The following is a 57,238-nucleotide window of genomic DNA, read 5'->3' as shown; positions in this document are numbered from 1 at the left end:
TCGGACGATGCCGAAGACCGCCGCCCCGATGCCGAGGGTGACGGTGAGCGCACCGAGCACGTCGACGCTGCCGGTCGCGCCACCGCGGCCGCCGGGCAGCAGCGCGGGCGCCGCGACGAGCGCGATCACCGCGATCGGGATGTTGATGAAGAACACCCACGGCCACGAGGCGTACTCGGTGAGCAGTCCGCCAAGGAACACGCCCGCGGTTCCACCGGCCGGCGCCGCGGCGCCGTAGATGGCCAGCGCCCTGGTCAGCTCCCTCGGCGTGGACCCGAACAGCATCATCAGCAGGGTGAGCGCGGCGGGCGCGATCAGCGCGGCGCCTGCGCCCTGCACCGCCCGTCCGACCAGTTCGGTGGGCACGTCAGCGGCCAGGCCCGCGGCCGCCGACCCTGCCAGCAGGATGACCCAGCCGAGGCCGAACATCCGGCGGGCGCCGTACAGGTCGGACAGCCGTCCGCCCAGCAGCAGCATCCCCCCGAACATCACCACGTACGCGTTGAACACCCAGGTGAGATTCCCCTGATCGAAGCCGAGATCTTCGCGCATCTCCGGCAGGGCGACGCCGATGATCGACGTGTCCATGATGACCACGAACTGTGCGAGCGCAATCAACCCCAGCGCCAACCATTTTCGGGCCTGGGTGGGGTCCTGTATCCGATTCATCTCGTTCACTCCTTCTGATACTCCTGGCGACTGTCGCGGCGAATGCCGCGTCTGGTTTATACCCCCCAGGGGTATGACGCGCAACACTCGGACGGGACTTGCGCACACCTACCCCCCAGGGGTACCTTCGTCCATGCAAGAGCCCGTACCCCCCATCGGTATGGACACACACAGAGGGAGAACGACATGACCATCGCGAACTTCACCGTCACCGGCATGACCTGCGGCCACTGCGCGGGCTCGGTCCGCGCCGAGGTCGGCAAGCTCGGCGGGGTCACCGACATCGCGGTCGACGTATCCACCGGCCGGCTCACCGTCACCAGCGCCGCGCCGCTCGACGAATCGGCCGTGCTCGGCGCCGTCGACGAGGCCGGCTACTCGGCCACTCCCGCATAGGGACGGCCGTGAACACCCCGATCAAACTCGCCGCCTACGCCGGAGGGCTCGCCGTGATCTTCGCGGCGGCCCTCGGGCTGGGCGCGGCAACAGGAAGTCCGATCGACATGTCGAACACCCACGACACCACCGCCCACGGCGGACACGCTGACGCGGGCACCGCCGTCACCACCGCCCCCGCGGGCCTTCAGGTCTCCGAGCAGGGCTACACCCTGTCCGAGGTCACCGCGCCCGCGGAAGCCGACAGTCCCGGTGTGCTGAACTTCCGGATCCTCGGCCCGTCCGGCGCCGCTGTCACCGAGTACGACGAGCTGCACGAGAAGCAGCTGCACCTGATCGTGGTCCGCAGCGACACCAGCGAATTCCGCCACGTCCACCCGGTGCGGGCGGCGGACGGCACGTGGTCCATCGACTGGAGCTGGCCGAGGGGCGGCACCTACCGCGTGTTCGCCGACTTCCAGCCGGTCGGAGGTCCGCAGCTGACGCTCGGCCGCAATGTCGACGTCGCGGGTGACTTCGCCCCGGCCCCCCTGCCGCGGGAAACTCGGGTCGCCGAGGTGGACGGCTACCAGGTCACCCTGTCCGGCGACCTCAGAACGGCGGGGGGAGAACTGACCTTGGCCGTGGCCCGCGACGGGAAGCCGGTCACCGACCTGCAGCCCTACCTCGGCGCGTTCGGGCACCTGGTCGCGTTGCGCACCGGCGACCTCGCCTACCTGCACGTGCACCCACAGGGCGAGCCCGGCGACGGCGTCACCGCGCCCGGACCGGACGTCAGTTTCCACGCGCAGGCGCCGTCCGACGGAACCTACCGCCTGTTCCTCGACTTCCAACACGAGAACGTGGTCCGCACAGCGGAATTCACGGTCTCCACGCACGAAGGCCACTGACATGACCACCGAGTACCTCGCTCCCGAGACCACGGGCGCCGCCAGCATCGAGCTCGCCATCGGCGGGATGACCTGCGCCTCCTGCGCGGCCAGGATCGAGAAGCGGCTCAACAAGATGGAGGGCGTGACCGCCACCGTCAACTACGCCACCGAGAAGGCCAAGGTCGTCTTCGACCCCGCGGTCACCTCGGCCGACCTCGTCGCCGAGGTCGAGAAGGCGGGGTACTCGGCCACCGCTCCCCAGCCGCCCTCGGTCGACCGCGAGCGCGGCACCGATGCCGAGCCCGAGGACGAGCAGTCCCTGGCACTCGCCGCCCTGCGCACCCGGCTGATCGTCTCGGCGATCCTGTCCGTCCCCGTCATCGCGATGGCGATGATCCCGGCCCTGCAGTTCACCAACTGGCAGTGGCTCTCGCTCACGCTGGCCGCACCGGTCATCGTGTGGGCTGGGCTGCCGTTCCACAGGGCCACCTGGGCCAACCTCAAGCACGGCGCCGCCACGATGGACACCCTGATCACCATCGGCACCGGCTCGGCGTTCCTCTGGTCGCTGTACGCACTGTTCTTCGGCACCGCGGGCGAACCCGGGATGACGCACCCGTTCTCGCTGACGATCGGTCGTACCGACGGGGCCGCGAACATCTACCTCGAGGTCGCCGCGGGCGTCATCACCTTCGTGCTCGCGGGCCGCTACTTCGAGCAGCGTTCCAAGCGGCGGGCAGGGGCCGCCATGCGCGCACTGTTCGAGCTCGGGGCCAAGGAGGTCTCGGTGCTCCGCGGCGGGGTCGAGACCCGGATTCCGGCAACGGAACTCGCGGTCGGCGACCTGTTCGTGGTGCGGCCGGGAGAGAAGATCGCCACCGACGGCCAGGTCGTCGAGGGCCGATCAGCGGTGGACATGTCGATGCTGACCGGCGAATCCGTCCCGATCGAGGTCGCCGCGGGCGACGGGGTGGTCGGTGCGACCGTCAACGCCGGCGGCAGGCTCGTCGTCCGGGCAACCAGGGTCGGCGCCGACACGCAGCTGGCCCAGATGGCGGCCCTGGTCGAGGACGCACAGAACGGGAAGGCCCAGGTGCAGCGGCTCGCCGACACCATCGCCGGGGTCTTCGTGCCGATCGCCATCGCGATCGCCGTTGCGGCGCTTGGCTACTGGATCGGAACGGGCAACCCGCTGTCGGTCGCGTTCACCGCCGCGGTCGCGGTGCTCATCATCGCCTGCCCCTGCGCGCTCGGCCTCGCCACCCCGACGGCCCTGCTCGTCGGCACCGGGCGCGGCGCCCAGATGGGCATCCTGATCAAGGGACCCGAGGTGCTCGAGTCCACCCGCAAGGTGGACACCATCGTGCTGGACAAGACCGGCACGGTCACCACCGGCAAGATGACGCTGCAGGACGTGATCGTGGTCGAGTGCACCGACCGCGCCGAGGCGCTTCGCCTGGCCGGGGCCCTGGAGCACGCCTCCGAGCACCCGATCGCCAAGGCGATCGCGACCGCCGCCGCGGCCGACTCGACCGGTCCGCTGCCGTCGGTCGAGGGGTTCGAGAACGTCGAGGGCCGCGGTGTCCAGGGCATCGTGGACGGGCACGCCGTGGTCGCGGGCCGGACCTCGCTGCTCGAGGACTGGTCGCTGCACCTGCCGGCAGAACTGAGCGAGGCCAAGACGGCCGCCGAGAACGCGGGCAAGACCGCGATCGCGGTCGGCTGGGACGGCGCGGCGCGGGCCGTGCTGGTCGTCGCCGACGCGGTGAAGGACACCAGCGCCGAGGCGATCGCGCAGTTCAAGCGGCTGGGTCTCGAACCGGTGCTGCTGACCGGCGACAACGCGGCAGCCGCCAGGACCGTGGCCGACCAGGTCGGCATTGGCACGGTGCTGGCGGAGGTCATGCCTGCGGACAAGGTCGACGCCGTCAAGGAGCTGCAGTCCCGCGGGAAGGTGGTCGCGATGGTCGGCGACGGCGTGAACGATGCCGCCGCACTGGCCCAGGCTGACCTGGGACTGGCCATGGGCACCGGCACGGACGCGGCGATCGAGGCCAGCGACATCACGCTGGTTCGCGGCGACCTGCGCTCGGCCGCCGACGCGATCCGGTTGTCCCGCAAGACACTCGGCACCATCCGCGGCAACCTGTTCTGGGCGTTCGCCTACAACGCGGCGGCCATCCCGCTCGCCGCAGCGGGCCTGCTCAACCCCATGCTCGCCGGCGCCGCGATGGCGTTCTCGAGTGTGTTCGTGGTGAGCAACAGCCTGCGGCTGCGCCGGTTCAAGTAGAGGCAGCTTCGCTGCCTGTGTGAGCTGTGCACCCGGGTTGGGGTGCACAGCGCGCACAGGCGTGAAACTCGACTCAGCCTCACATCTGGTTGCAACCAGGGGTGCCAGGGCAGGGGGTGGCACTCCCACTTCCCAGCACGATGAACGGAAGGGCGATCAAGATACCGAGGGCTTGGAGGGGGTTCGCCATGACGTCATCCATTGATCCGGACGGAACGTCGGCGACGGATTCGGCCGGCAGGAGGGATCCGGTGGGTGCCGCGGACGCAGCACCTGACCCGGCAGCGAGGCCACCGACCAGCACGGCCGAAGCAACAATCATGGAAGCAAGACGACCTGCCGTGGAACTACGCATATCTCAAACTCCGATCAGTTTGTGATGGACATGACGCTTCGGCGGCATGGGATCTCACCGATCACACACCTGCCGCGCGTGGGTGTGTTCGTGGCGAGCAACAGCCTGCGACCGCGGCGGTTCAAGATCACCGAACGACCGTCACTGCTGATTTCCCGATGCGGGGCGATTGCTGGAACCAGTGCTGTAGGCAATTTCTGACAGCACATAGAGGGCCGCGCCGCCGACGGGGGTCATGAGGATCGCCGCGAGCGGGTCGGCAATCAGGTCGGGAATCTGGAAACTGGAAGATCCTGCGCCGGGAGCGGCCGATCCCGAGGGGGCCGCGATCGCCACGGTCGATCCGGCGGCGATGCCACCGACCAGCACGCCGGACGCGACAACAAGAGATGCGATACGACGCGTATTGGGACCAAGCATTCAAGCGCTCCAATCATCTGTAGAGCTCGCACCTGTCGCGATGCTCCCCCGGGACGCCGACACCATGCTGCTCGTCCGGCGCCGCGCAAACATACATCTCGGGGTTCGGGCGGGCGCAGGAATTCGAATATAGTTGCCACACTCTGCAATTGGTTGAACACTACGCATTGCGGGCGGAGGCCCGCCGCGACCGGCCTGCGCCGACTGGCGCTCTCCAGCATCGCCTGCCGAGACAGCCTTGGTGCTGCGTCGGTTCCGGTCGGCGGCTTCGCTTCGGGTCCTAATACACGGTTCGCGACACCGTACCGACAACGATCAAGCCCGCTGCGGAAATTCGTACATTGTTGCCGCACTTGTCGATTCGTTCAACACAACGGACTATCGACGGAATCTGCCACGCCCCAGCCGCCTGTCACGCGATGGAGTCCAGCGACTCGGCTGCGATCACGTGACCAAGGCTGCGACATCAGCGGCCAATGCGCCGCCCGTGCGGAGCAGCGCGGCCCGAGCGCAGGCACACACCGGGCCGCGACGGTTTCCCTACTGGATCATGCAACCGTAGGGGGCGAAGTTACATGCCTCATAACTTCCGCCAAAATAGGAGAGCAGGACGAGCGGAGCGCCGAGCACCCCGTACTTGTTCTCGTAGAGGGGAAGGTTCTCCACACCATCCAGGGATCCGGTGGAAGTGGCGGCGACGGATTCGGCCGGCAAGAGGGATCCGGCGGGCGCCGCGGACGCGGCACCGGACCCGGCGGCGAGGCCGCCGGCCAGCGCTGCCGAGACGAGAACCGTAGCTGCGAGACGACGCATCGCGGGACGAGGCATGTACGAACTCCATTCGGTGACGAGGATTGGGTCGCGCGTCGGCGGGGTCGACCGCACCGATACCGAGCACGTTCCGCATCACCGTACAGATGAAGGGGTAGCCCCGTCCGAAGTTCCGCATACTGTTGCCACACTTGGCAATTCGTTAAACGCAACCGATCCCGGATGGGGCCTGTTCCGATGTCAGTGCCGCGTCATCCGATCGGGCCGAGCGGCTCGACCCCCGCCAGGCGCACATAGGCGGCCGCGTCGAGCGTCTCGCCGCGGGCAGACGGGTCGATACCCGCCGCCACCAGTCGGCGCTCGGCCTCGGCGGGCGAGCCCGCCCAGGTCGCGAGCGCGGCGCGGAGCGTCTTGCGTCGCTGCGCGAAGGCGGCATTGACCACGGCGAACACCCGATGCCGATGCCCCTCGTCGAGCGACCACGGCGGTTCGGCGTAGCGGTCCACCCGCACCAGCCCGGACTCCACCTTCGGCACCGGCCAGAACACCTGGCGGCCGACGGCACCCGCGCGCCGGACATCGCCGAAGAACCGGGCCTTGACGCTTGGCACCCCGTAGATCTTGTTGCCGGGCACCGCGGCGAGCCGGTCCGCGACCTCGGCCTGCACCATCACCAGGGCGGTGCGCAGGCTCGGGAACTCGGAGAACAGGTGCAGCAGCACAGGCACGGCGACGTTGTACGGCAGGTTCGCGACCAGCGCCGTCGGCGCGGCGGGCAAGTCCGCGGGCATCACCTTCATGGCGTCGGCGCCCACCACGGTGAGCCGGTCCGCGAGCTCCGGAGCCCGCTCAGCCGCCGTCGTCGGGAGCCGGGCGGCAAGCACCGGGTCGATCTCCACCGCGATCACCGAGTCGACCACGTCCATCAGCGCGAGGGTCAGCGAGCCCAGTCCTGGGCCGACCTCGAGCACCACGTCATCGCGGCCGACGCCTGCCGTGGTCACGATGCGGCGCACGGTGTTGGCGTCGTGCACGAAGTTCTGGCCGAGCTGCTTGGTGGGCCGCACACCCAGCTCTTCGGCGAGCGCGCGCACCTCGACGGGGCCGAGCAGCGCGGCCTGGCCGCGCGGGTTCCCCTCGGCGGGGTCCACCTCGGGGCTGGTCACAGGGGGTTCACCTCGGGGTTTGTCACGAGATGAACCTATCGCCTCTGCCGAGCTGCCGCGAAATCCGACACTCAGCGCATTCCGAGGCGGGACGTGCAGGACGGCCACGCGCCCCAGCCCTGGGTCGCCTGCGTCCTGCTCGCGATGGCGATCTGCTCCTCGCGGGTGGCCAGGTCGGCGCGCGGTGCGTACTTCAGTCCGCCCTGCCGCTCCCAGGTGTTCTGGTCGAACTGCACGCCGCCGTAGAAGCCATTGCCGGTGTTGATGTGCCAGTTGCCTGTCGCCTCGCACTGCGCGAGCGCGTCCCAGGTGGCGCCGTTGCTCACGGGCGGCACCTCGGTGCCGGGCTTTGCGCCGACCCGGACCACCTTCGGCTGGGCAGGGGTGGTGACGACGGCGTCGAGCTGCTGGCGGCCGGTCTCGGCGCCGTTGACCTTGGTGATCGCGAACGTCACGTCGTGCACGCCGGGGGCGCCGGGGTTCTCCACGACGGTCCGGCTCATGTTCATCGTCGGGTCCTCGATGCGCTGGTCCGGCGGCGCAAGCGGCAGCGTCTCGGTCACGTTCTCGGTGCGCGTGCGGGTGACCGCGACCTGCATGCCGTCCGTGATCTTGGTGTCAGCCGTGGGCATTACGGTGTCCGCCTGCTCGAGCGGGACGCCCTTGGCGGCCAGCAGCTCACCAACGGTCGGCGCGGCCAACCGGATCTCGGCCGCCGGGGCCGCGCCGTCGATCAGGCTGACGAGCTTGGGGCTCACCACGTCGAGCGCGGCGCCGTCGAGCGGGAGACGCTGCGAGCGGGAGGCGGAGACGTGCACGTCCGCCTCGAGCCGCTGCTGCTGCAGTGCCTCGTCCACCGTCAGCGCGGTGGTCCAGATGGTGCGCGGCTCGCCGTCGACGGTGAGCGCGAGCTCACGGGCGCGACGCAGCACGACCGTCGACCCGTCGGCTACGGCGGAGTCGGCGGCGGGCGCCACCACGTCCTTGTCCCCGACCGAGTAACCGGCGTCGGCGAGGACGTCGACCACCTCGGTGCTCATCGTGCTCAACGCGATCGTCTCCCCGTCGACGTCCACGGTGACCGTCTTGTGGCGGAACACCGCGAGCAGTCCACCCGCGATCAGGGTGAGGAGCAGGGCCCCGACGACCACGCGTAGGAGCGGGGAGTTGGCGTTGTTGATCCGAGCAAAAGGTGACACGAGGAGTCCTGGGGGCCGACGGTCGTCGGGGGTGTTCCCGACGCGGTTCGATCACAGTACGGTAACGAGCATGGAGACTCCTGGCAACCGCGAGGCTCTGACCAGTGCAAATGAAGGTCTCAAATCGGTACACAGGGCTGAGTAGTTTGCTCATGCAATCGTGACCAGGAATGCTCACGCGGATGCGTACACAATCGCGCCGAAGACTCGACCGACTACCCGTCGTGATCGGCCTCCTCGCCCTGCTCGCCCTCGTCCTCGGAGCCGGAACCGCCAACGCGCAATCCGACCCCGACAAGACCTACGTCGTCGCCACCGACGTGACGTTCGCCCCGTTCGAGTTCCAGAACGAGCAGGGCGACTTCGTCGGCATCGACATGGACCTGCTCAAGGCCATCGCCGAGGACCAGGGATTCCGGTACCAGGTCAAGCCGCTCGGCTTCAACGCCGCCGTGCAGGCGCTGCAGTCGCGCCAGGTCGACGGCGTCATCGCAGGCATGTCGATCACCGACGAGCGCAAGCTGGTCTTCGACTTCTCCGATCCGTACTTCGACTCCGGCGTCCAGATGGCGGTCGCGAAGTCGAACGACGACATCGAGTCCTACGAGGACCTCAGGGGCAAGCGGGTCGCGATCAAGACCGGCACCGAGGGCGCGATGTTCGCCGAGTCCATCAAGGACAAGTACGGCTTCACCACCGTCACCTTCGACGACTCCGCCAGCATGTACGACGACGTCAAGACCGGTAACTCGGTCGCGGTGTTCGACGACTACCCGGTGCTGCTGTACGGCATCGCGCAGGGCAACGGCCTCAAGGCGGTCGGCGAGAAGGAGGCGGGCAACTCCTACGGGTTCGCGGTCTCCAAGGGCCAGAACGCCGAGCTGCTCGAGAAGTTCAACGCCGGACTCGCGAACCTGCGCGCCAGCGGCCAGTACGACAAGATCCTCGACACCTACCTCGGCGAGGGGGCGCAGGAGGCCCAGGGCGGGAACAACTTCTTCTCGCTCCTCAAGGACACCTACCCGCAGCTGCTCAAGGGCCTGTGGATGACCATCGTGCTGACCGTGGTGTCGCTGGCGATCGCGCTGGTGCTCGGCCTGGTCTTCGGGTTCTTGCGGGTCTCGCACAGCAAGTTCCTGCGCGCGATCGGCGTCACCTACGTGGACATCTTCCGCGGGACCCCGCTGCTGGTGCAGGCATTCTTCATCTACTTCGGCATCCCGGCCGCGCTCGGCTTCCAGATGCCGGCGTTCACCGCGGGCGTGATCACCCTGAGCCTGAACGCGGGCGCCTACATCACCGAGATCATCCGCGGCGGCATCCAGTCCGTCGACAAGGGCCAGATGGAGGCCTCCCGCAGCCTCGGCATGAACTACATGGCCTCGATGCGCAAGGTGGTGCTTCCGCAGGCGGTGCGCACTATGATGCCGTCGTTCGTCAACCAGGCGGTCATCACCCTCAAGGACACCTCGATCCTGTCGGTGATCGGCATCGCAGAGCTCACCCAGACCGGCAAGATCATCATCGCGAGGAACTTCGAGTCCTTCAACATGTGGCTGATCGTCGGCATCTTCTACTTCGTCATCATCATGGCGCTGACCAAACTGTCCGACCGGCTCGAAAAGAGGATCAACGCATGACGGAGTCGTCAGCGGCGCCGGTTGCGTCGCCCACCACCAAGATTCAGGTCTCCGGCCTCAAGAAGGCGTACGGGGACAACGAGGTGCTCAAGGGCATCGACGTGGACATCGCCAACGGCGAGGTGGTCTGCGTGATCGGGCCCTCGGGGTCCGGCAAGAGCACGTTCCTGCGCTGCCTGAACAAGCTCGAGGACATCACCGGCGGCACGGTGATCGTCGACGGCTACGACCTGACCGACAAGAAGGTCGACATCGACAAGGTGCGCCAGCACATCGGGATGGTGTTCCAGCACTTCAACCTCTTCCCGCACATGACCGCGCTGGAGAACGTGATGCTGGCGCCGGTGCAGACCAAGCGCGCCACCAAGGAGGAGGCCAGGGCCACCGCGCAGCGACTGCTCGAGCAGGTGGGTCTCGGCGAGAAGGCGAACGCCAAGCCCGCCAACCTGTCCGGCGGGCAGAAGCAGCGCGTGGCGATCGCCCGGGCGCTGGCCATGAACCCGGACATCATGCTGTTCGACGAGGCCACCAGCGCGCTCGACCCGGAGATGGTCGGCGAGGTGCTGCAGGTGCTGCGCGACCTCGCCGATCAGGGCATGACGATGGTCGTGGTGACCCACGAGATGGGCTTCGCCCGCGAGGTGTCCGACCGGGTGATCTTCATGGCCGACGGGTTCGTCGTCGAGGAGGGCACCCCCGCGGAGCTGTTCGGGAACCCGCAGCACCCGCGCACCCAGGACTTCCTCAAGAAGGTGCTGTAGGCCGAGCGCGCGCCGCTCGCCGAGTGTGCAGCTATCGTCGGTCGCTCTCGGGCGATGCCTCGATAACCGCACACTCGGCGGCTGCTGTGTCAGCCCGGGACCGCCAGCTCCACCACCACCCCGGTCTGCTTGTGGCAGTCCATGCCGGAGACGAAGCTCCCGCTGCCGCCGAACCAATTGGGGCTCTTCGAGATCGGGGTCCGCACCGCGGTCCCGGGGAGCGGGCACCACGCGCCGATCTCGTTCTCGCGGTACAGCTCGTCCAGCAGGTACACACCCAGGACGGAGCCGGTGGTGCTGTCGAATCCATCCGGTACATCGGCGCCGTGCACCGTCCCCCACAGCCGGCCGCGTAGCCCGGTGGGGTGGTCGGACAGGTCGTCGGGCGCGTCTCGCCAGTAGGCGCTGACGCCCCCGGCGGTGAGCTTGCGGCCGATCCGATCCCAGCGGACCGGCCGGTGGAAGGTCTCCGGCTCGGTGTCGCCCGCGGTGTAGGCGAGCACCCACGTCGCCTCTCGGCCCACCTCGGGCGGAGGGGCACAGCACTCGATCTCCCAGGCCGCGACGTACACGTCGATGACGTCGACGCCGCGGTCGACGGGAGTCGAATTCGTGAACCCGTGCATTCGTCGCTTACCTGTGCGGCCCAATCTACTCGCCGAGCGGAAGGCTAGATCCGGTACACGCGGCGGGCGGTCGCCGTCGAGGCCCGCGCCAGCTCGAGCGGATCCTGGCCGCGCGTGTGTGCCAGCGCTCGGACCGTGTACGGCAGGCAGTACGGCTCGTTCGGTGCGCCGCGGAACGGGTGCGGGGTGAGGAACGGCGCGTCGGTCTCGACGATCAGCTGGTCGTCGGGCACCAGCTTCGCGGCCTCGTGCAGCTCGCGCGCGTTCCGGAAGCTGACCGTGCCGGAGAAGCTGAGCACGTAGCCCTCCTCCACACATGCCATCGCCATGTTCGCGTCGGACGAGAAGCAGTGGAAGATGACCGTCTCCGGCGCACCCTCGTCGAGCAACACCGCCAGCAGATCGTGATCCGCCTCCCGGTTGTGGATCATCAGCGGCTTGCGCAGCCGCTTGGCCAGATCGATGTGCCAGCGGAATCCCTCGACCTGCTCCTCGACGGTGGCGCAGCCCTCGAGCTTGCCCGGCCAGTAGTAGTCGAGCCCGGTCTCCCCCACCGCGACCGTCCGCGGATCGCCCGCGAGGCGCTCGATCTCGGCCTTTGTCGCGTCGTCGAGAACGTTCGCCCTGGTCGGATGGATGGCGGTCGCCGCGTACACGCGCGGATCCCAGTTCGCGGCGTCCACCGCGAACCGTGCGGCGGCCAGATCGTCGGCCACCGTGACCACGCGACCGACGCCGACCCGCTCCGCGCGGTCGACGATCTCGGCCACCGACGCGGCGTCGGTGGCGCCGCACGCGTCGAGGTGGGTGTGTGAGTCGATCAGGGGCTCGAGCGGCTCTGGCAGGTCCGGGGCCGGACGGTCTCTTGGCACGCAGATAGAGTAGGCGCACCATGACTGTGTCACCCGCACCCAGCCGCCCCGAAGCCAGCCGACCGCCGTTCTACATGACCACGGCGATCGCGTACCCGAACGGCGCCCCGCACGTCGGCCACGCGTACGAGTACATCGCCTCGGACGCCATCGCGCGCTTCAAGCGTCTCGACGGGTTCGACGTGTTCTTCATGACCGGCACGGACGAGCACGGCCAGAAGATGCAGCAGACCGCGGCCAAAGAGGACATCAGCGTCCAAGAGCTCGCGACCAGGAACTCCGACGTGTTCCAGGCGATGGACAAGACCCTCGGCATCTCCTACGACCGGTTCATCCGGACCACCGATGAGGACCATCAGGTCGCGTGCCAGGCGATCTGGGAGCGCATGGTCGAGGCAGGCGACATCTACCTCGACACCTACGCGGGCTGGTACTCGGTCCGCGACGAGGCCTTCCACACCGAGGCCGAGACCACCCTGCTCGAGGACGGCACACGCACCTCGACACTGACGGGCACCCCCGTGGTGTGGACGGAGGAGTCCAACTACCTCTTCCGGCTCTCCGCGTACCAGGACAAGCTCCTCGCGCTGTACGAGTCGCAGCCCGAGTTCATCGCCCCCGACACCAGGCGCAACGAGATCGTCAGCTTCGTCAAGGGCGGCCTCAAGGACCTGTCCATCTCGCGGACCACCTTCGACTGGGGCGTTCCGGTGCCGGGCAACCCCGAGCACGTCATGTACGTGTGGGTCGACGCCCTCACCAACTACCTCACCGGCCTCGGCTACCCCGACGTCGAGTCGGAGGCGTTCACCAAGTTCTGGCCTGCGGATCTGCACATCATCGGCAAGGACATCAGCCGCTTCCACACGGTGTACTGGCCTGCGTTCCTGATGTCCGCCGGCCTGGAGCTGCCGAAGCGCGTCTTCGTGCACGGGTTCCTGTACAACAAGGGCGAGAAGATGTCGAAGTCGGTCGGCAATGTCGTCGACCCGCTCCAGATGGTGGAGCAGTACGGCCTCGACGCGCTCCGCTTCTTCCTGCTGCGGGAGATCTCGTTCGGCCAGGACGGCAGCTACAGCCACGAGTCCATCGTCACCCGGATGAACGCGGACCTCGCGAACGAGCTGGGCAACCTCGCGCAGCGTTCGCTGACGATGGTCGCGAAGAACTGCGACGCCCAGGTCCCCACCCCCGGCGACCTCACCGACGACGACAGCGCGCTGCTGGCCAAGGCCGACGCCCTCCTCGAGGCCGTGCGCGCCGACTTCGACAAGCAGGCGCTGCACCAGGCGCTCGAGGCGATCTGGCATGTGCTCGGCGAGACGAACCGCTACTTCTCGCAGCAGGAGCCGTGGGTGCTCCGCAAGACCGACCCGGCCCGGATGGCGACGGTGCTCTACGTGACCCTCGAGGTCGTGCGCATCGTCGGGATCCTGGTCCAGCCGGTGATGCCGGACTCCGGGGCGAAAATCCTGGACCTGCTCGGGCAGGACGAGGACGCCCGCGACTTCGCCCGTCTCGGCGTGCGGATCGAGGCGGGCAACCCGCTGCCCGCGCCCTCGCCGGTGTTCCCCCGGTACGTGGAGCCCGAAACCGCCTGACATGGGTGTGCCCGACGACGGCCGACCGGCGTCCGAGGCCGCGGCGCTCCTCGACGCGCTCGCGGGCGCCTACGAGCGAGGTTGGCAACCCGCGGACCTGCTGCACCTGACCCGCAGGTCCGCCGAGTCGCCGCCCGCCCTCGCCGCGGCCGTGCTGCTGTACGAGGCGCGGCTGAGCGGTGCGGCGGATCGGGCGCCGAGGGAGTGGTCCGATCAGCTGCACGCCATCGCGGAGCTGTACCCGGACCAGGCTCGTCTGGCGGACCGGACGCCGGTCACCGACCTGCGGGGCGGGCACCTCGCGGGCGCCCTGACCGCCGGACGGTCGGGCTTCCTGGGATACCAGATGTCCGAGCTGGCCGCGGAGTGGAACCGGTTGTCGGACTGGATGATCCTCCTGCCCCTGCCGTCGCAGTGGCCGCCAGAAGGCGAGGCCCCGTCAGCGCAGGGGTCGCACCCCGGCACGGAACCCGACGCGGCGGCCGCGGAACCCGCGACCACCGTGGATGCCAAGGTGTTGGGCCGGATCCGGGGGCTGCTCGCCAAGGCGGAGCGCACCGAGTTCGCGGAGGAGGCCGAGGCATTCACCGCGAAGGCACAGGAACTGATGACGCGGTACGCGATCACCGCCGCCCTGCTGCGGTCACGCGCCCACGCGGGCGGGACCGTGGTGCACAGCCGCCGGTTTCACTTCGAGAATCCGTACCTGAAGGAGAAGGTGCACCTGCTGACCGCGATCGGCGACGCCAACCGGGTGCGCACCGTCCTGTTCGGCGACCTCGACATCGCCACCGCAGTCGGGACCCCGGTCGATCTACAGCAGGTCGACCTGCTGTTCACCTCGCTGCTCGTCCAGTCGGCCCGCGCCCTGCAGTCCGGCGCCGCGGAGGGCCGCAGTGGTGCGCGCACCACCGGGTTCCGGAAGGCCTTCCTCGCCGGGTTCGCCAGCCGGATCGGGCAGCGACTGCGCGATGCCGACGCCAAGGCGACCGAGGCGGCGGCCGCCGAGGAATCCATCGCGCTGAGCGATCTGCTGCCGGTCCTCGCCACCACCTCCGCGGCGGTCGACGCCGAGTTCACCCGGCTGTTCCCCAGCACCAGAACGGCAAGGGCCAGGTCGGTGGACGCCAGGGGCTGGCATGCCGGGCGGGCCGCTGCGGACAACGCATCGCTGGCCAAGGGTGAGCGCGCCATCAGGCGCAAGTAGCGGCAGAACCCACCCCCGACCTGCAACGGGAATACGTGTCGGACCCCCGGTGCACACTGTCGCCATGAGCGATAATCGAACACATATTCGACAGATGCCCGCCGTCGACGCGCTCGCCAAGGCGTACGAGCGCGGCTGGCAGCCCGCCGACGTCATCCACGTCACCAGGCGCGCGCTCGACGCCGCGCTGACCCCCACCGCGGCGGCGCTGGTCCTGGAGGAATCTCGACGAAGCCGCGCGTGGTCGAGGGCCCCTCAGCAGTGGCTCGACCAGCTGCGCGCGATCGCGGACGCGCATCCATGGGCGGCGACCACCGCGACGGTCGACCCGACGCACGCCCGATCGCTCGGGTTTCTCTGGCAGCACCTGGGTCCATGGACGGCACTGTGCCCGCCGCCCTCGGCCTGGCCGCGGCAGCGAAGCGAGACGACGACTCGGCCCGCACACCCGGCAGATCCGAAGGTGTTGAACAAGATTCGCGGACTGCTCACCAAGGCCGAGAGCACCGAGTTCACCGAGGAGGCCGAAACCCTCACGGCCAAGGCCCAGGAGCTGATGACCCGATACGCGATCAGCTCCGCACTGCTCGAGACCGGCGAGCCCGGCGTCGGCGTCACCGTGCACAGCAGGAGAGTCCACCTCGACAACCCGTACGTCAAGCAGAAGGCCCTGCTGCTCACCATGATCGGCCATGCCAATCATGTTCGGACCCTCTACAACTCACGAATGGCCACCGCCACGATGGTCGGCGCTGCCGTCGACCTCGAACAGGTCGAGATGCTGTTCACCTCGCTACTCATCCAGGCGACGAGGGCTATGAGCAAGGCGGGCGAGGACGGTTCGCGTTCCACATCGTTCCGCAAGGCCTTCCTGTTCGGTTTCGCCATCCGGATCGGTCAACGACTGACCGAGGCGGACAAGGCCGCGACCGCACGGGTGGTGGTCGACGCCGAAGTCCGGTTCGGGGACCTGCTCCCCCTCCTCGCGGGGCGCGCGGCAGCGGTGAAGGCCGAGGTGGACCGCCTGTTCGGTCCGACCAAGACGTGGCAGCATTCCGCGGTCGATCCGCGGGGTGTGCTGGCCGGACGGTCGGCGGCCGATGCGGCGACGCTGTCGGCGGGCGGACAGGCGATCGCGGGGTGAAGCGGATCAGAGGCGCGTGAGCCCGTGCGTCCCTTCCGCGACCATGTCGTCGACGACCGCAATCAGCATGTCCTGCATCGCGCGCGCGGCGTGGGTCGGTTGCACGTCGGCCCGGCGGGCCAGGGATATGGTGCGGCTGAGCTCGGGCGCTTTCAGCCGTACCGGGCGCAAGCCGGGCCGGTGGGCCGCCACCAGCGAGGGCACCACGGCCACGCCGAGACCCCGCTCGACGAACCGCAGCACCCCCTCCATCTCCGCGCCCTCCACCGCGACCCGCGGCGTCAGCCCGGCCTGCTGAAACGCGGCGTCGGTGACCGCACGCAGGTCGTATCCGCGGTGGAACATCACCAGGGGGGAGCTCGCGAGTTCGTCGAGCGTCAGGGCGCCTCGCCGGGTGAGCGGATCGGCGGCGGCCGAGGACACCACGACCAGGTCCTCCCGCAGCAGCGGAGTGACCTCGAGCGCCGCCTCGTCGCGGTCGGTGTTGGAGACGATCAACGCCATGTCGACCAGTCCGCCGGTCAACGCGTCGACCAACGAGCGCGATCCACTTTCGTTCACGTTCAACGCAATACCCGAGTATGTCGCGAGATAGCGCTCGAGAAGGTCCGCGACGAGACTGACACACAGGCTCGGCGGCGCACCCAAACGCACCCGCCCGCGCCGCAACCCGGTCAGCTCGGCGATCTCCCGGTACGCGAGCTCCTCGTCCGCGAGCATCCTCGTCGCCAGCGGCAGCAGCGCCTCGCCCGCCGCGGTCAGTGCGATGTTCCCGCGTGCGCGGTGAAACAGGCTGGCGCCCAAGCCCTTCTCCAGCGCCAGGATCTGCCTGCTCAGGGACGGCTGCGCCAGGTGCACCTCGCGAGCGGCCTTGGTGAAATGCCCGGTGCGTGCGACGGCGAGGAAGCAGGCGAGCTGCGTCAGGGTCATATCTATACGTTTAGCGCATCGAGACGACCCGATCAATGCATTGGAGTAATCATTGATCGCTCTCTAACGTCGCTGTCATGACTGATTCGGTTTCTGTGATCGGCGGGGGCTTCGCCGGGCTGACCGCGGCGATCGTCTGCGCGGAGGCGGGCGCCCGGGTAACCCTGCACGAGGCACACGGCACGCTCGGGGGCCGGGCGCGCGCGACGGCAGGCCCGTACGTCGCTCATGAGGGCGCGCATGTGTTCTATGCGGACGGCCCGCACTGGCAGTGGCTCAAGCGGCGTGGATTCGTCGATGATCGGTGCCTGCCCCCGCTCCGGAGCCTCGGACTGCTCGGCTTCCGGTCGGGTGGCAGGTTTCGCCGGGTCCCGTCGAGGGGAATGCTGCGGGCCCAGCTCTCACCGCGGATCACCGCGCCCGTCGACACGGACTTCCATTCTTGGGCCGCACAGCGTTTCGGGCACGACGCCGCGGCGGCGATGGCGAACTCGGTCGGCGTCGCCACCTATGACGCGGACACCGGGAGGCTCTCGGCGGCCTTCGTGTGGGGCCTGTTTCAACGGATCTACGGGCCGAGGGTGCCGGGCGTCCGCTACGTGGCAGGCGGCTGGCAGGCGGTCACGAACCGGATGGCGGTCCGCGCACGCGACCTCGGGGTCCGGATCGAGCTGGGTTCCCGGGTGGAGGCGATCCCGTCGACACCGACGATCGTCGCGACCGAACTGTCCTCCGCGCGAACCCTCCTCGGCGACTCGTCGCTGCACTGGCAGAGCGGGCACTGCGTGATGCTCGACCTCGCGGTCCGCGAGGGACGGCGCGACCTGTTCACCGTCGCCGACCTCGACGAGGGCGGCTTCCACGAGTGCTACTCGATGCAGGACCGCTCCGTCGCCCCGCCGGGCGAGTCCCTGTTCCAGATCGACATGCCGGTACGCACGGGCGAGTCCGTCGACCAGGCCCGCACCCGCTTGCATCGTTTCACCGATCTCACGGTTCCGGACTGGCGCGAGCGGGTCACCTGGCAACGGACCGCGACGGCGAGGGGCAGGACCGGCGCCGTCGACCTGCCGGGCCAGACCTGGCGCGACCGACCCGGGATCGACAGGGGCTCGGGGGTGTACCTCGTCGGGGACATGGTCGCCGCCCCCGGGATGCGCGGGGAGATCGCGATCAACAGCGCTGTGCGCGCGGCCACGTCCGTGGTCGCCGAACTGAAGGTGTCGAAGGGGGTGCGCCGATGAGCGCAAATGTGGTGGTCGTCGGGGCGGGCTACGCCGGGGTGATGGCCGCGAACAGGCTGAAATCACGGAGCGAGGACACGCGAGTGGTCGTCGTCAATCCCCGGCCCGCATTCGTCGAACGTATCCGGCTTCATCAGCTCGTCACCGGAAGCTCAGATGCCACAATCCCATTCGAGCGGGTGCTCCACCCAGGGGTGGAACTGCGGGTGGGGACCGTCGAGCGGATCGACGCGCAGGCCGGTTCGATCAGCTTGACCGATGGCGAGTACCTCGCCTACGACCATCTGGTCTACGCGGTCGGCAGCACCGACCGACGCGACCACATCCAGGGGGCATCCGAACACGCCTTCTCCCTGTCCGAGTTCGAGCAGGCACACCTGCTCCGGCTCCGGTTGCGCGCGCTGCCGCGACCGCTCGCCGTCACCGTGATCGGGGGCGGACTGACCGGCGTCGAGACCGCGGCCGAGCTCGCCGAGGATGATCCCGAGATCGCCGTGACCCTGGTGTCCGACTCCCCGGTGGCGCACGCCCTGCCGCCGCGGACGCGACGCAAGATCCTCGCCACGCTGGCCACACTCGGCGTCACGGTGATCGACGGGAACCGGGTGGCCGAAATCGCCGAGGGCAAGGTCACTCTCGCGGACGGGCGGATCCTGCAGTCCGATTGCGCGGTGCTCGCGACCTCATTCGCGGTTCCCGACCTGGCCCGCAGGAGCGGACTCGAGGTCGACGCCGAGGGCCGCCTGCTGGTCGACGCCACGTTGACCAGCCGAGGCGCACCGTCGATCGTCGGCGCCGGTGACGCGGTCGCAGGGCCGCCGGACGAACTCGGCCACCTCCGGATGAGCTGCCAGAGCGCCCTCCCGATGGGTGCGCACGCCGCCGACACGATCCTCGCCCGCCTCGGCGGCACCGCGCCGATGCCGCTTTCGCTCGGATTCGTCGGCCAGTGCATCAGCCTCGGCAGGCGACGCGGAGCCTTCCAACCGGCCCGCGCGGACGACTCCCCCGTCTGGCCTGCGATCACCGGCCGCGTCGGAGCGCTGGTGAAGGAGCAGGTCTGCGGCACGACGGTGCAGTTCATGACGAAGCAGGCGACACGCGGGTCGTACCGGTGGCGTAGCGGCCCGCGCTGACGGCCCGTGACCGCTCGATTCGGGTGTGCGGGCGAGGCCGTGTCACGCTTGTCGGGTGCGGATCGAGCGGATTGGTGACGGCGGCGACCCGGCCGACGTGTTGCGCGCCCTCGCGAACCTGGCCGTCGACCGCGGCACACCCGCGCCCGCGGCGCTGATCGGCGACTGGTTCGGCTCCAGGGCGGTGCTGGCCCCGACCGTGCACACCGAACCCGTCGATACGGCGAGCGTCTTCGACCTCACCGACCGAGAAACGGACACCGCCCCCGGGCAACCGGGGCCGCGCGGCGACGACCGTCCACTGATCGGCGGCGGCTGGATCGGCTACCTCGCCTACCCGGACAGCCCGGCCGGCGGGGCCACCGCCGCACTCCCCGACGCGGCAGGCGGCTGGACGGACTCGGTGTTGCGGCAGGACCCCGAGGGGTGCTGGTGGTACGAGAGCCTGACCGACGACCCCTGCCCCGCCGCATGGTCGGACGCGGTCACCGCGCCCGCCGCGCCCGCGCAGCCCTGGCGGATCGAGTGGACGGCCCCCGACCGGGAGGCGCACCGCAACGGCGTGCTGCAGTGCCTCGAGGCCATCAGGCAGGGCGAGGTGTACCAGGCCTGCGTGTGCACCCAGTTCCGCGGCCGCGCGGATGGCGATCCACTGCACTTCTTCGCCGACGCGGTGGCCGCGACCCGGCCCGCCCGCGCCGCCTTCGTGCAGGGCGCGTGGGGCGCGGTGGCGTCGCTGTCCCCCGAGCTGTTCCTCTCCCGCCACGGGAACCTGCTCCGCTCGAGCCCGATCAAGGGCACGCTGCCGATCGCCGACGATCCGGACCGCCTGCGTGCCTCCGTCAAGGACGTCGCGGAGAACGTGATGATCGTCGACCTGGTGCGCAACGACCTCGGCCGGGTCGCGGTGCCCGGATCGGTCACGGTCACCGATCTGCTCGGCGTCTACCCCGCCCCTGGGGTCTGGCACCTGGTCTCCACCGTCGCCGCGATCGCCGCGCCCGGCACCACCACCGCGGCCCTGCTGGAGGCATCCTTCCCGCCCGCATCGGTCACCGGCTGCCCCAAACACCGCGCCCGCCAACTCCTCTCACAATGGGAACCGGACCATCGCGGGGTGTACTGCGGCGCAGTCGGATTCGCGTCCCCGCTCGCGGGCACCGAACTGAACGTGGCGATCCGGACCGTCGAGTTCGACCCGGACGGGAACACGGTGCTCGGCGTCGGCGGCGGCATCACCATCGACTCCGACCCGGACGCCGAATGGCAGGAATGCCTCGACAAGGCGTCGAGCATCTTGTCGCTCGGGTAGTCGCCCTCACGCCTGCGCGCAGGCCTGCTCGCCCGAGCCGGACAGCTCGAAGTCCGCCGCGCGGTCCTCCGACAAGGGCGCCGTCGACGAACAGATCCGACGAATGATCGACGGCGCGTCCAGCTCCCAGATCCGCAGCACTCCCTCACCGTCCCCGGAGAAGGCGGCGTGGCTACCGGGCAGGAAGGCCACCTGCGATCGACCGGTGCCTGCGGTGGTGATCGGCCCGCCGACGTTGCGCATCGACCCCGCGTCGGCGACGTCCCACAGCCGCACCGTGCCGTCGTCGCTGCCGCTGATCACGTGGCGGCCGTCGGGGTCGAACGACACCGAGTACACCGTGCCGGTGTGTCCGCGCAGCGGCGAACCCCTCATGGTGAGCGATCCGTCGCCCGCCCGGTCCCACAGCACGATCGACTGCTCGTCGCCCCCGGTCGCCAGCATCGCCCCGTCCGGGCTGAACGAGATCGAGTTGATCCCGTCCGCCTGACCACCGTCCGGAACCGCGACCTCCAGAGGGCCGGCCGCGTCCCGCACGTCCCAGGCGTGTATCCCGCCGTCCGCGTCGGCCGCCACCAGGTTGCGCCCGTCCGGGCTGAACGCCACCGTGCGAACGAGATTGGTCGGACCGCCGAGCGGTTCACCCCACGGCACCGGCCGTTCCGGATCCGCCAGGTTCCACAGCCGGACACTGACGTCGTCCGCACCGATGGCGAGCGTCGACCCGTCCGGGCTGAAAGCCAACTCCCAGGTGAATCTCGTCTGCGTCAGGATCGGTCCGCCGAGAGCACGCGGGTGGGCCGGGTCGTGCACGTCCCAGAGCTGCACCTGACCGCCGGAGGTCGGTGCGGTCGCCATCGTGCCGCCGTCGGGAGCCAGCGCCACCACATGGGCTCCGCCGAGCGGGCGCGGCAGGGCGAGCGCACTCGCAAGGGCCAACCGTCGATCCGCGTCGACCCGCCACAGCCGGATCACCGAGTCGTATCCGCCTGTCGCCACCAACGATCCGTCGCGGCTCGGCGCGGGCTGGGTGAGCGCCGATGCCGAGACGTGGATCGCCGTCTTCGGCAGGGTCCACACCCGGACCGTCGAGTCCTGTCCCCCGGTCACGATGGCGGAGCCGTCGGGCACAAGGGCGAGCGCCGGGACTCCGCCGCCGTTGCCGGTCAAGGCCGGACGCAGCTCGCGCAGGCTCCGCGAGGCGGGGTCGAGGGACCACGTCTTCACCGTGCCGTCCCACGAGGCGCTCGCCAGCGTCGCGCCGTCCGACGCGAAGGCGATCGTCCACACCCCACCGGTGTGGGCCTGGATCGGGGCGCCGAGCTCGCCGACCGCCCGCACGTCTGTGGTGTCGAACACCCGGATGACCCCGTCATCGCTGCTGGCGGCGAGCGTCCGCCCGTCGGGCGCGAACGCCACCGAGTGCACCACGTCGCCGAACCCGGTCAGCACCGACGGCAGCGGGACGGGCGCGCCACCCCCGCCCATCCCGGCGATGTCCCACAGCCGGATGCTGCGGTCATCGCTCGCGGTCGCCAGCACCGCCGAGTCCCCGCGGAACGACACCGTCCGGACCGCGCCCTGATGCGCGGGCAGCACCGTGGACCCGAAGCGACCCGAGAACGGGTCCGAGGTGTCGAACATCGTCACCGTGCCATCGTCGTTGGGCACGGCCAGGATCCGCCCGTCCGGACTGAACCGGAGGTTGTGGACCGCCCGGGTCCCCACCTTGGTCCCGTCGAGCAGCGGCCGCGGCGCGGATCTGTCGGTGATGTCCCAGATGAACACGAGGCCGTCGCCGCTGCCCGCGGCCAGGATCCTGCCGTCCGGGCTGAAGGACACGGACGCCATGTACTTCCCGGCCCCGCCGAGCGGGGCTCCGATCGGTCGCGGTTCGCTGCGGTCGGTGAGGTCCCACAGTCGAACGGTGCGGTCGTCGCTGGCCGAGGCGATCGTCGAGCCGTCGCGCGAGACCGCCACCCCGTAGACCGGGCCCTGATGGCCGGTCAGGACGCGGCCCACCGGAGTCGATTCGGTCGCGATCAGGCGCGAGTACGCGGCGTCGTTGCCCGCCTTCATCTGCCAGGCCTCGATCGCCAGCCGCGCGGAGGTCGTCGGGTCGGAATCCCGCAGCGAATCCGTCAGTGCGATCAGCTGGCGGAACTGAGCGGCCGAGCGCTCCGATTCGGCGCGCTGCTTCGCCGTCCAGGCCATCGACACCGCGACCAACGCGATCACCGTTGACACCACCAGCGCCGCCATCACGGCCCGCTGGATCCACGTGTCCCTGCGCACGTGCCCGGTCGAGGTGTCGAGGAACTCCGAGGCCGTCGGGGTCAGGGAGGCGGCCACCTTCGTCGCGCCCAGCCCCTCGACGGCGACCCTCGACGCATCGTGCTCGGCGACCATGTCGAGACGGCCGCGCTGATAGAGCAGGCTGCTGTTGCGGTCCGCCTGTTCCCAGTTCGCGGCATCCGCCTCGATCTGCTGCCGAAGCGCGGTGTACGAGCGGTCCTCCTGGATCCACTGTTTCAGCCGCGGCCAGGCATCGATCACCGCGTCGTGGATCAGCTCGACGCTCTCCGTGTCCGCAACCAGGACCCGAGCCGCGATGAACTGGTCAACCACCTGCCTGCCGGTGGCCGTGTCCTCGCCTGCGAAGGCCAGCAACTGCGGCAGCGTGCGCCGGATCTTCACGTCGGTGCCGGTTTCCGTGACGTACACCAGGTGCACCAGCATCGCCCGGGCGAGCACCTGGCCCCGCTCGTCCAACGCCGCCCAGGTGCGCTCGGCCGTCGCCGCGACCGACCCACGCACACCGCCGGTGGCGCGGTAACTCGCCACGGTGAGCACTCCCCCGCGCCTGCGCTCCCACATCGTGTCGAGCAGATGCGAGAGCAGCGGCAGGACGGTGCCCGCGCCCTCGTCCGAGGTGAGCACCCCGAGATCGTGCAGGATGAGGTCGACCAGCCCCGCCTCGAGTTTGAGACCGATCATCCGGGCGGGCTGGGTGATCACCTCCACCATGTCCTCCCGCGTCAGCGGCGCGAGCACCTTGCTGTGGCGTTCGAGCGCGCGGGCGAGCACCGGCTGGGACAGCGCCTGCTCGTAGAAGTCCGAACGCATCGTCGCGACGACAACGGGCGCGGCATCGGGCGTCTCCTCCGCGCCGACCGTCGTGGCCGCGAGATCGAGAAGGGCGAGGAAGCGGTCGCGCTCCTCGGGATCGTCACATTGGGTGAACAGCTCCTCGATCTGATCCACGACGATCAACAGCGGGTTCGACTCCAGCCGAGCGGCGACCGCGCGGACCGCGCGGCGCACGGTCTCCGGCCGAGCATCCGAGGCCACCTCCCGCAGCTCGGGTAGCGCCTCGCCCAGCGCCTGCAAGGGCCGCGGTCCCGGCGTGAGCACCACCGGCCGACCACCGGCGTCCGGTCCCGGGCCCGCCAGCTCCGCGACGAGACCGGCCTGGACCAACGAGGACTTCCCCACTCCCGAGGCACCGGTCACGATCACCAGTCCGTGCCCCTGCGCCGAGGTGACCGTCTCGACCAGGCCGGGCAGACTGCCGCCGCGGCCGAAGAACAGTCGCGAGTCCTCGGCCCGGTACGGCTCGAGCCCCCGATACGGACGAACCCCGGTCACCGGAGCAGGCACAACCTGATCGGCAGTCTCGCCGCGGGCGCGGGTGGCGTTCGCATCGCGGGCACTCGACCACCACGCCAGCCATTGCTTCATCGAGTACAGGCCGGGGACCGGCGGCTGGGTGCCGTGCAGCGCCTGGGCCGCGCGGATGAGGACCACCAGAACCGGGCGGACGGAGTCGAACGTCGCGGGGACCCGCTTGCCCGAACGCCAGTCGCTCAGCCGCTGGACCGAGATCTGCCGGTCCGTGCCGATTGTTCGGCCGACCGCCGACGCCTCGGAGACGACCTTCTTCAGGGCCGGCCCGCCTGCCGTCGCGAACAGCAGGCGCAACTGATCCGCGAAGTGCAGGCGCGCCTGTGTGTCCGGGTCGCTCCTCGGGCTCCGCGCCTGTGCATCCGGGTCGCTCCTCGGGCTCCGCGCCTGTGCCTCCGCAGCATCGTCCACCGCATCGGCCGAATCGCCACCGGACATCGTCGATCACCCCAGTTCCTGCCGTGGAAATTCCGCTGCGGAAAAGTTCCTCACCCACCGCGAACTGGGACGATACCCGGATACCGGGACGCGCGGTTTGGTTGGGCCCCTGCCACCGAGCAGAGTTGATCTCGACGCACGGGGGGCCCTGCATCACCGCGCCACACCGGCGGGAACTGTTCAGCCCGAGGGGGGGTTGTTCCCGCCGGTGTGCACGTGGCCGACCACACACGACGGAGTGACCATGAGCAGAATCGCCGCCAAGATCGCGTCCACGGTTCCACCTACCCTCGCCGCAGCACTCGTCCTCGCCGCCGCGGTCGGCCTCATCATGTTGATGGGCGCACCGCCGAACTGACGATCCGGCGCCGCCGGACCCACTCAGCCCTGTCGGGCCGCCAGCACCGCCTCGTAGACCTCACGCTTGGACACCCCGGCGGTCGCGACCATCGCACACGCGTCCTTGAGCCGCGCCCCGCTCTCCACGAGCCGTTCCACCTCCCCGACGAGATCCTCGGGCTCCGCGGCGACCAGCCGCGCGGCCTCCAGGACGACGGTGATCTCCCCGCGTGCCCCCTCGATCGCCCACTCGGCCAGCTCGGCCAGGGTGCCGCGGCGCACCTCTTCGTAGGTCTTGGTCAGCTCCCGGCACACCGCCGCGCGGCGGTCCCCGCCGAGCACCTCGACCGCGTCGGCGAGGCAGGCGGCCAGCCGGTGCGGCGCCTCGAAGAACACACACGCCCGCTGCTCGGTGCGCAGCGACTCCAGCCAGGTTCGGCGCTGCCCCTGCTTGCGCGGCGGGAACCCGTCGAAGCAGAAGCGCTCGACCGGCAGACCGGACAGCGCCAGCGCGGTCGTCACGGCCGACGGACCCGGCAGGCAGGTCACCGGCAGGTCCTTCTCGACGCACGCCGCCACCAAGCGGTAACCGGGATCGCTGACCGACGGCATCCCCGCATCGGTCACCAGCAACACCGTCTTGCCCTCGGTGACGTCGGCGACCAACGCCGGCAGCCGGGTCGTCTCCACCTGGTCGTAGAAACTGACCACCTTGCCCGTGATCACCACCCCGAGCGCGGACGCCAGATGCTTGGTGCGGCGGGTGTCCTCCGCCGCGACGACGTCCGCGGTGGCGAGGGCTTCCTTGAGGCGTTCGGAGGCGTCACGGACCTCACCCATCGGTGTCGCGGCTAGGACAAGACGACCGTTCATGTCCCACAGCCTACGATCGAGGACGTGACCCAGTTGACCGACGAGCGCGCGACGCCCGCAGTCGACACCGTGATCGTCAGCCCGGCGCCGACGGCGCCCGCCCTCGACCCCGGCCCCACCGACCGGATGCGCGGCTGGGTGGTCACCATCTTCCTGACCACCCTGGCGGCGATCACCCGCTTCGTCATGCTCGGCTACCCCACCGACGCGGGCACCCCGGTGTTCGACGAGAAGCACTATGCGCCCCAGGGCTGGCAGGTGCTCACCGGCGGCTGGCTCGAGGACAACCCCGGCTACGGCCTCGTGGTGCACCCACCGATCGGCAAGCAGTTGATCGCCGTCGGCGAGGCGATCTTCGGCTACAACGGCTGGGGCTGGCGGTTCGCGTCCGCGGTCGCGGGCACCATCCTGGTGCTGCTGGTGGTGCGGATCGTCCGCAGGATGGCCCGCTCCACCCTCGTCGGGGCGATCGCAGGGCTGCTGATCATCGCCGACGGCGTCACGTTCGTGTCCTCACGGATCGGCATGCTGGACATCTTCATGGCCGTGTTCGTGGTCGCGGCGTTCGGCTGCCTCGTGGTGGACCGGGACCAGGTGCGCGAACGGATGGCCCTGGTGTGGGTCGAGGGCCGGATCCACGACTCCCCCTACGGGCCACGCCTCGGCGTGCGCTGGTGGCGATTCGGCGCAGGCGTGCTGCTCGGGCTGGCGTGCGGCACCAAGTGGTCGGGCATGTACTTCATCGTCTTCTTCGGCCTCATGAGCGTCGCGTTCGACGTCGCCGCCCGGCGCGCCTACGGCGTCCGCCGACCGTGGTTCGGCGCCTGGCTGCGCGACGTGGGACCCGCGCTCTACGCGCTGGTGGTGATCCCGCTGCTGGTGTACCTGGCGAGCTACTGGTCGTGGTTCGCCTCGGAGACCGGCGTCGACAGGAACGCCGTCGGCACCAAGGTGGGCCTCGGCGGGCAATTCGCGTTCGTCCCTGACGCGCTGCGCTCGCTCTGGTACTACAGCGGAAACGTGCTCGAATTCCATTCCGGGCTCACCAATTCCGCGGGCAACCATCACCCGTGGGAGTCGAAGCCGTGGTCGTGGCCGATGGGGCTGCGCCCGATGCTGTACTACTTCGCCGACGGCGAGCAGATCTCCGGGTGCGGCGCATCGAGTTGCGTCAAGGCGGTCATGCTGATCGGCACCCCTGCGATCTGGTGGCTGGCGCTGCCGATGATCGCGTGGGCGCTGTGGCGCACGGTGGTATCGAAGGACTGGCGCTACGCGGCCGTGCTCACCGGCTACGGCGCCGGACTGCTGCCGTGGTTCGTCACCATGGACCGGCAGATGTACTACTTCTACGCCGTTGCCCTGGCCCCGTTCCTCGTGATGGGACTGGCGCTGGCGCTCGGCGAGATCATCGGCCGGGCCCGAGCCTCCGCGGAGCGGCGCGGCACCGGCCTGCTCGTGGTCTGCCTCTACCTCGGCCTGGTGATCGCGAACTTCATCTGGCTCTGGCCGATCCTCACCGCGATCCCGATCACCCCGGAGGCCTGGCAGCAGCAGCTGTGGCTGCCGAGCTGGCGCTGACCCCGGGCTTCGGGTCGCCCCCGTTCAATTCAATCAAGCATGCTTGATTGTTTTTCCGTTCGCGCCTACAGTCGCCTCCCAAGGGGCCCGATGTGACCCCAGTCACCAACCTCGTGGGCGCCCAGCCGTTCGGGTGGCGCGTCCTTTCGACGTCCCGTGGAGGCCACGTATGCAATCCGATCTGTCCGGTCTGACCGCGCTCGAGGTCAATCTGGCCACCCGCACCTCGCTGGGCGACGCCCTCACCCGGTCGGCCCGAATGTTCGGCTCCCGCACCGCGATCGCGGACCGCGGCCGCTCGGTCACCTACCGCGAACTCGACGCAGCAGCGGAATCCTTCGGGCGCTCGCTCCTCGAGTCCGGGCTGTCCCGCCAACAACCGGTCGCGATGCTGATGGGCAATTCGTGGCAGTTCGTCGCGACCTACTTCGCCTGCGCCAAGTCGGGACTGGTGGCGATGCCGGTGAACGTGGTGCTCGCACCCGAGGACATCGCATGGATCCTGAACGACTCCGGCACCACCACCGTCGTCGCCGATGCCGTCTTCGCACCGCTGCTCGAGAAGATCCTGCCCGGACTGACCGAGGTGACGTCCGTGATCCTCGTCGGCGCCGAGCCCGCCGAGTCGACCGGCGGGGTGCCGAGCCGACCGCTGGCGACTGCTTGCAGGTCGCTCGAAAGTCACTGCTGGGAGGACCTCGCCCACCGCGAGGCGGCCGGCCCACTCGAGGTGCTCGTCGAGGACCGCGACGTGGCGCAGTGCCTGTACACCTCCGGCACCACGTCCCGGCCCAAGGGCGTTCTGGTCAGCCACACCTCGGTCTTCGTTGCGGGCCTGACCAACGCGCTGATGCAGGGCGCGTCCTGGGGTGACGAGCACGCGACCCTGGTCAACGTGCTGCCGATGTTCCACACCACGGGCCTGAACACGCTGGTCCTGCCGACGCTGATGATCGGCGGAACGGTGGTGCTGCCAGGACCGTTCGACCCGGGCGCGGTGCTCGACGCCATCGAGACACACCGGGCGACGCACGTGATGTTCCTGCCGATCATGTACCGCGCACTGGTGGGCACTCAGGCCGCCGCGGCGCGGGACCTGTCCTCGGTCCGGCTGTGCATCTATGCGATGGCCCCCATGCCCGAAGCGCTCCTCGACCAGGTCGACGAGGCGTTCCCGAACGCCGCGGTGATCCTGGGGTCCGGTCAGACCGAGGTGGTGCCCGCGACCGTGCTGCAGTGGCCCGAGCACCGCCACACCAAGGCGAACTCGTGGGGCCCGCCGGTCCCGACCGTCGAGGTGCAGATCATGGCCGAGGACGGCACGCTGCTGCCCGCGGGCGAGAGCGGCGAGATCGTCTACCGGGGACCGCATGTCAGCAGCGGCTACTGGAACAACGCCGAGGCCAATCGGGTTGCCTTCGCGCACGGTTGGTTCCACAGCGGCGACGTCGGTCATCTCGACGAGGACGGGGTCGTCTGGTTCACCGATCGACTCAAGGACATCATCAAGAGCGGTGGCGAGAACGTCTCGTCCGTTGATGTCGAGCGGGTCGTCTCGGCGGCGCCCGGGGTCCAGGAGTGCTCCGTCGTCGGTCTGCCGGACGAGCGCTGGGGCGAGGCGGTGTGCGCGGTGGTCGTCGCCGCCGACGCCACCGCCGCACCCGACGAACTCGAAGCCCAGGTGATCGCCCACGCCAAGCAGCACCTGGCTGGTTTCCAGGTACCCAAGCGAGTGATCGTCGTCGACGAGTTGCCCAAGACGGCGACCGGCAAGGCCCGCAAGCACGAGCTCAGGGCCGGCTTGAGCCGCTGACCGCGTCGATGCGACGGAAACCCGTGCTGCTCACGGGTTTCCGTCGCCTCACTCCGAGGAACCGTTGTTGGCCGACCTGCTCGGCCCGCGTCGGGGACGCGGCATCCGCCGCCGCTCCCGCTTCGCCTCCAGGATCATCGGGTCGTGGCACAGGTCCCGATAGAGCGAGACGCACAGACCGATCATCACCAGGACGAACGGTGCCGCCGCGATGATCGTCATCGTCTGCAGACCGTGCAGCGCGTCCTCGCCACCCGTCCACAGCAGCAACGCCGCGACCCCGCCGGTGGCCAGGCCCCAGAAGATCACCACCCAGCGGCTGGGGTCGAGGGTGCCGCGCTGCGACAGCGATCCCATCACCATCGACGCGGCGTCGGCGCCGGAGACGAAGAAGATCGAGACCAGGAGCATCACCAGGACGGTCGAGATGCCCGCCAGCGGCAGATTGTCCAGCATGCCGAAGAGCTGAGATTCGGAGCTACCGCGGCCCGCCAGGTCGATGCCGCTGCGCTGTTCCCCGATGGCAGCGCCGCCGAACACCGAGAACCAGAACAGGCTGACGAGGCTCGGGACCAGGATCACGCCGATCACGAACTCGCGGATGGTGCGGCCGCGGCTGATGCGGGCCAGGAACATGCCGACGAACGGGGTCCACGAGATCCACCACGCCCAGTAGAAGATCGTCCACGAGGACAGCCACTCGGCGGTCTCCGGATTACTCGATGCCGCTGTGCGGGCGGACATCTCCGCGATCTCTGCGGCGTAGGCGCCGAGGGCGGTGGGGACCAGGTTGAGGATCAGCACCGTGGGCCCGAGCACGAACACGAACAGCGCGAGCACCAGCGCCAGCACCATGTTGATGTTCGACAACCACTGGATGCCCTTGGCCACCCCCGAGACCGCGGACGCGACAAACACCAGCGTCAACACCGCGACGATCGAGACCAGCAGCAGCGTGCCCGCTTCTTCCAGCCAGCCGGCGACCTCGAAGCCCGAGCCGATCTGCAGCGCGCCCAAGCCGAGCGACGCGGCGGTTCCGAACATGGTCGCGAAGATCGCGAGGATGTCGATGACCTTGCCGATCGGCCCCTCTGCGCGACGCCCGAGCAGCGCGACGAACGCGGAGCTGAAGAGTTGTTTGCGGCCACGCCGGTAGGTGCCGTAGGCGAGCGCCAACCCCACCACCGCGTAGGTGGACCACGGATGCAGGCTCCAATGGAACATCGTGGTCGCCATCGCGGTGCCGACGCCCCCGTCGGTCCCCGGCGGTGGGTTCACGAAATGTGCGAGCGGCTCGGCGACACCGAAGTACATGAGGCCGATGCCCATTCCCGCGCTGAACATCATGGCGATCCAGCTGACCGTGTTGAACTCCGGCTTCTCGCCGTCCTTCCCCAGCGGGATCCGGCCGTACTTGCTCAGCGCCAGCCACAGCGCGAACAACACGAATCCGGTTGCGGCGAGGATGAACAGCCAGCCCAGGTTGGTGACAAGCCAGTCGAGCACGGTGCCGGTGACGGAGTCGAGGCTGTCCGGACCGACCAGGCCCCACACCACGATCGCGGCGACGATCGCGGCCGTGACCCCGAATACCACATGGTCGGTCCTGACACCTGTCTTGCGCGTCACGACATGACCGATGATCTCGTCGTCGGTGCGGTCGGAATCCTGCTCGGATAGATCGGAATTCGACGCCATGTGCTCCTACGTTGCTTGCCCGGTCCGGCAAAAGCAAGCGCGACAGGCGTGGAACGGCGACCTACCCGAGCGGCTCCGTCCCGCTACGCCGCCGACCGTGCAGACGATTTACGGCCGAGAATCCCGTCGACACTGAACCGTCCGGCGCCGGTCGCGGCGAGCAGCAGCGATCCCACTCCGAGCGCCAACACCAGCTCGTATCCGCCTTCGCCGACGAAGATTCCCTTGTCGTAGTGGACGATGGCGAACGCCCCGACCATGTTGAGGAACAACAGGATCCCGGCGATCGGCGTGGCGACCCCCGCGATGAGCGCAAAGCCACCCACCAGCTCGATGGTCGCGGCCACGATCGCGGAGAGGTCGGGCATGGGCGCGCCCATGCCCTCGAACGCGACCTGCGTCTTGTCGATTCCCATTGTGAAGAACTTCTGCCAGCCGTGGGCGACGAAGATGACGCCGATGCCGACCCGGGCGATGAGGATGGCGAGGTCGCGGAATGCGGCGGATTTCATGATGGAGTCCTTTTCGATGTGCGGCGCGACGGACGGGAACATCAGCAACTCTGACACAGCATGGTTGAAGCGTCAACAATGCTGTCGATCGCCGGACCGTTCAGGCCCCCCGCAGTGCCGCCTTGAACAACCGCTCGGCGGTCTCGTCGCCGAGGCCGAGTCCGCGGACAGTGGCGACGTAGTCGGTGGCGGCGCGCTGCGCGGCTGCCATCGAGGCGTCTCCGACCGCGGCCACGAAGGACCCCAGCCGCCCCCTCGTCTCGATCGCCCCGAGCTGTTCGAGCTCTCGATATGCCCGGGCCACGGTGTTCGCGGCCAGCCCCAGCTCCTCGGCTAGGGCCCGCACCGTCGGCAGCTTGGTGCCCGCGATCAGCTCGCCGCGCCGGACGCGATCGAGGATCTGCAGCCGTAGCTGCTCGTACGGCGCCGTGGACGAGTGTGGGTCGATGTCGATGCGCATGATCAACGCTAACCCCGCGACGCCGCGGTCAGTCCGCGAACGCTGCCGCCACACCGTCGAACCACGCCGACTCCTCGACCAGGCTGTGGCTGCGCCAGCCCTCGGGCGTGCGGACCAGCTCGTGGTTGTACCAGCCACCGCAGAAGAACTGCCTGTCCTTCTTGACGATCATCGGATTGAAGAACATGGCCCGGACCCGGGCCGTGTCACCGTCGAGTTCCACGTCGATGTTCGAGACGAAATGCTGCGTCTGCGCGAACAGGTCGAGCATCGTCGCCAGCTGCGCGATGACGAATTCCAGGTCACCGACCGGCCCGCCCGCGGTGGAGTAGTCGATGTGCGCGTCCGGGGTGAAGACGGTGCGATAGAGATCCCAGTCCTTGCTGTCCACCGCGTGCGCATAGCGGGTGAACAGATCCTGAATCTCGATACGGTCGGAGATCGTCTGCAGGTCCATGCCGACATACAAACGCACCGGCGGCCGGTCGCGTCGCGGAATGCGACAACGACTGCCGTTCAGGTCCGCCCGGAGCCCGAGCGCCTCGCCGCGAGCGCCGCGGTGACGCGGACCAGATCCCTCGGCGACGACACGTCCAGCCCGGTCAGCGTCGCGAGCTTGCGAAGCCGGTAGAGCACCGTGTTCGGATGGACGTGCAGGGTCACTGCCGCGGCCGCCCGATCGTAGCCGGCGTCCACAAAGGCCTCGAGGGTTCGCAGGATCGGCTCGTGGGTATCCAACGGGGACAACAGATTCGCCAGCACCGCGTGCGCTGCGCTCGGCCTGGTCAGCTGATACTCGACCGGGACGTCCCGCAGCCGGAAGAGCCCGCTCCTGTGCCCGTGACACCGCGCCACCTCGAGCACCTCGCGGGCCTCCTGCAACGCGCCTGGCACCCGGGACGGCGCCGCGGCGGAGACCGCGACGACGACCGCGGCGCCGATCGCCCGTTCGAGATCGAGCAGATTGCGCCGCAGCTGGGCGTACTGCGTGCTGTCGCCCCAGTTGTCCTCGGCGGGATCGGAATCGACGATGGGGATCAGCGCCGTCCCGCCGCTGCTGGTCACCGCGCACAGCGCCTTGTCCCTGCCGACGTTGTCGAGTTCCCGCTGCAGCCGCCGCACCTTGCGCCGCTCGGCCACCGCGGTGTCCACCTCCGCCGCGGATTCGTCGGGGTGCGGATCGACGTGGATCGCGACTATCCAGTAGAGCCGGGCGAGCGTCAGACCGACCCGATCTGCAGTCCCGGCCGGGTCGGTTCCCGCGGACAACGCCATCAGCAGGGCGCGCCTGGCGGCGTCGTCCTCCCCCGCGGGCGCATGGTCAGACCCGTATCCGGCGACCACCGCGGACGTGGCGGCCAACAGGTAGGTGTGCAGCTGCCGCCCGGCCCGCGCCAGTGCCGGGCCGTCCCCGTCGGTGGCCAGCTCCGAGATCGCCGCCCACCAGTGCTGGATCCCGAGGTGGTACGCGTGCAGCACCTCGGCCAGCGGCACCAACTCCTCCGCACGACGGCCGGCGGAATCACGCAGCTCCGCCACCTCCCCCGGGGTCGGCTCACCCGCGGTCCTCAGCATCGCGATGAACAGTTCCAGGTTCCGGCGCACGATCGCGGTGACGTCGATGCGAATCGCTTCCTCGGGTAGCGACCGATAGAAGGGCACCTCGGTCCGCACCGCGTGCACGGTCTCGGCGACCAGCGCGTGCGTCCGCTGGGCCAGCTGGTCCGCCAGCGACCGCCCGCCGATCGCGATGGGCCCGTCCGGGTCGGTTTTGATTCCAGACACAAAAACCTCCGAATAGTTGATCGCAATCTACAACCACGACCAGGAGTTTTCCGATCAATATGTAATCCACGCCACTCTCCGATGCACAAAAGGCGCATCGCACGGGCGGGCTATGAGAGAAGGAGTCTCGGTGACCAACATGATCCGCCGCGCAACCCGGTCGGGAGCCACGGCCGCCGCCACACTGTGTCTGCTGGCGGCCGCAACCGCGGGCAACGCCGGGGCCGCGCCGCTGCAGCCCGGCGCGATCGATTACGTCGCGCTCGGCGACTCCGCCGCCGCCGGGCCGCTGCTCCCCGACCAGGACATGAGCGCACCCGGATGCCTGCGGTCGCGGGACAACTACCCGGCGGGCGTCGCCGCGACCCTCGGCGCCACCCTGACCGACGTCACCTGCTCGTCCGCCAGGACGGCGCACATCACCGACACACGACAGGGCACGTTCACCGGAACCGTGCCCCCGCAGCTCGATGCGCTGAGTCCCGACACCGACCTCGTCACGGTCACCATCGGAGCGAACGACTTCAACCTCTTCAGCACTGCCCTCAGCTGCACCAACCCGCTGCCGCAACCGACAGGCACGTCCTGCCGCGACAAGTTCACCGCCGGTGGGCGCAACCAGCAGCGGGACCTGATCCGAGACTGGGCCCCGACCTGGGGGGCGATGCTCGACAAGGTCCGCGACCGCGCACCCGAGGCCGAGATCGCGGTGGTCGGGTACGGAACATACCTCCGACCGGGCGGATGCCCTGCGCAGCAGCCGATCTGGCCGCAGGACGCCGATTACCTGCAGAGCGTGATGGCGGATGCGAACGAGGCGATGGCGGCCGAGGCGGCCAGGCGCGACATCCGATTCATCGACATCAGGCAGGCCACCTCCGGTCACGACATCTGCGCGGGCCCCGCCCAGGCTCACTACGCGGGCCTGGTCCCGGCGGAGCCCGCGGTGCCGCTGCACCCGACGGTGCTCGGCATGCAGGCGATCGGCGCACACGTCGCCGGCGAGCTGCGCTGAGTACCGCACCCCACCCCACCGCACCGCCTGCGGCAGTGCACTTTCCGTCCCTCACCCTCCCCGAACCAGCGAGGCCCCATGTCCGTGCACGAACCAACGGTTGCGCCGTCGGCGCTGCCTGCCGCCACGACGAAGGTCGTCAGCGGTGCGCTGATCGCCCTGTTCCTGGCGAATCTGGTCAACTTCTTCGACCGCGCGATCCCGTCGGTGGTCGCCGAACCCATCAAGGCCGAGTTCTCGCTCAGCGACCTGCAACTCGGCCTCATCATGTCGGCGTTCACGCTGGTGTACGCGGTGGCCGGACTGCCGCTCGGGCGACTCGCGGACCGCGGTGACAGGCCGAAGATCATCGGCGCCGGGCTGCTGCTGTGGAGCGGGCTGACCGCTGCGACCGGCGCCGCGGGCAACTACATGCTCTTCGTCCTGGCCCGGCTCGGCGTCGGCGTCGGCGAGGCCAGCTTCACCCCGGCCGCGAACTCGATGATCGGCGACATGTACCCGGCGGAGCGACGCTCGCGTGCGCTCGGCGTCTTCATGCTCGGTCTCCCGGTCGGACTCATGCTGGCGTACTTCACCGTCGGCAAGATCACGGAGGCCTTCGGATCCTGGCGGGCACCGTTCTTCGTGGCGGCCGTGCCCGGTGTGCTGCTCGCCCTCGTCATGTTCCGGATGCGCGACCCAGAACGCGGCGGCTCGGAGCACACCGCCGCGCCCGCCGACGACACCGCGATCACCCGGCCGATCCGCGGGCTGCTGTCGATCCCGACCCTGCGCTGGCTGATCCTCGCCGGGCTGACCTTCAACTTCGCCGCGTACGCGGTGAACTCGTTCGTGGTGCCGCTGCTGATGCGCCAGTACGAACTGAAGCTGACGCCTGCCGCCGCGGTCACCGGGATCATCGTCGGGTTGACCGGACTGATCGGCCTGCTCGCCGGAGCGAGGCTGGCGGACCGCGCGTCGACAAAGTCGCCGAGCGCGCGACTCACCATCGGCGTCGTCAGCTGCGCGGCGGCGGCGCCGCTGACCGCCCTCGCGCTGATGCAGGACGGCGGCAGCGTCGTGGCTTTCACCGCCCTCTTCGCGGCCGGCTGGCTGCTGGCCTACGGCTTCTACATCAGCGTCTACCCGGCGATCCACGACGTGGTGGTCCCGCGACTGCGTGCCACCGCCACCGCGCTGTTCTTCGCGGCGATGTACCTGCTCGGCGGATTCTCGGGTCCGGTCGTGGTCGGCGCCATCTCCGACTGGTTCGCTCAGCGGGCCCTAGACGAGGCCGGCACAGGAACACTGAAGCAGTTCGCGGGCGATGGGCTGAACTCGGCGATGTACCTCGTCCCGCTGATGCTGGTCCTCACGGCCGTGTTCATCTACCTGGCAACCCGAACCATCGCTTCCGACTCCACCCGGATGCGCCGGTCACTGGAAAGCCGGTGAGCGGTTCCGGGACAATGGCGTCATGGCCGACGCGACGATCTACCACAACCAGCGCTGCAGCACCTCGCGCACCGTTCTGAAGCTGATCGAGGAGGCAGGCATCGAGCCGACCGTCGTCAAGTATCTGGAGACGCCGCCCTCGCGCGACGGACTGCGGAAGCTGCTCGACGACGCCGGACTCAAGCCGAGCGAGGCGATCCGCAAGAAGGAAGCGCTCTACAAGGAACTCGGCCTGGCCGAGGCGAGCGAGGACGAACTGCTCGAGGCGATGGTGGAGAACCCGATCCTCATCGAGCGGCCCATCGTGGTGACGGCCAAGGGCACCGTGCTCGCCCGGCCCGCCGAGCGGGTCTCCACGATCCTGTAGCCACCCCGATCCGAACACGGCCCCGCCGGCTCGCGCCGACGGGGCCGTGCTGCGTTCATTGCGGAATCCCTACGATCCCACCGAACCGAAATCGACCGAGCCCAGGTTCATCGAGCCGAGATCGAGCGAGCCCGACGCGTCCTCTTCCTCGGTCTCGGTCTCGGTGTCCACCGGCGCCGGCTCGACCGGGGTCGTGGGCACCACGACCTCCTCCGGCGTCCAGACGCCGCAGTTGTAGGTGACGAAGGTGCTGTCAGAGGCCTGCAGCGTGACCGCCGACGGGCCATTGGTCTGCATGTACTCGACGACCGTCGGCTGCCCGTTCGTGAGCGAGAGCCGCGTCCAGGTGCACGGTGCACCGAGCGTGGTCGGCCCCGTCGACTCGTAGGTGCCCGGCGCGAGCCCGGCGGAACCCACCTGGAACCCGCCGTCGTGCGTGATCACCGGGGTGCCCGCAAAGGCGACGCCCGCGCCCGCGAGAACGCCTCCCGCAACCGCAACGGATGCGATGGACATCGAAACCAGCTTGCGCATAACTTCCTTCCACACTTCGTCTGAGTTGGACAGTTGTCCAAACGAGAAGGTAGCCACCATCCAGGCGAGCAAATGGCGAATCACACATTGGTGACGCGAGTCACAGTGCCGGAGCCCGTGGCGACGGTTTCGCCTGCCGCATCGAACCTTTCGCGGTCAGAGCCGATCGCGCGACACCGGGCAGGACATGCAGCGCGGGCCACCCCGGCCCGAGCCGAGCTCGGACCCGGAAATACGCAGCACCTCGATGCCCGATGCTTCCAGCCGCGAGTTCGTCACGACGTTCCGCTCGTAGGCGACGACCACCCCCGGCTCCAGGGCGAGAGTGTTGTTGCCGTCGTCCCACTGCTCGCGTTCTGCGGTGACGTTGTCGAGCCCGGTGTCGATGACCCGGAGCTTGCCGATGCCCATCGCGTCGGCCGCGGCCTTCAGGAACGGTTCGGCGCCGCGAATGCTCACCCCCACGTCCTCACGGTGAATGGTGAACGCGGACAGACTGTCCTGAATGGCGGGGTACATCACCACGGCGTCGACGTCGACCATCGTGCACACCGTGTCCAGGTGCATCGACGCTCGCGACTGGGCGATCGGGACCACCAGCACCGAGTGCGCAAGGCCGTCCTCGAAAACGCTGCGCGCCAACGCCTCCGCCCCGGCCGGGGTGGTCCGCTCCCCCACCCCGACCGCCACCACACCCGGCGCCAGCAACAACACGTCGCCGCCTTCGACCGGCGCGGTGTGCGACTCGTAGGCCCGCCGGACCCCGAGGAAGCGCGGGTGGTGCGCGTAGATCAGGTCCGTCAGTGAGGCCTCGCGCACCCGGGCAGGCAGGGCCAGCGCGGTGATCGCGACCCGGTCCCCGATCCAGAACGAGGAGTCCCTGGTGAACAGCAGGTTCGGCAGCGGCTCGATCACGAAGTCGCCGCCGTGGTGCATACGCCGCACCAGCGATGCGCCGCCGGGCCCGAGCGGGAGCTCGTCGAATGTCATGCCCGCGGTCAGGACGGTGGCCAGGGCAGCGGGCTCGACGGTCCGCAGATGCGCGGCGAGTTCCTGTGCGAGCGGGTGTCCGAGCCTGCGGGGGTCGACAGCCGCCGAGATGCCCTGCATGCGGGCGGCCCCGCTCGCCGTCAGGGTCTCGGTGAGCACCTCGGACAGCAGCAGCACCTCGACCCCCCGCGCACGCAGCAGCGCGGCGAACGCGTCGTGCTCCTCCTGCGCCCGGTCCACCCAGGGCAACCCGTCGAACAGCAGTTGGTCGTTGTTGCGTGGGGTCAGCCGCTTGAGCTCGTCGCCGGGGCGGTGCAGCAGCACGGTACGCAGGGTGCCCACCTCGGAGTTGGCCCCCAGCACGGACGACCCCTCGTTGCCCACGACGCTGCGCTCCATGGCTAGACGGTAGTGCGCGCCCGGCCGCGCCGCGAGGGCTTCGATTCACAGTCCACCCTCGTGGCGTCCGGTCGACGACCCGATTCCCTCAACTATGGTCGAGGTCTACGACGGGAGGCGCCGGTGGAGATGCCGAACTGGAAGGCCAAGGAACTCACCCCGGGACAGCTGTCCGAGCGCAGCGGGGTCGCGGTGTCCGCGTTGCACTTCTACGAGCGCGAGGGGCTGATCGAGAGCCGCAGGACCAGCGGGAACCAGCGCCGCTATGCACGCGACACCCTGCGCCGGGTGGCCTTCATCCGGATCTCCCAGCAGGTCGGCATCCCGCTCGCGGAGATCAGGGAGGCGCTCGACACCCTGCCCGAGGGACGGACCCCGACACGGGCCGACTGGGAACGGCTCTCGACGAGCTGGCACGCCGACCTGGACCGGCGCATCGAGCAGTTGACCCGACTCCGGGACAACCTCACCGGCTGCATCGGCTGCGGGTGCCTGTCCATGAACAGCTGCGCGCTGGCCAACCCGCACGACCGGCTGGCCACCGCGGGCCCCGGCGCCCGGGTACTGGACGTTCGACTCCGCCGCTGATCGCCCGAGCTCGGTGCACCCGCCCTCAGCGCAGTAGGCCGCGCTCGCGCGCCGCAGCCACCGCGGCCGTCCTGCTGTCCACACCGAGCTTCGAGAACACATGCACCAGATGCGACTTCACGGTCGCCTCGGTGACGAACAGCTGCTTGGCGATGGCCCTGTTCGACAGCCCGTCCGCCACCAGCCTGACGATCTCCGTCTCGCGGGCGCTCAGGTCCACCCTTGGCTCGCGGATCCGGCGGTACAGCCGTTGCGCCACATCCGGATTGAGGACCGTCTCGCCCCTGGACGCCGCCCACACCGCATCCAGCAACACCTGCGGATCGCTGTCCTTGAGCAGGTAGCCGGCCGCGCCTGCCTCGACCGCGCGCAGGATGTCGGCGTCGGTGTCGTAGGTGGTGAGCACCACCACCCGCGGCGGATCGGGTCGAGCCATGATCGCCTCGGTCGACTGCGCACCGTCCATGCCCGCACCGAGTCGCAGGTCCATCAGCACCACGTCCGGTCGGGTCGTCTCGACCAGTTCGAGCGCCTGCTCGCCCGAGGCAGCCTCCGCCACCACGTCCAGGCCCTCGTGCGAGGACAGCAGGGCACGCAACCCCGCCCTGACCACCGGATGATCGTCGACCAGCAGCAGCCGCAGCCGCGGGCCGGTCACGACTGTGCCCCCGAGACGGGAAGCGTTGCCGCCAGTGCAGTTCCGTCGCCCGGCGCCGATTCGACGACGAGCGAGCCGCCAAGCGTCTCGAGCCGGTCGCGCATCGCGCGCAGTCCGAACGAGGCCGGGTCGACCACGGAAGCGGGATCGAACCCCACCCCGTCGTCCACGACATCGAGGCGCACCTCGTCCTGGTCGTAGCTCAGCGTCACCCGGACATTCTCGGCCCGCGAATGCAGCCGGACGTTGGCCAGCGCGCTCTGCGCCACCCGCAACAACGCCACATCGAAGTCCATCGGCAGCGGCAGCGGATCCCCCTCGACATGCAGCAGGCCGACGATCCCGGTGTGCGTGCCCAGCTGCGCCAGCTGGCGGCCGAGCGCGGACTCCAGCGAGGCGTCCTCGAGCGCCGACGGCGTCAGCGCCGCGACCACCCGGCGTGCCTCGCCGAGGTTGTCCTGGGCGGTCTCCGCGATCTGCGCGAGAACGGCCTTCGGGTCATCGCCGCGCTGGCCCGCCCGCGCCAGCAGCACGATCGACGAGAACCCCTGCGCGAGGGTGTCATGGATGTCCTTCGCCAGCCGCGCGCGCTCCGCCACCGCGCCCGCCTCACGTTGCAGCGCATTCAATTCGTCCTGCGCGCTGAGCAATTCGTCGTGGGATCGGGTCAGCTCGTCCAACAGGCGCTGACGTTGCTGGGTGTCGCGCAGCAACTGCTGGTAGATCAGCGCCATCCCCGCGGCGGCGGTCGCACCGAAGATCGGACCGAGGAAGGACGCGACGGTGTTGCTGGTGCCGTGCCAGAGCGAGGCGGCGATGACAACAGCGGTGATCGCGACCGTCGCCGCCAGCGCGACCCTGGTCGAGAGCAGATGGAAGCACAGGAAGAACAGCGGGAACGCCACCCACACGAAGCCGGCACCGAGCACGGACAGCCCGAGCCAGCCGAGCACCAGGACCCCCAGCCACAGCGAGCCGTACCAGTCGCGGCCCGTTGCGTCGGCGGCGCGGCGGGCGAACCACACCCCGAGCAGATACCAGACCAGCACCGCCGCGGCCAGCACGAATGCGGGCAGCGGATCCGGCTCATCGACGGCTGCCCTTGCGGTCCCGACGGCGAGCAGCACGAGGAACAGCCCGTGCGCGCCGAACTGCATGATGCGCAGCACGGGCGTCGTGCCGCGGGCGTGGCGGTATTCGGGCAACAGCATTTCATCCACGCTAACACCACCTCGGGGGCTCTGACCGGCCGCGATCGCGATGTCCAACTTTCGATTGATCCGGGTACCCATCCGTTGCGCGATGCCGGACCCGGCCCTCATTCGCGAGGCTGGAAGCCATGTTCCTCAGTATTCGTGACCTCCGATTCGCCAAGGGCCGCTTCGCTCTGATGAGCGCGGTCCTCTTCCTCATCTCGCTGATGGTCGTGATGCTCTCCGGCCTCACGGCCGGGCTCGGGAACCAGTCGATCGCGGCGATCCAGAACGTGGGTGCCGACCGGTTCGCGTTCGGCGAGCCCGCCGAGGGGCAGAAGGTCGCGTTCACCGACTCCCAGGTCACCGAGGCCCAGCGGGCACAGCTCGCCTCGACCCCCGGCGTCGACGAGGCCTCGATCCTCGGTATCGCGCCCCTCCGGATCACCGCCGACGGTCGCGATGTCAGCGCCAGCGGCTTCGGCGTCGCGGGCGATTCCTTCGCCGCGCCCGCCCCACTGCACACCGGCGAGATCGCGGTCGACCGGAAGCTCGCGGACGACAACGGCTGGGCCGTCGGCTCCACCGTCGACATCGCCGGACACCCGTTCACGATCGGCACGCTCGTCGACGACTCGTACTACAGCCACCAGTCGGTGGTGTGGCTCGACCTCGCCGACTGGCGCCAGCTGCCGACCGCTGGCGACAGCGAGGGCACGACGATCGCGCTGCGCACCTCCTCCGACTTCGACGCTGCGGCCGCCGAGTCCGACACCGGTACCGCCGTCACCGACGAGAAGGGCGCGCTCAACGCGATCGGCGCATACTCCTCCGAGCGCGGCTCGCTGCTGCTGATGCAGGGCATGTTGCTGGCGATCAGCGCGCTGGTCGTCGGCGCCTTCTTCACCATCTGGACCATCCAGCGTGGTCAGGATCTGGCGGTCCTCAAGGCCGTCGGCGCCTCCACCCGGTACCTGCTCGTCGACGCACTCGGTCAGGGGCTGATCGTGCTCACCCTCGGTGCGGGCCTCGGCACCCTCGCCGCGATCGGGCTCGGCTCGGTGGCCGCGACCGCGGTCCCGTTCACCCTCACGGTGACCGGCACGCTCGTCCCGTTCTTCGCACTGATCGCACTGGGCATGCTCGGCGCCGCGGCGGCCCTGACTCGCATCGTCAAGGTCGACCCGCTGACCGCGCTCGGCGCCGCCAGGTAACCGCCGACCGCACCGTCGGCACACGTAAACCCCACGCCTCCAGGAGTATCCATGAGCATCACACTGAAGAACACGGTCCTCACCTACCCCGACGGCGACACCCGGCTGCGCGCCCTCGACGATGTGTCCCTCACGGTCGAGCGCGGCCGACTCGCCGCGATCACGGGGCCGTCCGGCTCGGGTAAGTCCAGCCTGCTCGCCGTCGCAGGCCTGCTGATCACCCCCGACTCGGGCACCGTCACCATCGACGGCACCGACGTCACCGGCCTTGACCGGACGGCCCGCACCACCGTGCGGCGCCAGCAGCTCGGATTCGTCTTCCAGCAGGCCAACCTGATGGCCTCGCTGACCGCAACGGAGCAGCTGCTGATGATCACCCATCTCGGCGGCGGCAGCGTTCGCGGCCAGCGCGCAAGGGCCAGGGACCTGCTGTCCACGTTGGGACTCGAGAAGCAGCTGGACAGGCGACCGCACCAGCTCTCCGGAGGACAACGGCAGCGGGTCGCGATCGCGCGCAGCCTGATGAACGACCCGTCGGTGTTGCTCGTCGACGAGCCGACCTCGGCGCTGGACGAGGATCGCAGCCGCGAGATCGTCGAACTGCTGGCCACGCTCAGCCACGAACGCAACGTGGCGACCGTGATGGTCACCCACGACCTCAGCCAGCTCGACCTGGTCGACGGCGTCTACGAGATGCACAGCGGGACCCTGTCGTCGGCGGCCGTGCCCGCATAGCTGCACGCGAATGAGCCCCCGCGTTGGCGGGGGCTCATCTGCTGCGCCGAAGCGCGGTGACCTGATCCGTCGGATCTCAGGGGCCGATGACCGGCCCGGCGGGACCGATGACAGGCCCGGCGGGACCACTGGGCGGGTTCGGAACGACCGGCGGCTGGGCCTGGCCCGGTTCGAGAACGCCCGAATCGGCTACGTGGCCCGGACCCTCGAATGGCCCCTTCGGACCGGCAGGCGGCTCGGCCTGACCCGGATCGAGAACATCCGTGTCGCCGACCTTGCCCGGTCCCTCGAACGGGCCCTTGGGACCGTGCGGCGGATCGACGACCGGCGGCACGACGACCGGGGGCTCGACCACCGGCTGCTGCACGGGATGTGCGACCGGAGCCGGAGCCGCAACGGGAGGCGCCACCTGGGGCACGACGACGGGGCCCGGATCGGGGTTGTACGAGCCCGGGTTCTCGGCACTGCCATCCTGGGGAGCGGGGTCGGCCGGGCCGGCCTGCGCACCGTCGCGACTCACCGCGTTCTCCCGCTCCACCTGCGGCGGGACGCTCTGCCCCTGGCCGGGTACGGGGACTCCGACAGTACTGTCACCACACGCCGACAGCGTGCCGACACCGGCGAGCGAGAACCCTGCCACCGCGAGCGCGGCGAGAACATTACGGGAAGTGATGTTGCGGATGATGGAGTGCCTCCTGGGGTTTCGGCGAGCCGCTCGGCTGCTACACCCAGCCTCCGGCACCACCCGTGCCCCAGATAGGCACCCAAGGGTCACCGCCGTCCACCCTCGAGGACGGCCGGATTCAGACCGGCGGCAAGAGCTTGCTGAACTGGTCGTTGGCCTTCTGCATCACGAACTCGTACGGCGGCGCGAACTTGCGGGCCCACCAGTAGCCGAACCGGATGTCGTTCGAGGTGTAGACCAGATAGCGGTTCTTCTTGATGCCGCGGACGATGCACTCCGCGACCTTCTCCGGTGAGACCGCACGCTTCTCGAAGCGGTGCACCAGCTTTCGAATCCGCGGATCGTCGCGGTCCACCCCGGCGATCTGCACGGTTCCGACGAGCGGGGTCTTCACTCCCCCCGGCACCACGAGACTGACACCGATGCCGTGCCGCTTGAGGTCGAAGCGCAGGACCTCGGAGACGCCGCGGAGGCCGAACTTGCTGGCGCTGTAGGCAGCGTGCCACGGCAACGCGAGCAGGCCCGCGGCGGAGGAGACGTTGACCAGGTGCCCGCCGCGGCCGGCGCGCACCATCGGCGGCACGAAGTTCTCGATGATGTGGATGGGCCCCATCAGGTTGACGTCGACCATCGATTTCCAATGCCGGTGTTCGAGGTTCTCCACAGTGCCCCAGGCGGAGATGCCTGCGACGTTCATCACCACGTCCATGGCGCCGTGTGCACCGTCGATCTCCGTCGCCCACGCGGTGACGGCGTCGAAATCGGACACGTCCAGCGCCTTCGAGGCGGTCACGGCGCTTGCAGTCATGGCCACCGTCTCGGCCAGGCCGACCTCGTTGATGTCGGTGAGGAACAGCTCGGCGCCCTCCGCCGCGGAAGCCAGGGCCGTCGCCCGGCCGATCCCGCTACCGGCCCCGGTGATCAGGCATTTCTTCCCCCGCAGGTCCTTCACGATGCCCTTCCCTAACGTCGTCCGGTCGCTCACGCGGAGTCTAACGACAACGGCGCCCCGCCCCGGGAGATCCGGGGCGAGGCGCCGTCAGCTGTCAGCGATCAGGAACCGAAGGCCGGGAGCGAGCTGCCGCCCCCACCGGGAACCGGCTCGTCCTGGACGGTGATCGTCGTGGACGCCTCCGAACCGAGGTAGCCCGGTGCACCGGAGTACACCGCGCGCACGTCACGCACGCCGCTGGTGGTGAACAGGTAGCTCAGGCTGGCCTGCCCGTCCTTCACCGTTGCGGGGTTGCCGAGCGGCTCGGCGCCGCTGAAGAACTGGACGGTTCCGCCGTTCGCCCTCGGTGCGACGTTGGCCCGCAGGAACAGGTAGACATCCTTCTGCGCGACTGCCGGGACGTTCAGGGTGGTCGTGGTCGCGACGTCAGCCGCACCCGGATCCGTGATGTTCAGGGTCTGAGCGGTCGCGGTGGAACCGGCGAACCCGGGGGCGCCGGAGAACACCGCGGTGATCGTCTTGTTGCCGGGCACCGTGAAGTTCTGGGTCACGCTGGCCTTGCCGTCGGCACCGACCGGGGCGGTCCCCAGCACGGTCAGGCCGTTCTTGAACGTGAGCGTGCCCGCGCCGGGGAACGGGGAGACCTGTGCCTCGATGATCACGTCGACGTTGATCGGGGACGAGCTCGGCATGATCAGGGTCGTCTGCGTGGTCTGATCGCCCGGGTCGACGGTGACCGACTGCGCGGCGGACACCGACTCGGTCGCGAACGGCGTGGCGAGGAACTTCGCGGTCAGATCGTGCGGACCGGCCTGGTTGGCGGCAGGCTTCCATTTGAACGTGGCGGCCCCCGCGGCGTCGAGCGCGCCCGAGCCGATCTCGTTCGTGCCGGAGAAGAACTTCACGAGGTCGCCCGCGCGGCCGCCGAGCACCTTGGACTTCAGCGTCGACTCGACGCCCGCCTTGAGCGGCCCGACAGGCTCGAGCACGGTGGTGCTGACGTTCTTGGTCACCACGTACGCCGGACCGAGGGTGAGGTTCTCCCCCGAGGACGCGACGGCGCCGTACTTGATGCCGGTGTTCAGCGCCACCTCCCTGGCGCAGTTGGCGCCGATCACGTACTGGAACTCGAATGTCGGCGAGGTGGAGGCATCCCAGCTGCCCGCGACCCGCAACAGGCCCGCACCGTTGCTCGCCAGCGGCACGGGGAGGCCGGCGACCTTCGCCGAGTCCTTCTTGTAGGTCAGGCAGGTGTTGCGGTGGTCCTCGAAAAAGTTGACGGTGTCGGTCCCGGCGATCGTGGTGGACACCGTGACCACCTCACCCTCGGCCGGTGCGACGTTGCTGATCGTGCGGGTGAAGTTCTTACCCCCGTCCGCCCATGTGATCGTCGCGGGCGCGGCGCTCGCGCCACCCGCTCCCAGCGTCACCGCGAACCCCGCGGTGACCGCGAAAGCGCCTCCCATCGCAATGGTGCGGCGCACAGACCTCCCCGACATGCATTTCCTCCCAAAGGCGAGGGCGCCCACACGTGTTGGGGTGGCCCTGTTGTGTCGTCACGGAATCCGACTCACCCGCAGCGGAGCCGTCGGCGTGCACAGAATCGAGCAGAAGTAGACCACGCCGGTCCCGCGCCCGACGTCGTTTTGGCAGAAGAAAATGGACGGTTGTGCAAGTCAGCGCGGCCCGGTCTCGCGTGGCGCCGAGCGGCCGCGAACCGGCACTCGAACGGAACGCATCTGCGCAGCTACCGCGCGCGCGTCCCGCCCGTCACAGGCGTCACAGCCTGGTGGACATCTCGTCCTGGTAGTCCCGGATCGTCTTCTCGATGCCGTCGGCATCCTCCGGATCCCCATGGCGACGGGCCTCGTCCGCGCGATCCCGCAACGTCCTGATCGCCTTGCGCAATTCGTTGTCGGTCATCCTGTGATCCATATCACCAAGTGTGCCCGGCTCTTCGACCCGAGGCCAGTGCTGAATCCGGCGCGATGCGCGATGGCGAGCCTTGACGCTCACGCCGCACGCGACGAGTGTTGATCACATGTATTCGGGGGCCTCGCGCCCCGGTGGAACGGTCGCGAGGACATTCGCGAAGTCGCATACGAGCGAACCGCGCAACGGCTCGTGCGGGCACACTGCGACCTGCGTGGAGACCATCGGCTCCCGCGCAGTCCGCACCCGCCTCGACCGCGGTCTCCGCCGTCTCGCCCGTGCTCCAGATCTACCGATGTGGCGAGTCCGGCCTTCTTCGCACGCAGAGGAGAGGCAGCCATGAAGAGCGATCTGCACGCAGCACCCGACACCACGGATTCACCCGTCCCCATTCCCGACGTCGTCTCGGCGCTGCGCGCGACATATGCCTCGGGTCGCACCAGGCCCGCGACGTGGCGCGTCGAGCAACTGCGCGGCATCGAGCGAATGCTGGACGAGCGTGAGGACGAGATCGCCCGCGCTCTCGCCGAGGACCTCGGGCGCGACGCCTTCGAGACCTGGATGTCCGACATCCTCACCGCCAGGAGCGAGGCCGCCTACGCACGCAAACGGCTGCGCCTGTGGATGCGCCCCCGGCCGCGCCCGCTGCCGCTCAACCAGATGCCCGCGCTGGGATGGGTGCAGTACGAGCCGCTCGGGGTGGTGCTCGTCATCGGGTCCTGGAATGTTCCGCTGACGGTAACCCTCGGCCCCCTGGTCGCCGCCGTGTCGGCGGGAAACTGTGCCGTCGTCAAGCCGTCCGAGCTGACCCCGGCGACATCTCGACTGCTGGCCCGACTGCTCCCCGAGTACCTCGACGCCGATGCCGTGGCCGTGGTCGAGGGCGACGGGCGCACCACCCAGGCTCTGCTCGCACAGGGGTGCGACCACGTGTTCTTCACCGGCGGCACGGAAATCGGCCGGAAGATCCTGGCCGGGGCCGCGCCGCACCTGACGCCGGTGACCCTCGAACTCGGCGGCAGGAACCCGGCGATCGTCATGCGGGACGCGGACCTCGCCGTCACCGCCCGCCGGATCGCCTGGACGAAGGTGTTCATCTCGGGCCAGTCCTGCATCGCGGCGGACTACGTGTTGGCCGAGCGCTCAGTCCGGGACGAGTTGGTCGATCGAATAGTCCACAGTTTCAACGAGTTCCGGTCTGCGTCACCTACGCGGGGCATTCGCATCGTCAACGAGCGCCAGTTCGACAGACTGGCCGGGTACCTCGCGAGCACCGAGGCCACGGTCGCGCTCGGGGGCGGTTCCGATCGGGCCGCGCTGACCATCGAGCCCACCGTGCTGGTGGACCCGAGCCCCGAGGATCCGGTCATGCTGGAGGAGATCTTCGGCCCGATCCTGCCGGTGCTCGCCGTCGACTCGTTGGGCGAGGCGATCGCCTTCGTCAATGCGCGACCGAAACCACTGGCCGCCTATGTCTTCACGAGGTCGGCGCGGACTCGCCGCCGGTTGGTGTCCGAGGTCAGCTCGGGCGGCGCTGTGGTCAATCACCTCACCCTCCAGGAGGTGGTGCCCCAGCTCCCGTTCGGCGGCGTCGGTGCAAGCGGGATGGGGCGATACCACGGCTGGTGGGGGTTCGAAGCCCTCAGTCACCGAAAGGCAGTGCTGCTCAAGCCGTTCAAGCCCGATCCCCGGTTCGCGTACCCGCCCTACACCGACCGGGCGAAGAAGCTGATCCGCAGGATGTACCGGACTTGAGAGTATGGGAACCGGGCGGTGACGAGTTCACCCCGACGATGAAGCTGCGACGCAAGCCCATCGACGCCGAGTACGCCCACGAGATCGAGGAGTTGTACGCCGGCTGACCCCCGACTCATACGGGTGTGGCCCCCGACGACGGATCGTCAGGGGCCACACCAGGAAGAACTAGATCAGGATCCGAAGATCGATCCGAGGCTGCCTGCGCCACCGGGGGTGCCACCGCCAGTGCCCGTCACGACGACCGACTCCTGGTCGGCGGACGCGTTCACGGTGCCTGCACCGGAGTACTCGGCCGTGATGATGCGCTGACCCTCGTTCGCGGGCGTCCACGAGAGGCTGGCCTGGCCGCCCGCGTTCACCGGCGCGGTGCCGATGACGATGTCGCCGTCCTTGAACGTGACCGTGCCACCCGCGTCACCGGGAGTGACCTGCGCCGAGATCGTCTGCGCCGCGCCGACCTTCGGAGCGCCACCCAGGGTGAGCACCGTGGTCGAGTTGGTGTTGCCCGCGGGGGCATCCGCCACGGTCACCGTCGCGTTGGCCGTCGATCCCGTGACGCCGGAGCGCCCGGAGAACGTCGCGGCGATCGAGTGGCTGCCCGCGGTGGACGGCACCCACGTGTAGGTGGCCACGCCGTTGGCGTCGACCGGCACGTCGGCCAGCGTCGCCGCGCCGTCCTTGAACGCCACGGTGCCGCCTGCGCCTGCGGGCGACACGGTCGCCTTCAGCAGGGTGGACCGACCGACCTCGGCACCGGAGATCGGGGCGAGCACGGTCGAGGACACGGCATCGGACTGCGCGACCTGCACGGTCTGCACCGGCGACTGCGAGCCCTCGGCCCGCGGGGTCGCCAGGAACTTCGCGGACAGGCCGTGTGCGCCGCGAGTGGCGGGCGTCCAGTTGAACGTCGCCTCGCCCGCGCCGTTCAACGGGGCCTCGCCGAGCTTCACCCCACCGTCGAAGAACTCGACGGGATTGCCCTCGGCGCCGCCGGTCACCGTCGCCTTCAGCGGCACCGACTGCCCGACCTGCACGTCGGACGGCGCGGCCAGGGCGGTGGTGGAGTTGTTGATCTTGACCGTAACCGCGGGGCCCTTGTTCTGGTAGGTGCCGGAACCGAGGGAGCCGCCGTAGTGCACCGTCGTCATCAGCGGGACGTTGCGGTCACAGTTCGCGCCGACCTTGTAGGAGAACTCGAACGTCCGCAGGTTGGGGCTGATGTGCGGGTAGAGCGGCCACTCGATGCTGCTGCCCTTGACCTTCGCGAAGTCCGCGCCCTGGCTGTCCAGGCCGCGCGGCGAGCCGTCCACCTTCGCCGAACCGTCCACGTAGGTCAGGCAGGTCGGGTGGACGTCCTTGACCTCGTAGATGTACTCGACGACGCCGCCGGTCCGATCGAACTGGGTGGTCGAGGTGATGATGTCCCCCTCGGCGGGGTTCGCATCACTGATCGTGCGGGTGATCCGCTCGCTACCGTCGTCCCACGTCACGCTTGCAGGCGCCGCCCCCGCGACGCCCGCACCGACCGTGGCCGCGAAGCCGGCCGAAAGGGCCAGCACGCTCGCCCCACCAACCACGCGACGAATGCTCTTGTCCGACATACGCTTCCCTCCATACGGCCGACCGGGGACATCGACAGAGGTCCCGGTCGTCCAGGTTCTTGTATTGACCAGCGCGCCCCTCCGTCGCACGGCGATGACCTCCCGGGCCGCTGAGGCGAGATGAGTAGACCACATCCGGCGCGCGCGCAATGTCTGTTTCGTGAATGACATGGACAGCTGTCCGACAGCGCCAAATCGGGCGCGAGGAGTACCCGGCGGAGAGGGCCGATGCAACGCAAAAGGCGCTCCTCCCGAAGGAGAAGCGCCTTTCGACTGGTGGAGCTGAGGGGAATCGAACCCCTGACCTCTTCGATGCGAACGAAGCGCGCTACCAACTGCGCCACAGCCCCGAACCACGCCCCCGTAGGAGCGCTCGGCAACTGTAGCAGCCCGGCCCGCCACAGAAAAAATCGGCCGGTCCGGACGGGATTCGCCCCGCACAACAGCGGTTCGTCCGACCGCGCGAGGGGGTCTCACTCGGGGCAGGCGAGGTCTGCCCGAGTGGTGTCGAGGATGGTCTGCCCCTCCGGGACGGCCCGCCATTGATCGAACGGCTGCTCCAGCGCGAACCGGCCGTCGGCCTGCCGGACCAGCGTCCGGGTCTCGGCGTTGCCCGGGTTGTTCAGCGACTCGAAGTACTCGACCGACCAGTGGAACCAGCGCATGCAGAACAGCCGCATGGTCAGTCCGTGCGTCACCACGAGAGTGTTCGGTGGGAACCCGGGCTTGGCGCGGTGCCGGTACAGCGTCTCCATGAAGGTGCTCACCCGATCGAAGACGTCGGCGCCCGACTCACCCTCGTTGAACCGATAGAAGAAGTGCCCGTAGGTGTTGCGCAGCCCGGTCTGCCGGACGATCTCGTCCGGGTCCTGATAGTTCGCCCAGTCCTGCTCGCGCAGACGCGGTTCCTCGATCCGGCGCTCGATCAGATCGTCGATGCCGAGCGCCTCGAGGGTTTGGTAGGCCCGCAGGTACGGCGAGACGTACACGCAGACCTTCTGCCCGCCGAACTGTTCGCGCAGCCGCTCCCCCGCGACCCTCGACTGCTGCACGCCACGCGCGGTCAACGGGATCCGGTAGTCGGGCACCCGCTCGTAGATCCTCGGATCGATGTTCGCCTCGGACTCGCCGTGCCGGAGCAGCACGATCCGCTCCGGCCCGGCTCCGTCCGTCATCCGCGTCAGGCTACTGACCGACGACCCGGCGCATCTCCTGAGGAGCCGCCTCCTCCTCGAACCGGACGTCGTAGTGCTCGAGGTGCTCGAACACCGGGTCCTCGTCGTCCACTTCGAGCACCACCGCACCTGGCCGGCGCAGCCGGGACGGGATCAACCGCAGCTCGTCGTCCTCGCGGGACTCCACCCCGAGCCGGGAGCGGCTGAGGCGCGCCATCCGGCGACGCCGGATCTCCTGCTCGAACTGGACCTGCCTGCGCATGTAGGCCAGGTACCCGCCGAGGCCGACACAGGCGGCCGCGGCGACCCACCACAGCATCGGCGAGAGGATGAGCGCGAGCGCCGCCGACATGATCGTCAGCAGGATCAGACCGAGGACGGCACGCTGCCGGAAGCCGTACCGCGCTGCCCGCGCGAGGGCATCGGCCTCCGGGTCGAACCCGCCGCGACCGCGGCGTTGCGGGACGTACTCACGAGCCGCGGCCCGCTCGTCGTCCAACTCGTCGGCTTCAACATGGGTGTCCATGCGGTCCTCCGCATACCTGGGGCGAGTGGGTTCGCGGCGCCAGTTCGGGTCGCTGCGGTGTCCTGAGGCTGGACCGCGGTGCTGCTGACGCGCGAGCTGGTCGCGGTCGAGCACACGGGTCGCCAGTGCTGCATCGGTGGTCTGACGGATTCGGGGGCGGCGTTTCACCTGCATCGGCAGCAGGACAAACAGCCACATCCCGACCAAGGCGATCCACAGGATCGAGTTCGGCATACCGGCGACCTCCCTCCCAGTCGTCTACCAGCACATATGACTCAATCAGCCCATTCAGGCTAATTGCCACGGCGCGCAGTTCCCCGCAGACGCGCCGACTCAACTTTCCCAACTGTCACAATAGTCACTCGCTCCAGTGGTGTTTTGCACTACCCATCACCAAGCGGATCCGCCCGGTGCGCGAGTCACCCCCACGCGGCCTTGCCCGACCGGACCAACCGGTCGCTGACGGTGCCCTCGACCTCTTCGATCGTCATCGCCACCAGCAGATGATCGCGCCACGCACCGTCCACGTCCAGGTACCGACGCAACAGTCCCTCCTCGCGGAACCCGACGTTGCGCAGCACCGCCTGACTCGCCAGGTTCTCCGGGCGAACGGTGGCCTCGACCCGGTGCAACCCGAGCGCGCCGAAGCTGTGGTCGAGCCCGAGCGCCACCGCGGCGGTGGCCACCCCCTGACCGCCCACCTCCCTGGTCACCCAGTAGCCGATCCACGCGGATCGCAGCGCCCCGCGCACGACGTTCCCGATCGTCAGCTGCCCACAGAACTTTCCGTCGAGTTCGATGACCAGCGGCACCATCCGGCCCTTGCGCGCCTCCGAGCGCAGCGAGGCGCACAGCCCGGGCCAGTTACCCATGTGATGGCGGTCCTCCCAAGGGCCCTCACCGGTCGGCTCCCACGGTTCGAGATGCTCCTGGTCGCGGACTCGGATACGGCTCCAGGCCGCGGCGTCGCGCAGCCGGATCGGGCGCAACGTCACCCGTCCGGCGCCCACCGTCAGCGGACCCAGATGCGCCGGCCAACCCGGATGAATCGAGTACTTGCGCAGCGATGTTCCCAACCCTCAGCCTCGCTGCGCAAGGAAGGCGACGTCGACCTCGTCGCCGGTCCGGACCTCGGTGACCTCAGGAGCGACCACGACGAGGCAGTTCGCCTCCGCCAGCGTCGCCAGGAGGTGCGAGGAGGCGCCTGGCGCACCGCCGAGCGCCTGCACCAGGTACTCCCCGGTCGACTCGTCGCGCATCAGCTGCCCACGCAGGAAGCCCTTGCGGTTCTCGATCGAGGTGATCGGCGCCACCGTGCGCGCGGTCACCACCCGGCGCATCGGCTGCCTACGGCCGAGTGCGATCCGGATCAGCGGCCGGACCATCACCTCGAACACGACCAGCGCACTGACCGGGTTGGACGGCAACAGAAACGTCGGCACCTCGTCACGGCCTAGCTGACCGAATCCCTGCACCGATCCCGGGTGCATCGCCACCCGCTCCACCTCGAGATCGCCGAGATCGCGCAGCGCCTCACGGACCTGATCGGAGGCCCCGCCGCCGACAGCCCCCGCGATCACGACGATCTCCGATCGGATCAGCTGACCCTCCACGACCTCGCGCAGCCGACGCGGGTCGGTGCCTGCGATGCCGACCCGGTTCACGTCGGCTCCTGCATCGCGAGCGGCCGCGGCGAGCGCGTACGAGTTCACGTCATAGACCTGACCGGGGCCGGGGGTGCGGTCGATGTCGAGCAGCTCGCCGCCGACGGAGATGACCGACAGCCGCGGCCGGGGATGCACCAGCACCTTGTCGCGCCCCACCGCGGCGAGCAGACCGACCTGGGCCGCGCCGATGATGGTGCCCGCGCGCACCGCGACGTCGCCGGGCTGCACATCGTCACCGATGCGCCGGACGTAGTCGCCGGAACGGACCGGCCGGAGCACCTTCACACGGTTCAGGCCGCCATCGGTGCGGTCGAGCGGCAGGACCGCATCGGCGAGGGTCGGCAGCGGAGCCCCGGTGTCCACGCGCACCGCCTGGCGCGGCTGCAGCCGGATCGGTTGGCGCGAACCGGCGACGACCTCACCGACAACGGGCAGCGTCACCTCGACGGGCTCGTCGTCCTCGCCCCGGTTCTCCCCACCGGCACCGGCGACATCGACGCTGCGCACCGCGTAGCCGTCGATCGCAGCCTGATCGAATCCCGGCAGCGGGCGCTCGGTGACCACCTCTTCGGCACACAACAGACCCTGAGCCTCCGAGATCGCCACCCGGACCGGCCGTGGTGCGACCGCGGCCGCCGTCACTCTCGTCTGCTGCTCCTCAACCGAGCGCATGTAGTCACTGCCTCCCGACCCCACTAATGTCCCGTCTGCTGCAGTCTCTGAGTGAGCCAGTCGCGCAGCGAAGGACCGTATTCTTCACTGTCCAGGGCAAAGTCAACCGCAGCCCGCAGGTAGCCGCCGGGATTTCCGAGGTCGTGTCTCGACCCACGGTGCACCACCACGTGCACCGGGTGTCCCTCCGAGATCAGCAAGGCGATCGCATCGGTCAACTGCAGTTCGCCACCCTGACCCGGGGTGATCCGGCGCAGCGCATCGAAGATCGCCCGATCCAACAGGTACCGGCCCGCCGCCGCGAACGTCGACGGCGCATCCTCGGGCTTCGGCTTCTCGACCATCCCGGTCACCCGCAGCACGTCCGGATTCGTCGCGTCCGGCACCTCCTCGACATCGAAGACGCCGTAGGCACTGACCTGATCCTTGGGCACGTCGATCGCACACAGCACACTGCCGCCGCGCTTCTCGCGGACCCGGACCATCGTCTCGAGCACCCCACGCGGCATCACCAGGTCATCGGGCAACAGGACCGCGATCGCATCCTCGTCGTCGTCGAGCACGCATTCGACGCACCCGACGGCATGACCGAGCCCGAGCGGCTCCTCCTGGATCACCGACTCCACCTCGAGCAGGCCCTGCGCCTTGCGGACCTTCTCGAGCAGGTGCGACTTGCCGCTGGCCTCGAGCTTGCTCTCGAGCACCAGGTCCTCGACGAAGTGCGCGACGACCCCGTCTTTGCCCTCCGAGGTGACGATCACCAGCCGGCTGGCGCCGGAATCGGCGGCCTCACCGGCGACGAGCTCGATGCCCGGCGTGTCCACCACCGGCAGCAGTTCCTTCGGCACCGTCTTGGTCGCGGGCAGGAACCTGGTGCCCAGACCCGCCGCGGGCACCACCGCCGTGCGGAAGTGCCTGTTCTTGTTGGTGCCGGCCTGTGTCATGAGCACACCCTATCCATCTCGTCCGTGCGCACCGGATTCTAGGGTGAGCACGATGGGACCGCGGATCAGGGGAACAGGGTGGCATCGGTGACCGAGGTGACGACGAAAGCGCAGTGGCGGGCCAGGGTGCTCGCCGCGCGTCGATCACTCGACGCCGTGACCAGGGAGGCCGAGAACAACGCCCTCGCCGCTGCGGCCTCGGCACTCGGCGACACGCTCGGACCCGACGCCACGGTCTGCGCATATGTGCCAGTCGGGGCCGAACCGGGATCGACGGCACTCCTCGACGCCCTCCTGCCTCGGGTCGGACGGGTCCTGCTGCCCGTGGCCAGGGAACCCGGCCCACTGCACTGGGCGGAGTACCACGGCACCGAGGCCCTGGTCAGCGCACCGTTCGGCCTGCGTGAACCCGGGCAGCCGCACCTACCGCCCTCGGCGATCTCGGCGGCGACGGCGATCCTGATCCCGGCGCTCGCGGTCGACGAACGGGGGGTCCGCCTCGGCCGGGGCGCGGGGTTCTACGACCGAACCCTCGACCTCGCCGATCCGGCGGCCCGCCTGATCGCGGTGGTCCGCGACGACGAAGTGGTCGCCGAGCTGCCCGACGAGTCACACGACATCCGGGTCGGCTGGGTTCTCACCCCGGTCGGCGGGTTGCGCGCACTGGGAATAGGAAGCTGATTACCGGCGTTGGCACTCCTGACTGTAAAGTGCTAACGCCTGCCGTATCACCACCCAGGCCTGAGTACCCCGTGCGGAGGATCCTTCAGTGCCCACCTACTCGTATGCCTGCACCGAATGCAGCAACCGGTTCGACATCGTCCAGTCCTTCACGGACGACACCCTGACCGTCTGCTCCGAGTGCTCCGGCAAGCTGCGCAAGCTGTTCAACTCCGTCGGCATCGTCTTCAAGGGCAGCGGCTTCTACCGCACCGACAGCCGGGGCAGCGGCGGCACCGCCAGCGAGCCCGCCAAGTCTGATTCGTCGGCCTCGTCGACCCCCGCGAGCAGCGCGTCGACCAGCACGTCGACGTCCACCGCGAGCGCGGGCGCGACCTCCTCAGCCACCTAGTCCCGGGGTTCTCCACAGCCGCCTGATCCATCCACAGGCACGCCCCGCGGCGGCGCTGACGGCCGGCCGCGGCCCCTAGCGTGGCCCCATGGACCGCGTACCGATCCCCGGCAGCCGTCGCGCCGAACGGCTCGACCCGACCTGGGCCGACCGGCTCTCCCGGCTGACCCGGCCGGGACCGGCCCGCGTCGTCGCCGCCCGCCGGATGCTCGCCGCCGCACTCGCCCTCACCGCCGTGATCCTGCTGCTGCGCGGCGACCCGTCGGACGATCGGGTGGCGGTGGTCGCGACCGCACGCGAGCTGACGCCCGGCCTCGTCCTCGGCGCCGACGACGTGCGGCTCGTGCAGCTGGGCGCCGCGACGGTGCCAACGGGCGCACTGCGCGCCCTCGAGGACGCCGTTGGCCACACCCTGACCGGCCCCGCAAGGGCGGGCGAGACCCTGACCGACCTCCGCATGCTCGGTCCGCGCCTGGCCGACGCGGCCACCAACTCATCCGACGCCCGTGTGGTGCCGATCCGCCTCGCCGACCCCGAAGTGACCGACCTGTTACGTGAGGGCGACCGAGTGGACGTGCTGACCGTGGACTCCGACGCCGAGGGGCCTGCGCCCGACGCCCGGGTGCTGGCCTCCGCCGCGACGGTGATCCTGGTGTCCCCCAATGATTCCGGCCGTGGTGCACGCGAGCGCGTCGTGATGCTCGCACTGCCCGCGGGAGAGGCGACCACGGTCGCCGCGGCCTCGCTGTCGACCGCACTGACGGTCACGTTCCACTGACGCCCGGACGGGTGTCCGGTTGCCCCGCCGCGTCCGGTGTCCATAGCATTTCCCTATCCGAGAGCATCACCAGCCGACGGAACGGAGACCCAACTCATGTTGAAGGGCTTCAAAGACTTCCTGCTCAAGGGAAACGTGCTCGACCTGGCCGTCGCGGTGATCATCGGCGCGGCCTTCACCGCCATCGTCACCGCATTCACCGGCAATGTCGTCGAACCGCTGATCGCCGCCCTCGGCGGCTCGAACGAGATGGGCTTCGGCTTCCAGATCACCGACAGCCCCGAGACGTTCGTGAACATCGGCGCCGTGATCACCGCGGCGATCAACTTCGTCATCATCGCGGCCGTCGTGTACTTCATCCTCATCGTGCCCTACAACCACGCCAAGGAGCGGTACATGAATCAGGAGGAGAAGGAGGCAACGGACATCGAATTGCTCACCGAGATCCGCGACCTGCTGGGCAGCGACACCGCCCGACATCGGAGCTGAGGAGGCGAATACACGCTGGGCCCGTACCGAATTCGGTACGGGCCCAGCGCTTCCGGATCAGAACAG

The 57,238-nt window shown here is 69.3% G+C and carries 53 protein-coding genes and 1 tRNA gene (1 of these 54 cut by a window edge); 24 read left to right on the top strand and 30 right to left on the bottom strand.

The genetic code is table 11. The features are described 5' to 3' along the window. Positions 1–669, bottom strand: the 5' portion of a protein-coding gene (locus tag ACWFRB_RS10645) for an MFS transporter (protein ID WP_452640848.1). It extends 765 nt beyond the left edge of the window; 669 of the gene's 1,434 nt are visible here — the first part of the coding sequence; its start codon is at positions 667–669; the stop codon falls past the left edge of the window. 186 nt (positions 670–855) lie between these two features. Here ACWFRB_RS10645 and ACWFRB_RS10640 point away from each other — a divergent pair, with 186 nt between their 5' ends. The 3 genes from ACWFRB_RS10640 to ACWFRB_RS10630 are packed head-to-tail and all read left to right on the top strand — an operon-like array spanning position 856 to position 4,227. After that, positions 856–1,065 carry a heavy-metal-associated domain-containing protein gene (locus tag ACWFRB_RS10640; RefSeq protein WP_452640847.1) on the top strand — a complete coding sequence of 70 codons (210 nt, stop codon included), beginning with the start codon at positions 856–858 and terminating at the stop codon, positions 1,063–1,065. Between the two features lie 8 nt (positions 1,066–1,073). Next, positions 1,074–1,955, top strand: coding sequence for a hypothetical protein (locus tag ACWFRB_RS10635; RefSeq protein WP_452640845.1), 882 nt, complete (start codon positions 1,074–1,076; stop codon positions 1,953–1,955). 1 nt (position 1,956) lies between these two features. Further along, complete coding sequence (locus ACWFRB_RS10630; RefSeq protein WP_452640844.1) at positions 1,957–4,227, top strand: heavy metal translocating P-type ATPase; 2,271 nt, start codon at positions 1,957–1,959, stop codon at positions 4,225–4,227. Between the two features lie 496 nt (positions 4,228–4,723). On the opposite strand, the gene ACWFRB_RS10625 is transcribed toward ACWFRB_RS10630, so the two are convergent. The 4 genes from ACWFRB_RS10625 to ACWFRB_RS10610 all read right to left on the bottom strand — a co-directional run bounded on the left by ACWFRB_RS10625 (position 4,724) and on the right by ACWFRB_RS10610 (position 8,138). Beyond that, positions 4,724–5,002: a hypothetical protein gene (locus ACWFRB_RS10625; RefSeq protein ID WP_452640842.1), complete on the bottom strand. Its 279-nt coding sequence runs from the start codon at positions 5,000–5,002 to the stop codon at positions 4,724–4,726. Between the two features lie 540 nt (positions 5,003–5,542). After that, a complete protein-coding gene (locus ACWFRB_RS10620; RefSeq protein WP_452640840.1) occupies positions 5,543–5,830 on the bottom strand; it encodes a hypothetical protein in 288 nt (95 codons plus the stop codon). A 194-nt stretch (positions 5,831–6,024) separates the two neighbouring features. Beyond that, complete coding sequence (rsmA, locus tag ACWFRB_RS10615; protein WP_452640839.1) at positions 6,025–6,939, bottom strand: 16S rRNA (adenine(1518)-N(6)/adenine(1519)-N(6))-dimethyltransferase RsmA; 915 nt, start codon at positions 6,937–6,939, stop codon at positions 6,025–6,027. A 71-nt stretch (positions 6,940–7,010) separates the two neighbouring features. Continuing rightward, a complete protein-coding gene (locus ACWFRB_RS10610; protein ID WP_452640837.1) occupies positions 7,011–8,138 on the bottom strand; it encodes a transglycosylase family protein in 1,128 nt (375 codons plus the stop codon). A 182-nt stretch (positions 8,139–8,320) separates the two neighbouring features. Here ACWFRB_RS10610 and ACWFRB_RS10605 point away from each other — a divergent pair, with 182 nt between their 5' ends. Beyond that, positions 8,321–9,778 carry an amino acid ABC transporter substrate-binding protein/permease gene (locus tag ACWFRB_RS10605; protein ID WP_452640836.1) on the top strand — a complete coding sequence of 486 codons (1,458 nt, stop codon included), beginning with the start codon at positions 8,321–8,323 and terminating at the stop codon, positions 9,776–9,778. Then, entirely contained in the window at positions 9,775–10,539 is a 765-nt protein-coding gene (locus ACWFRB_RS10600) for an amino acid ABC transporter ATP-binding protein (protein ID WP_452640835.1), read from the top strand. Before ACWFRB_RS10605 ends, ACWFRB_RS10600 begins: the two co-directional genes overlap by 4 nt. Positions 10,540–10,628: 89 nt before the next feature. On the opposite strand, the gene ACWFRB_RS10595 is transcribed toward ACWFRB_RS10600, so the two are convergent. Both ACWFRB_RS10595 and ACWFRB_RS10590 read right to left on the bottom strand, forming a co-directional pair. Then, entirely contained in the window at positions 10,629–11,165 is a 537-nt protein-coding gene (locus tag ACWFRB_RS10595) for a DUF6578 domain-containing protein (protein ID WP_452640834.1), read from the bottom strand. 44 nt (positions 11,166–11,209) lie between these two features. Further along, positions 11,210–12,037 (bottom strand): TatD family hydrolase, encoded by an 828-nt coding sequence (locus ACWFRB_RS10590; protein ID WP_452640833.1) that lies wholly within the window; start codon positions 12,035–12,037, stop codon positions 11,210–11,212. A 20-nt stretch (positions 12,038–12,057) separates the two neighbouring features. Between ACWFRB_RS10590 and metG the strand changes: the two genes are divergently transcribed. From metG to ACWFRB_RS10575, 3 genes are all read left to right on the top strand, one after another. Then, a complete protein-coding gene (gene metG, locus ACWFRB_RS10585; RefSeq protein WP_452640831.1) occupies positions 12,058–13,638 on the top strand; it encodes a methionine--tRNA ligase in 1,581 nt (526 codons plus the stop codon). Position 13,639: 1 nt separating this feature from the next. Further along, positions 13,640–14,845, top strand: a complete 1,206-nt coding sequence (locus ACWFRB_RS10580; RefSeq protein ID WP_452640830.1) for a DUF2786 domain-containing protein — start codon at positions 13,640–13,642, stop codon at positions 14,843–14,845. Between the two features lie 64 nt (positions 14,846–14,909). Continuing rightward, a complete protein-coding gene (locus ACWFRB_RS10575; protein ID WP_452640829.1) occupies positions 14,910–15,989 on the top strand; it encodes a DUF2786 domain-containing protein in 1,080 nt (359 codons plus the stop codon). 6 nt (positions 15,990–15,995) lie between these two features. Here ACWFRB_RS10575 and ACWFRB_RS10570 read toward each other — a convergent pair whose 3' ends face one another. After that, positions 15,996–16,919, bottom strand: coding sequence for a LysR family transcriptional regulator (locus ACWFRB_RS10570; RefSeq protein WP_452640827.1), 924 nt, complete (start codon positions 16,917–16,919; stop codon positions 15,996–15,998). Between the two features lie 77 nt (positions 16,920–16,996). Between ACWFRB_RS10570 and ACWFRB_RS10565 the strand changes: the two genes are divergently transcribed. The 3 genes from ACWFRB_RS10565 to ACWFRB_RS10555 are packed head-to-tail and all read left to right on the top strand — an operon-like array spanning position 16,997 to position 20,611. Continuing rightward, positions 16,997–18,163 carry a phytoene desaturase family protein gene (locus ACWFRB_RS10565; protein WP_452640825.1) on the top strand — a complete coding sequence of 389 codons (1,167 nt, stop codon included), beginning with the start codon at positions 16,997–16,999 and terminating at the stop codon, positions 18,161–18,163. Beyond that, positions 18,160–19,299: an NAD(P)/FAD-dependent oxidoreductase gene (locus tag ACWFRB_RS10560; protein ID WP_452640823.1), complete on the top strand. Its 1,140-nt coding sequence runs from the start codon at positions 18,160–18,162 to the stop codon at positions 19,297–19,299. Before ACWFRB_RS10565 ends, ACWFRB_RS10560 begins: the two co-directional genes overlap by 4 nt. Positions 19,300–19,354: 55 nt before the next feature. Continuing rightward, positions 19,355–20,611, top strand: a complete 1,257-nt coding sequence (locus ACWFRB_RS10555) for an aminodeoxychorismate synthase component I (RefSeq protein WP_452640822.1) — start codon at positions 19,355–19,357, stop codon at positions 20,609–20,611. Positions 20,612–20,617: 6 nt separating this feature from the next. Here ACWFRB_RS10555 and ACWFRB_RS10550 read toward each other — a convergent pair whose 3' ends face one another. Both ACWFRB_RS10550 and rsmI read right to left on the bottom strand, forming a co-directional pair. Beyond that, positions 20,618–24,733, bottom strand: a complete 4,116-nt coding sequence (locus ACWFRB_RS10550; RefSeq protein ID WP_452640820.1) for a WD40 repeat domain-containing protein — start codon at positions 24,731–24,733, stop codon at positions 20,618–20,620. 381 nt (positions 24,734–25,114) lie between these two features. Beyond that, a complete protein-coding gene (gene rsmI / locus ACWFRB_RS10545) occupies positions 25,115–25,945 on the bottom strand; it encodes a 16S rRNA (cytidine(1402)-2'-O)-methyltransferase (RefSeq protein WP_452640818.1) in 831 nt (276 codons plus the stop codon). Positions 25,946–25,969: 24 nt separating this feature from the next. Between rsmI and ACWFRB_RS10540 the strand changes: the two genes are divergently transcribed. Continuing rightward, positions 25,970–27,526 carry a dolichyl-phosphate-mannose--protein mannosyltransferase gene (locus ACWFRB_RS10540; protein ID WP_452640817.1) on the top strand — a complete coding sequence of 519 codons (1,557 nt, stop codon included), beginning with the start codon at positions 25,970–25,972 and terminating at the stop codon, positions 27,524–27,526. 169 nt (positions 27,527–27,695) lie between these two features. Next, complete coding sequence (locus ACWFRB_RS10535) at positions 27,696–29,339, top strand: class I adenylate-forming enzyme family protein (RefSeq protein WP_452640816.1); 1,644 nt, start codon at positions 27,696–27,698, stop codon at positions 29,337–29,339. A gap of 48 nt (positions 29,340–29,387) precedes the next feature. On the opposite strand, the gene ACWFRB_RS10530 is transcribed toward ACWFRB_RS10535, so the two are convergent. The 5 genes from ACWFRB_RS10530 to ACWFRB_RS10510 form a co-directional block, all read right to left on the bottom strand. Next, complete coding sequence (locus tag ACWFRB_RS10530; RefSeq protein WP_452640814.1) at positions 29,388–31,037, bottom strand: BCCT family transporter; 1,650 nt, start codon at positions 31,035–31,037, stop codon at positions 29,388–29,390. An 83-nt stretch (positions 31,038–31,120) separates the two neighbouring features. Then, entirely contained in the window at positions 31,121–31,549 is a 429-nt protein-coding gene (locus ACWFRB_RS10525) for a DoxX family protein (protein WP_452640813.1), read from the bottom strand. Positions 31,550–31,649: 100 nt separating this feature from the next. Further along, a complete protein-coding gene (locus tag ACWFRB_RS10520) occupies positions 31,650–32,009 on the bottom strand; it encodes a GntR family transcriptional regulator (RefSeq protein ID WP_097212254.1) in 360 nt (119 codons plus the stop codon). Positions 32,010–32,037: 28 nt separating this feature from the next. Next, complete coding sequence (locus ACWFRB_RS10515) at positions 32,038–32,466, bottom strand: nuclear transport factor 2 family protein (RefSeq protein WP_452640810.1); 429 nt, start codon at positions 32,464–32,466, stop codon at positions 32,038–32,040. 59 nt (positions 32,467–32,525) lie between these two features. Then, positions 32,526–33,794, bottom strand: coding sequence for a PucR family transcriptional regulator (locus ACWFRB_RS10510; protein WP_452640808.1), 1,269 nt, complete (start codon positions 33,792–33,794; stop codon positions 32,526–32,528). 139 nt (positions 33,795–33,933) lie between these two features. Between ACWFRB_RS10510 and ACWFRB_RS10505 the strand changes: the two genes are divergently transcribed. The 3 genes from ACWFRB_RS10505 (at position 33,934) to arsC (ending at position 36,610) form a co-directional block, all read left to right on the top strand. Continuing rightward, positions 33,934–34,809: an SGNH/GDSL hydrolase family protein gene (locus tag ACWFRB_RS10505; RefSeq protein ID WP_452640882.1), complete on the top strand. Its 876-nt coding sequence runs from the start codon at positions 33,934–33,936 to the stop codon at positions 34,807–34,809. A 78-nt stretch (positions 34,810–34,887) separates the two neighbouring features. Beyond that, positions 34,888–36,243 (top strand): spinster family MFS transporter, encoded by a 1,356-nt coding sequence (locus ACWFRB_RS10500; RefSeq protein ID WP_452640806.1) that lies wholly within the window; start codon positions 34,888–34,890, stop codon positions 36,241–36,243. A 22-nt stretch (positions 36,244–36,265) separates the two neighbouring features. Then, entirely contained in the window at positions 36,266–36,610 is a 345-nt protein-coding gene (gene arsC / locus ACWFRB_RS10495) for an arsenate reductase (glutaredoxin) (RefSeq protein WP_452640804.1), read from the top strand. A gap of 69 nt (positions 36,611–36,679) precedes the next feature. On the opposite strand, the gene ACWFRB_RS10490 is transcribed toward arsC, so the two are convergent. Beyond that, positions 36,680–37,126, bottom strand: coding sequence for a hypothetical protein (locus ACWFRB_RS10490; protein WP_452640803.1), 447 nt, complete (start codon positions 37,124–37,126; stop codon positions 36,680–36,682). Positions 37,127–37,300: 174 nt separating this feature from the next. Further along, the gene (locus ACWFRB_RS10485) at positions 37,301–38,533 is read right to left on the bottom strand and encodes an arginine deiminase (RefSeq protein WP_452640801.1); all 1,233 of its coding nucleotides are present in this window, start codon (positions 38,531–38,533) and stop codon (positions 37,301–37,303) included. Positions 38,534–38,656: 123 nt separating this feature from the next. Here ACWFRB_RS10485 and soxR point away from each other — a divergent pair, with 123 nt between their 5' ends. After that, a complete protein-coding gene (soxR, locus tag ACWFRB_RS10480) occupies positions 38,657–39,121 on the top strand; it encodes a redox-sensitive transcriptional activator SoxR (protein WP_452640799.1) in 465 nt (154 codons plus the stop codon). Positions 39,122–39,146: 25 nt separating this feature from the next. On the opposite strand, the gene ACWFRB_RS10475 is transcribed toward soxR, so the two are convergent. Together ACWFRB_RS10475 and ACWFRB_RS10470 are read right to left on the bottom strand one after the other, a co-directional pair. Further along, positions 39,147–39,779, bottom strand: coding sequence for a response regulator (locus ACWFRB_RS10475; protein ID WP_169310525.1), 633 nt, complete (start codon positions 39,777–39,779; stop codon positions 39,147–39,149). Then, a complete protein-coding gene (locus tag ACWFRB_RS10470) occupies positions 39,776–40,990 on the bottom strand; it encodes a histidine kinase (protein WP_452640797.1) in 1,215 nt (404 codons plus the stop codon). The genes ACWFRB_RS10475 and ACWFRB_RS10470 overlap by 4 nt, the downstream gene beginning before the upstream one ends. A gap of 128 nt (positions 40,991–41,118) precedes the next feature. On the opposite strand from ACWFRB_RS10470, the gene ACWFRB_RS10465 reads away from it, so the two are divergent. After that, positions 41,119–42,186 (top strand): ABC transporter permease, encoded by a 1,068-nt coding sequence (locus ACWFRB_RS10465; RefSeq protein ID WP_452640796.1) that lies wholly within the window; start codon positions 41,119–41,121, stop codon positions 42,184–42,186. 51 nt (positions 42,187–42,237) lie between these two features. Further along, complete coding sequence (locus ACWFRB_RS10460; protein ID WP_452640795.1) at positions 42,238–42,921, top strand: ABC transporter ATP-binding protein; 684 nt, start codon at positions 42,238–42,240, stop codon at positions 42,919–42,921. Positions 42,922–42,997: 76 nt separating this feature from the next. Here the strand turns inward: ACWFRB_RS10460 and ACWFRB_RS10455 are convergent, their stop codons facing one another. From ACWFRB_RS10455 to ACWFRB_RS10440, 4 genes are all read right to left on the bottom strand, one after another. Then, entirely contained in the window at positions 42,998–43,441 is a 444-nt protein-coding gene (locus tag ACWFRB_RS10455; protein ID WP_452640793.1) for a hypothetical protein, read from the bottom strand. Between the two features lie 283 nt (positions 43,442–43,724). Continuing rightward, positions 43,725–44,561, bottom strand: coding sequence for an SDR family oxidoreductase (locus tag ACWFRB_RS10450; RefSeq protein ID WP_452640880.1), 837 nt, complete (start codon positions 44,559–44,561; stop codon positions 43,725–43,727). Positions 44,562–44,659: 98 nt separating this feature from the next. Then, positions 44,660–46,042, bottom strand: a complete 1,383-nt coding sequence (locus ACWFRB_RS10445) for an Ig-like domain repeat protein (protein ID WP_452640791.1) — start codon at positions 46,040–46,042, stop codon at positions 44,660–44,662. A 295-nt stretch (positions 46,043–46,337) separates the two neighbouring features. After that, entirely contained in the window at positions 46,338–46,481 is a 144-nt protein-coding gene (locus ACWFRB_RS10440) for a hypothetical protein (protein WP_452640789.1), read from the bottom strand. A gap of 348 nt (positions 46,482–46,829) precedes the next feature. Here ACWFRB_RS10440 and ACWFRB_RS10435 point away from each other — a divergent pair, with 348 nt between their 5' ends. Continuing rightward, positions 46,830–48,245 carry an aldehyde dehydrogenase family protein gene (locus tag ACWFRB_RS10435; RefSeq protein ID WP_452640787.1) on the top strand — a complete coding sequence of 472 codons (1,416 nt, stop codon included), beginning with the start codon at positions 46,830–46,832 and terminating at the stop codon, positions 48,243–48,245. Positions 48,246–48,418: 173 nt separating this feature from the next. Here the strand turns inward: ACWFRB_RS10435 and ACWFRB_RS10430 are convergent, their stop codons facing one another. The 7 genes from ACWFRB_RS10430 to ACWFRB_RS10400 all read right to left on the bottom strand — a co-directional run bounded on the left by ACWFRB_RS10430 (position 48,419) and on the right by ACWFRB_RS10400 (position 54,833). Further along, positions 48,419–49,849, bottom strand: coding sequence for an Ig-like domain-containing protein (locus ACWFRB_RS10430; RefSeq protein WP_452640785.1), 1,431 nt, complete (start codon positions 49,847–49,849; stop codon positions 48,419–48,421). 274 nt (positions 49,850–50,123) lie between these two features. Beyond that, positions 50,124–50,199: transfer RNA gene (locus ACWFRB_RS10425), tRNA-Ala, on the bottom strand. Positions 50,200–50,322: 123 nt separating this feature from the next. Next, complete coding sequence (locus ACWFRB_RS10420; protein WP_452640784.1) at positions 50,323–51,024, bottom strand: phosphoglycerate mutase family protein; 702 nt, start codon at positions 51,022–51,024, stop codon at positions 50,323–50,325. 10 nt (positions 51,025–51,034) lie between these two features. After that, entirely contained in the window at positions 51,035–51,784 is a 750-nt protein-coding gene (sepX, locus tag ACWFRB_RS10415; protein WP_452640783.1) for a divisome protein SepX/GlpR, read from the bottom strand. Positions 51,785–51,969: 185 nt separating this feature from the next. Next, the gene (locus ACWFRB_RS10410; protein ID WP_452640781.1) at positions 51,970–52,626 is read right to left on the bottom strand and encodes a GNAT family N-acetyltransferase; all 657 of its coding nucleotides are present in this window, start codon (positions 52,624–52,626) and stop codon (positions 51,970–51,972) included. Between the two features lie 3 nt (positions 52,627–52,629). Next, positions 52,630–53,889: a molybdotransferase-like divisome protein Glp gene (gene glp, locus ACWFRB_RS10405; protein WP_452640780.1), complete on the bottom strand. Its 1,260-nt coding sequence runs from the start codon at positions 53,887–53,889 to the stop codon at positions 52,630–52,632. Between the two features lie 23 nt (positions 53,890–53,912). After that, the gene (locus tag ACWFRB_RS10400; RefSeq protein ID WP_452640779.1) at positions 53,913–54,833 is read right to left on the bottom strand and encodes a UTP--glucose-1-phosphate uridylyltransferase; all 921 of its coding nucleotides are present in this window, start codon (positions 54,831–54,833) and stop codon (positions 53,913–53,915) included. Positions 54,834–54,920: 87 nt separating this feature from the next. On the opposite strand from ACWFRB_RS10400, the gene ACWFRB_RS10395 reads away from it, so the two are divergent. The 4 genes from ACWFRB_RS10395 to mscL all read left to right on the top strand — a co-directional run bounded on the left by ACWFRB_RS10395 (position 54,921) and on the right by mscL (position 57,172). Beyond that, a complete protein-coding gene (locus tag ACWFRB_RS10395; protein ID WP_452640777.1) occupies positions 54,921–55,514 on the top strand; it encodes a 5-formyltetrahydrofolate cyclo-ligase in 594 nt (197 codons plus the stop codon). 88 nt (positions 55,515–55,602) lie between these two features. After that, a complete protein-coding gene (locus ACWFRB_RS10390; RefSeq protein WP_452640776.1) occupies positions 55,603–55,905 on the top strand; it encodes an FmdB family zinc ribbon protein in 303 nt (100 codons plus the stop codon). Between the two features lie 88 nt (positions 55,906–55,993). Further along, a complete protein-coding gene (locus ACWFRB_RS10385; protein ID WP_452640775.1) occupies positions 55,994–56,683 on the top strand; it encodes an SAF domain-containing protein in 690 nt (229 codons plus the stop codon). A gap of 96 nt (positions 56,684–56,779) precedes the next feature. Next, a complete protein-coding gene (gene mscL / locus ACWFRB_RS10380; RefSeq protein ID WP_452640773.1) occupies positions 56,780–57,172 on the top strand; it encodes a large conductance mechanosensitive channel protein MscL in 393 nt (130 codons plus the stop codon). Positions 57,173–57,238: the final 66 nt, after the last annotated feature.

It is taken from the genome of Rhodococcus sp. NPDC055112, from assembly GCF_053607505.1.
Note: the sequence above shows the minus strand (reverse complement) of the source record. Positions and strands in the feature narration are given on the sequence as shown.

Bases quoted from the DNA above. Each gene is read 5' to 3' on its own strand.
- ACWFRB_RS10640 (WP_452640847.1), top strand. From the start codon at position 856: ATGACCATCGCGAACTTCACCGTCACCGGCATGACCTGCGGCCACTGC.
- ACWFRB_RS10630 (WP_452640844.1), top strand. From the start codon at position 1,957: ATGACCACCGAGTACCTCGCTCCCGAGACCACGGGCGCCGCCAGCATC.
- ACWFRB_RS10625 (WP_452640842.1), bottom strand. From the start codon at position 5,002: ATGCTTGGTCCCAATACGCGTCGTATCGCATCTCTTGTTGTCGCGTCC.
- ACWFRB_RS10620 (WP_452640840.1), bottom strand. From the start codon at position 5,830: ATGCCTCGTCCCGCGATGCGTCGTCTCGCAGCTACGGTTCTCGTCTCG.
- ACWFRB_RS10605 (WP_452640836.1), top strand. From the start codon at position 8,321: ATGCGTACACAATCGCGCCGAAGACTCGACCGACTACCCGTCGTGATC.
- ACWFRB_RS10600 (WP_452640835.1), top strand. From the start codon at position 9,775: ATGACGGAGTCGTCAGCGGCGCCGGTTGCGTCGCCCACCACCAAGATT.
- ACWFRB_RS10595 (WP_452640834.1), bottom strand. From the start codon at position 11,165: ATGCACGGGTTCACGAATTCGACTCCCGTCGACCGCGGCGTCGACGTC.
- metG (WP_452640831.1), top strand. From the start codon at position 12,058: ATGACTGTGTCACCCGCACCCAGCCGCCCCGAAGCCAGCCGACCGCCG.
- ACWFRB_RS10580 (WP_452640830.1), top strand. From the start codon at position 13,640: ATGGGTGTGCCCGACGACGGCCGACCGGCGTCCGAGGCCGCGGCGCTC.
- ACWFRB_RS10575 (WP_452640829.1), top strand. From the start codon at position 14,910: ATGAGCGATAATCGAACACATATTCGACAGATGCCCGCCGTCGACGCG.
- ACWFRB_RS10570 (WP_452640827.1), bottom strand. From the start codon at position 16,919: ATGACCCTGACGCAGCTCGCCTGCTTCCTCGCCGTCGCACGCACCGGG.
- ACWFRB_RS10565 (WP_452640825.1), top strand. From the start codon at position 16,997: ATGACTGATTCGGTTTCTGTGATCGGCGGGGGCTTCGCCGGGCTGACC.
- ACWFRB_RS10560 (WP_452640823.1), top strand. From the start codon at position 18,160: ATGAGCGCAAATGTGGTGGTCGTCGGGGCGGGCTACGCCGGGGTGATG.
- ACWFRB_RS10550 (WP_452640820.1), bottom strand. From the start codon at position 24,733: ATGTCCGGTGGCGATTCGGCCGATGCGGTGGACGATGCTGCGGAGGCA.
- rsmI (WP_452640818.1), bottom strand. From the start codon at position 25,945: ATGAACGGTCGTCTTGTCCTAGCCGCGACACCGATGGGTGAGGTCCGT.
- ACWFRB_RS10535 (WP_452640816.1), top strand. From the start codon at position 27,696: ATGCAATCCGATCTGTCCGGTCTGACCGCGCTCGAGGTCAATCTGGCC.
- ACWFRB_RS10530 (WP_452640814.1), bottom strand. From the start codon at position 31,037: ATGGCGTCGAATTCCGATCTATCCGAGCAGGATTCCGACCGCACCGAC.
- ACWFRB_RS10525 (WP_452640813.1), bottom strand. From the start codon at position 31,549: ATGAAATCCGCCGCATTCCGCGACCTCGCCATCCTCATCGCCCGGGTC.
- ACWFRB_RS10520 (WP_097212254.1), bottom strand. From the start codon at position 32,009: ATGCGCATCGACATCGACCCACACTCGTCCACGGCGCCGTACGAGCAG.
- ACWFRB_RS10515 (WP_452640810.1), bottom strand. From the start codon at position 32,466: ATGGACCTGCAGACGATCTCCGACCGTATCGAGATTCAGGATCTGTTC.
- ACWFRB_RS10505 (WP_452640882.1), top strand. From the start codon at position 33,934: ATGATCCGCCGCGCAACCCGGTCGGGAGCCACGGCCGCCGCCACACTG.
- ACWFRB_RS10500 (WP_452640806.1), top strand. From the start codon at position 34,888: ATGTCCGTGCACGAACCAACGGTTGCGCCGTCGGCGCTGCCTGCCGCC.
- arsC (WP_452640804.1), top strand. From the start codon at position 36,266: ATGGCCGACGCGACGATCTACCACAACCAGCGCTGCAGCACCTCGCGC.
- ACWFRB_RS10490 (WP_452640803.1), bottom strand. From the start codon at position 37,126: ATGTCCATCGCATCCGTTGCGGTTGCGGGAGGCGTTCTCGCGGGCGCG.
- ACWFRB_RS10485 (WP_452640801.1), bottom strand. From the start codon at position 38,533: ATGGAGCGCAGCGTCGTGGGCAACGAGGGGTCGTCCGTGCTGGGGGCC.
- ACWFRB_RS10470 (WP_452640797.1), bottom strand. From the start codon at position 40,990: ATGCTGTTGCCCGAATACCGCCACGCCCGCGGCACGACGCCCGTGCTG.
- ACWFRB_RS10465 (WP_452640796.1), top strand. From the start codon at position 41,119: ATGTTCCTCAGTATTCGTGACCTCCGATTCGCCAAGGGCCGCTTCGCT.
- ACWFRB_RS10460 (WP_452640795.1), top strand. From the start codon at position 42,238: ATGAGCATCACACTGAAGAACACGGTCCTCACCTACCCCGACGGCGAC.
- ACWFRB_RS10440 (WP_452640789.1), bottom strand. From the start codon at position 46,481: ATGACCGACAACGAATTGCGCAAGGCGATCAGGACGTTGCGGGATCGC.
- ACWFRB_RS10435 (WP_452640787.1), top strand. From the start codon at position 46,830: ATGAAGAGCGATCTGCACGCAGCACCCGACACCACGGATTCACCCGTC.
- ACWFRB_RS10430 (WP_452640785.1), bottom strand. From the start codon at position 49,849: ATGTCGGACAAGAGCATTCGTCGCGTGGTTGGTGGGGCGAGCGTGCTG.
- ACWFRB_RS10420 (WP_452640784.1), bottom strand. From the start codon at position 51,024: ATGACGGACGGAGCCGGGCCGGAGCGGATCGTGCTGCTCCGGCACGGC.
- sepX (WP_452640783.1), bottom strand. From the start codon at position 51,784: ATGCCGAACTCGATCCTGTGGATCGCCTTGGTCGGGATGTGGCTGTTT.
- glp (WP_452640780.1), bottom strand. From the start codon at position 53,889: ATGCGCTCGGTTGAGGAGCAGCAGACGAGAGTGACGGCGGCCGCGGTC.
- ACWFRB_RS10400 (WP_452640779.1), bottom strand. From the start codon at position 54,833: ATGACACAGGCCGGCACCAACAAGAACAGGCACTTCCGCACGGCGGTG.
- ACWFRB_RS10385 (WP_452640775.1), top strand. From the start codon at position 55,994: ATGGACCGCGTACCGATCCCCGGCAGCCGTCGCGCCGAACGGCTCGAC.
- mscL (WP_452640773.1), top strand. From the start codon at position 56,780: ATGTTGAAGGGCTTCAAAGACTTCCTGCTCAAGGGAAACGTGCTCGAC.